General features: G+C 42.2%; 50 protein-coding genes, 2 tRNA genes, 2 rRNA genes and 1 pseudogene (1 of these 55 running past the window's edge). 26 read left to right on the top strand and 29 right to left on the bottom strand.

Annotation, left to right across the window (positions count from 1 at the left end; genetic code table 11):
• Window positions 1–81, top strand: the final stretch of a protein-coding gene (locus RH96_RS02655; RefSeq protein WP_010197031.1) for a DUF3037 domain-containing protein. It extends 828 nt beyond the left edge of the window; only the last 81 of its 909 coding nucleotides appear in the window; the start codon falls outside the window, past its left edge; its stop codon occupies window positions 79–81.
• A gap of 69 nt (window positions 82–150) precedes the next feature.
• Here the strand turns inward: RH96_RS02655 and RH96_RS15110 are convergent, their stop codons facing one another.
• On the bottom strand, window positions 151–327 hold the full coding sequence (locus RH96_RS15110; protein WP_192811731.1) for a hypothetical protein: 177 nt from the start codon (window positions 325–327) through the stop codon (window positions 151–153).
• 241 nt (window positions 328–568) lie between these two features.
• Here RH96_RS15110 and RH96_RS02650 point away from each other — a divergent pair, with 241 nt between their 5' ends.
• A complete protein-coding gene (locus RH96_RS02650) occupies window positions 569–844 on the top strand; it encodes a SinR-like protein (protein ID WP_010197028.1) in 276 nt (91 codons plus the stop codon).
• Here the strand turns inward: RH96_RS02650 and RH96_RS02645 are convergent.
• Window positions 828–1,073 carry a hypothetical protein gene (locus tag RH96_RS02645; RefSeq protein ID WP_010197027.1) on the bottom strand — a complete coding sequence of 82 codons (246 nt, stop codon included), beginning with the start codon at window positions 1,071–1,073 and terminating at the stop codon, window positions 828–830. The genes RH96_RS02650 and RH96_RS02645 overlap by 17 nt on opposite strands.
• Window positions 1,074–1,347: 274 nt before the next feature.
• Between RH96_RS02645 and RH96_RS02640 the strand changes: the two genes are divergently transcribed.
• The 18 genes from RH96_RS02640 (at window position 1,348) to RH96_RS14485 (ending at window position 13,777) form a co-directional block, all read left to right on the top strand.
• Window positions 1,348–1,641, top strand: coding sequence for a hypothetical protein (locus RH96_RS02640; RefSeq protein ID WP_010197026.1), 294 nt, complete (start codon window positions 1,348–1,350; stop codon window positions 1,639–1,641).
• Complete coding sequence (locus RH96_RS02635) at window positions 1,638–1,874, top strand: hypothetical protein (RefSeq protein ID WP_010197025.1); 237 nt, start codon at window positions 1,638–1,640, stop codon at window positions 1,872–1,874. The genes RH96_RS02640 and RH96_RS02635 overlap by 4 nt, the downstream gene beginning before the upstream one ends.
• Window positions 1,871–2,602 (top strand): ERF family protein, encoded by a 732-nt coding sequence (locus RH96_RS14495; protein ID WP_010197023.1) that lies wholly within the window; start codon window positions 1,871–1,873, stop codon window positions 2,600–2,602. Before RH96_RS02635 ends, RH96_RS14495 begins: the two co-directional genes overlap by 4 nt.
• 25 nt (window positions 2,603–2,627) lie before the next feature.
• Window positions 2,628–2,930, top strand: coding sequence for a hypothetical protein (locus RH96_RS02625; protein WP_010197020.1), 303 nt, complete (start codon window positions 2,628–2,630; stop codon window positions 2,928–2,930).
• A gap of 4 nt (window positions 2,931–2,934) precedes the next feature.
• The gene (locus tag RH96_RS14490) at window positions 2,935–3,858 is read left to right on the top strand and encodes a 3'-5' exonuclease (RefSeq protein WP_010197019.1); all 924 of its coding nucleotides are present in this window, start codon (window positions 2,935–2,937) and stop codon (window positions 3,856–3,858) included.
• Window positions 3,859–4,476: a hypothetical protein gene (locus RH96_RS02615; protein ID WP_010197017.1), complete on the top strand. Its 618-nt coding sequence runs from the start codon at window positions 3,859–3,861 to the stop codon at window positions 4,474–4,476.
• The gene (locus RH96_RS14915; RefSeq protein ID WP_010197016.1) at window positions 4,463–4,717 is read left to right on the top strand and encodes a hypothetical protein; all 255 of its coding nucleotides are present in this window, start codon (window positions 4,463–4,465) and stop codon (window positions 4,715–4,717) included. Before RH96_RS02615 ends, RH96_RS14915 begins: the two co-directional genes overlap by 14 nt.
• Window positions 4,704–5,312, top strand: coding sequence for an HNH endonuclease signature motif containing protein (locus RH96_RS02605; protein ID WP_010197013.1), 609 nt, complete (start codon window positions 4,704–4,706; stop codon window positions 5,310–5,312). The genes RH96_RS14915 and RH96_RS02605 overlap by 14 nt, the downstream gene beginning before the upstream one ends.
• A gap of 16 nt (window positions 5,313–5,328) precedes the next feature.
• Complete coding sequence (locus tag RH96_RS02600; RefSeq protein ID WP_010197010.1) at window positions 5,329–5,655, top strand: hypothetical protein; 327 nt, start codon at window positions 5,329–5,331, stop codon at window positions 5,653–5,655.
• A gap of 11 nt (window positions 5,656–5,666) precedes the next feature.
• Complete coding sequence (locus RH96_RS02595) at window positions 5,667–6,455, top strand: hypothetical protein (protein WP_010197006.1); 789 nt, start codon at window positions 5,667–5,669, stop codon at window positions 6,453–6,455.
• The gene (locus tag RH96_RS02590; RefSeq protein ID WP_010197003.1) at window positions 6,445–6,636 is read left to right on the top strand and encodes a hypothetical protein; all 192 of its coding nucleotides are present in this window, start codon (window positions 6,445–6,447) and stop codon (window positions 6,634–6,636) included. Before RH96_RS02595 ends, RH96_RS02590 begins: the two co-directional genes overlap by 11 nt.
• A 328-nt stretch (window positions 6,637–6,964) precedes the next feature.
• Window positions 6,965–8,428 carry a tyrosine-type recombinase/integrase gene (locus tag RH96_RS02585; protein ID WP_010197000.1) on the top strand — a complete coding sequence of 488 codons (1,464 nt, stop codon included), beginning with the start codon at window positions 6,965–6,967 and terminating at the stop codon, window positions 8,426–8,428.
• A 175-nt stretch (window positions 8,429–8,603) separates the two neighbouring features.
• Window positions 8,604–9,491, top strand: a complete 888-nt coding sequence (locus RH96_RS02580) for a hypothetical protein (protein WP_010196997.1) — start codon at window positions 8,604–8,606, stop codon at window positions 9,489–9,491.
• A gap of 129 nt (window positions 9,492–9,620) precedes the next feature.
• Window positions 9,621–9,905 carry a helix-turn-helix transcriptional regulator gene (locus RH96_RS02575; RefSeq protein WP_081501566.1) on the top strand — a complete coding sequence of 95 codons (285 nt, stop codon included), beginning with the start codon at window positions 9,621–9,623 and terminating at the stop codon, window positions 9,903–9,905.
• A 1-nt stretch (window position 9,906) separates the two neighbouring features.
• Window positions 9,907–10,191 (top strand): helix-turn-helix domain-containing protein, encoded by a 285-nt coding sequence (locus RH96_RS02570; RefSeq protein WP_010196991.1) that lies wholly within the window; start codon window positions 9,907–9,909, stop codon window positions 10,189–10,191.
• Window positions 10,188–10,466: a hypothetical protein gene (locus tag RH96_RS02565; protein ID WP_010196988.1), complete on the top strand. Its 279-nt coding sequence runs from the start codon at window positions 10,188–10,190 to the stop codon at window positions 10,464–10,466. The genes RH96_RS02570 and RH96_RS02565 overlap by 4 nt, the downstream gene beginning before the upstream one ends.
• Window positions 10,459–11,124 (top strand): hypothetical protein, encoded by a 666-nt coding sequence (locus RH96_RS02560; protein WP_010196985.1) that lies wholly within the window; start codon window positions 10,459–10,461, stop codon window positions 11,122–11,124. The genes RH96_RS02565 and RH96_RS02560 overlap by 8 nt, the downstream gene beginning before the upstream one ends.
• Before the next feature lie 106 nt (window positions 11,125–11,230).
• Entirely contained in the window at window positions 11,231–13,777 is a 2,547-nt protein-coding gene (locus tag RH96_RS14485) for a DUF927 domain-containing protein (protein WP_010196981.1), read from the top strand.
• A gap of 513 nt (window positions 13,778–14,290) precedes the next feature.
• Here RH96_RS14485 and RH96_RS02550 read toward each other — a convergent pair.
• The 6 genes from RH96_RS02550 to RH96_RS02525 form a co-directional block, all read right to left on the bottom strand.
• Window positions 14,291–17,590: a type I restriction endonuclease subunit R gene (locus RH96_RS02550; protein WP_010196980.1), complete on the bottom strand. Its 3,300-nt coding sequence runs from the start codon at window positions 17,588–17,590 to the stop codon at window positions 14,291–14,293.
• 34 nt (window positions 17,591–17,624) lie between these two features.
• Window positions 17,625–18,245, bottom strand: coding sequence for a hypothetical protein (locus tag RH96_RS02545; RefSeq protein ID WP_010196978.1), 621 nt, complete (start codon window positions 18,243–18,245; stop codon window positions 17,625–17,627).
• A gap of 35 nt (window positions 18,246–18,280) precedes the next feature.
• On the bottom strand, window positions 18,281–19,039 hold the full coding sequence (locus tag RH96_RS02540; RefSeq protein ID WP_010196976.1) for a hypothetical protein: 759 nt from the start codon (window positions 19,037–19,039) through the stop codon (window positions 18,281–18,283).
• Between the two features lie 196 nt (window positions 19,040–19,235).
• Complete coding sequence (locus RH96_RS02535) at window positions 19,236–20,006, bottom strand: hypothetical protein (protein ID WP_010196973.1); 771 nt, start codon at window positions 20,004–20,006, stop codon at window positions 19,236–19,238.
• Between the two features lie 26 nt (window positions 20,007–20,032).
• Window positions 20,033–21,406 (bottom strand): restriction endonuclease subunit S, encoded by a 1,374-nt coding sequence (locus tag RH96_RS02530; RefSeq protein ID WP_010196971.1) that lies wholly within the window; start codon window positions 21,404–21,406, stop codon window positions 20,033–20,035.
• A complete protein-coding gene (locus RH96_RS02525) occupies window positions 21,406–23,784 on the bottom strand; it encodes a type I restriction-modification system subunit M (RefSeq protein WP_010196968.1) in 2,379 nt (792 codons plus the stop codon). The genes RH96_RS02530 and RH96_RS02525 overlap by 1 nt, the downstream gene beginning before the upstream one ends.
• Window positions 23,785–24,702: 918 nt before the next feature.
• Here RH96_RS02525 and RH96_RS02520 point away from each other — a divergent pair.
• Window positions 24,703–25,167 (top strand): hypothetical protein, encoded by a 465-nt coding sequence (locus RH96_RS02520; protein ID WP_010196965.1) that lies wholly within the window; start codon window positions 24,703–24,705, stop codon window positions 25,165–25,167.
• A 561-nt stretch (window positions 25,168–25,728) separates the two neighbouring features.
• On the opposite strand, the pseudogene RH96_RS02515 reads toward RH96_RS02520, so the two are convergent.
• The 8 genes and pseudogenes from RH96_RS02515 to RH96_RS02480 all read right to left on the bottom strand — a co-directional run.
• Window positions 25,729–26,049 (bottom strand): annotated as a pseudogene (locus RH96_RS02515) (integrase core domain-containing protein); the annotation flags it as partial.
• Between the two features lie 241 nt (window positions 26,050–26,290).
• Entirely contained in the window at window positions 26,291–26,833 is a 543-nt protein-coding gene (locus RH96_RS02510; protein WP_010196961.1) for a hypothetical protein, read from the bottom strand.
• Between the two features lie 483 nt (window positions 26,834–27,316).
• The gene (locus tag RH96_RS02505; protein ID WP_010196960.1) at window positions 27,317–28,933 is read right to left on the bottom strand and encodes an NAD(P)/FAD-dependent oxidoreductase; all 1,617 of its coding nucleotides are present in this window, start codon (window positions 28,931–28,933) and stop codon (window positions 27,317–27,319) included.
• A gap of 246 nt (window positions 28,934–29,179) precedes the next feature.
• The gene (locus RH96_RS02500; RefSeq protein ID WP_010196958.1) at window positions 29,180–29,953 is read right to left on the bottom strand and encodes a phosphonatase-like hydrolase; all 774 of its coding nucleotides are present in this window, start codon (window positions 29,951–29,953) and stop codon (window positions 29,180–29,182) included.
• Window positions 29,950–31,095, bottom strand: a complete 1,146-nt coding sequence (locus tag RH96_RS02495; protein WP_010196957.1) for a TIGR03364 family FAD-dependent oxidoreductase — start codon at window positions 31,093–31,095, stop codon at window positions 29,950–29,952. The genes RH96_RS02500 and RH96_RS02495 overlap by 4 nt, the downstream gene beginning before the upstream one ends.
• 102 nt (window positions 31,096–31,197) lie before the next feature.
• Window positions 31,198–32,184 carry an ABC transporter substrate-binding protein gene (locus RH96_RS02490; protein WP_010196954.1) on the bottom strand — a complete coding sequence of 329 codons (987 nt, stop codon included), beginning with the start codon at window positions 32,182–32,184 and terminating at the stop codon, window positions 31,198–31,200.
• 77 nt (window positions 32,185–32,261) lie between these two features.
• Entirely contained in the window at window positions 32,262–33,944 is a 1,683-nt protein-coding gene (locus RH96_RS02485; protein ID WP_010196949.1) for an ABC transporter permease subunit, read from the bottom strand.
• Window positions 33,945–34,000: 56 nt separating this feature from the next.
• Window positions 34,001–34,879: an ABC transporter ATP-binding protein gene (locus RH96_RS02480; protein ID WP_010196947.1), complete on the bottom strand. Its 879-nt coding sequence runs from the start codon at window positions 34,877–34,879 to the stop codon at window positions 34,001–34,003.
• A gap of 251 nt (window positions 34,880–35,130) precedes the next feature.
• Between RH96_RS02480 and RH96_RS02475 the strand changes: the two genes are divergently transcribed.
• Window positions 35,131–36,006, top strand: a complete 876-nt coding sequence (locus tag RH96_RS02475) for a LysR family transcriptional regulator (protein ID WP_010196930.1) — start codon at window positions 35,131–35,133, stop codon at window positions 36,004–36,006.
• Between the two features lie 298 nt (window positions 36,007–36,304).
• Here the strand turns inward: RH96_RS02475 and RH96_RS02470 are convergent, their stop codons facing one another.
• The gene (locus tag RH96_RS02470) at window positions 36,305–36,529 is read right to left on the bottom strand and encodes a hypothetical protein (protein WP_010196929.1); all 225 of its coding nucleotides are present in this window, start codon (window positions 36,527–36,529) and stop codon (window positions 36,305–36,307) included.
• A 233-nt stretch (window positions 36,530–36,762) separates the two neighbouring features.
• Entirely contained in the window at window positions 36,763–37,656 is an 894-nt protein-coding gene (locus RH96_RS02465; protein ID WP_010196927.1) for a LysR family transcriptional regulator, read from the bottom strand.
• 168 nt (window positions 37,657–37,824) lie between these two features.
• Here RH96_RS02465 and RH96_RS02460 point away from each other — a divergent pair, with 168 nt between their 5' ends.
• Window positions 37,825–38,802: a zinc-dependent alcohol dehydrogenase family protein gene (locus RH96_RS02460; RefSeq protein WP_010196922.1), complete on the top strand. Its 978-nt coding sequence runs from the start codon at window positions 37,825–37,827 to the stop codon at window positions 38,800–38,802.
• A 168-nt stretch (window positions 38,803–38,970) separates the two neighbouring features.
• Here the strand turns inward: RH96_RS02460 and RH96_RS02455 are convergent, their stop codons facing one another.
• The gene (locus RH96_RS02455; protein ID WP_010196920.1) at window positions 38,971–39,588 is read right to left on the bottom strand and encodes a trimeric intracellular cation channel family protein; all 618 of its coding nucleotides are present in this window, start codon (window positions 39,586–39,588) and stop codon (window positions 38,971–38,973) included.
• Between the two features lie 439 nt (window positions 39,589–40,027).
• Between RH96_RS02455 and RH96_RS14480 the strand changes: the two genes are divergently transcribed.
• Entirely contained in the window at window positions 40,028–41,014 is a 987-nt protein-coding gene (locus tag RH96_RS14480; protein WP_010196918.1) for a hypothetical protein, read from the top strand.
• Between the two features lie 320 nt (window positions 41,015–41,334).
• On the opposite strand, the gene RH96_RS02440 is transcribed toward RH96_RS14480, so the two are convergent.
• The 4 genes from RH96_RS02440 to RH96_RS02425 form a co-directional block, all read right to left on the bottom strand.
• Window positions 41,335–42,732, bottom strand: a complete 1,398-nt coding sequence (locus RH96_RS02440) for an FAD-binding oxidoreductase (RefSeq protein WP_051000707.1) — start codon at window positions 42,730–42,732, stop codon at window positions 41,335–41,337.
• 141 nt (window positions 42,733–42,873) lie between these two features.
• Window positions 42,874–44,301 carry a VOC family protein gene (locus RH96_RS02435; protein ID WP_010196912.1) on the bottom strand — a complete coding sequence of 476 codons (1,428 nt, stop codon included), beginning with the start codon at window positions 44,299–44,301 and terminating at the stop codon, window positions 42,874–42,876.
• 69 nt (window positions 44,302–44,370) lie between these two features.
• Window positions 44,371–45,648, bottom strand: a complete 1,278-nt coding sequence (locus RH96_RS02430; RefSeq protein WP_010196901.1) for an aspartate aminotransferase family protein — start codon at window positions 45,646–45,648, stop codon at window positions 44,371–44,373.
• A gap of 281 nt (window positions 45,649–45,929) precedes the next feature.
• Complete coding sequence (locus RH96_RS02425; protein WP_010196898.1) at window positions 45,930–46,841, bottom strand: LysR substrate-binding domain-containing protein; 912 nt, start codon at window positions 46,839–46,841, stop codon at window positions 45,930–45,932.
• A 506-nt stretch (window positions 46,842–47,347) separates the two neighbouring features.
• Between RH96_RS02425 and RH96_RS02420 the strand changes: the two genes are divergently transcribed.
• Both RH96_RS02420 and RH96_RS02410 read left to right on the top strand, forming a co-directional pair.
• Window positions 47,348–48,640: a dicarboxylate/amino acid:cation symporter gene (locus RH96_RS02420; protein ID WP_010196895.1), complete on the top strand. Its 1,293-nt coding sequence runs from the start codon at window positions 47,348–47,350 to the stop codon at window positions 48,638–48,640.
• 246 nt (window positions 48,641–48,886) lie between these two features.
• Window positions 48,887–50,052 (top strand): IS3 family transposase gene (locus tag RH96_RS02410; RefSeq protein WP_141629680.1). Its coding sequence is split into 2 segments (ribosomal slippage): window positions 48,887–49,145 and window positions 49,145–50,052, totalling 1,167 coding nucleotides; the frame shifts between segments, so codons are not numbered across the junction.
• A 912-nt stretch (window positions 50,053–50,964) separates the two neighbouring features.
• On the opposite strand, the gene RH96_RS02400 is transcribed toward RH96_RS02410, so the two are convergent.
• The 6 genes from RH96_RS02400 to RH96_RS02370 form a co-directional block, all read right to left on the bottom strand.
• Window positions 50,965–51,606: a glutathione S-transferase family protein gene (locus tag RH96_RS02400; RefSeq protein ID WP_010196890.1), complete on the bottom strand. Its 642-nt coding sequence runs from the start codon at window positions 51,604–51,606 to the stop codon at window positions 50,965–50,967.
• Window positions 51,607–51,714: 108 nt separating this feature from the next.
• Window positions 51,715–52,122 (bottom strand): hypothetical protein, encoded by a 408-nt coding sequence (locus RH96_RS02395; protein ID WP_227500931.1) that lies wholly within the window; start codon window positions 52,120–52,122, stop codon window positions 51,715–51,717.
• Window positions 52,123–52,230: 108 nt separating this feature from the next.
• Window positions 52,231–52,345: ribosomal RNA gene (gene rrf, locus RH96_RS02390) — 5S ribosomal RNA — on the bottom strand.
• Window positions 52,346–55,750: 3,405 nt separating this feature from the next.
• A tRNA-Ala gene (locus RH96_RS02380) sits at window positions 55,751–55,826 on the bottom strand.
• A gap of 9 nt (window positions 55,827–55,835) precedes the next feature.
• Window positions 55,836–55,912, bottom strand: a tRNA-Ile gene (locus RH96_RS02375).
• 92 nt (window positions 55,913–56,004) lie between these two features.
• Window positions 56,005–57,544 (bottom strand): 16S ribosomal RNA (locus RH96_RS02370).
• Between the last annotated feature and the right edge of the window lie 127 nt (window positions 57,545–57,671).

Raw genomic sequence — 57,671 nt, 5'->3', positions numbered from 1 at the left:
AAAGATGGTTACGATATCGATATTCAAATAGCTCACTCATCTGAAGAGTGTGGCACTAAAGTATTAGAATTTGTTGATTAATTAGAAATTACTTCTAATAAAAAACCCGCCTCTCAGCGGGTTTTTTATTGCCTATCAATCTACCAAAGCTTAACTGGTACAAACCTTCTTAGACTGACTAATCTTGCCGTTATTACAAACGAACTTACCATTTTTACAATGCGAGACACCGCCCATGCTTTTAGAACAAGGATAGTTCTGAGCATTCGCCTGTACGACTGGCGACATCATGAGCATAGAGATAAGAAGTGCTGACCAAGTTTTCATAAGCAACCTTAGGGTTAGATGACGTAAGTTCAGAATATAGCACTGACCTCTATCAGCATCAATAACTATCTTACTTATGTTTATAAAGGATTGATTGACTTACGAATACCCAACCTGCGCTGAGCAAGTTATGATTAACAAGCTAGATTGCTGAAAAAAACAGCGTCCTCTATCATTCAGAACATCGTTAATTTTTATGCGTACATGCCAGCACGCTTGAGACTGGCTGATAAGGATGATTATGTTTAATTTTTATGTGGTTAGTTACGACTTGCACCTAAACAAAGATTACGTAAAGGTCAAAGAGGCTATTAATCAGCTTTCTGCAGACTGGATAAAACCACTAGAGTCTTTTTATATCATAAAAACTAGCCTTGATGCCGCAGAGGTTAGAGAAGCCTTAATGAGTAGCACTGACAACGATGATTCTATATTTGTTGTTAAAGCAGACCTTAATGAATGGTCCAGTTATGGCGTAAAAAAAGAACTTACAGATAAAATCAAACAATGGATTTGATAGACTCGCTGGCACGTTCATCTAGTCTTGCCTGTCTAAGCGCATCACGGCTATCCATGTCTGCCTTTTCTTCTGCAAGCACACCGTTTAGGATTCGCTGACTATCCTCAGACGGATCCTGAATCTTAGTGTCTTCCGCAAGATAGAAAGGACATCCCTGAATTTTTACTCTAGTACCTTTAGGGATGAATACACTTTTAACTCGTTCAGCTTCGATATCTAGTGACATAACACTCATTCTTAACAATTAATTTCACATTACTTTACCACCAAACCGCCTTAAATGGCGGTTTTTTTGTACCTAAAATTCATATTTGATTCTTAATATTCGTATAATGGTTCATATTAAGGTTGACGTATAAGAACCATTAGTTCATAATTAATCCCATCGAAACGGCAAACGCTTTAATCAAAGCGCTTGGCACTAACCAATCAGGCATAGAAAAGCCCCAATCAGCACGAACTGATTGAGACATAACACTCTACTACGGAGTCCGTAAATTGTGGCACACATCATAAAGCAAATCAATATCGAGCTGACAGCAAAGCTCGCAATATCCGCCCTACTCACCAGCGTGATAGTCGTCACTGGTGCTAAGGCTATCGACACCGGCATCGAAGCAGAAGACAACGTGCATCTAGAGCACAAGCTTTGGCTTGACGAAAACACCAGCAATGATCACAACGATGATATGACGCAGGAAGAATATGAAGATAGCCAGCGCGCCAAAGAGATTGCCGATGCTAACGCCTCATTGGCCAAGATCAAAGCCTATGCAGACGGAGATTCAAAGTGAACTCTGACCTCATGATTAAAATGCAAATAGCGTCGTTCAAACATCAAATAGGACAGCGCTTAAAGGCAGATCAAGCCAAGCCGCCACGTCATAAAAAGCTACGTGATAAAAAGTATTTAACCAATCAAGCGCAAGGCCAATTCATTAACAAGCCAGCGCAAATTTTCCTTAATCCAACCGATCATCAAATAATCAAAATTATGAACGGTGAGCTATGGGGGTATCAGCCATGAATACGATAGCCAATCAATCTGACGCCAATGCAGTGATCACAGCGAAGCACGTCTACGAAGCCATCAATGCCGTACAAAAAGACATTGTCTCTACTGGTATTAGTAAAGACAAAAGAACCACTGGTAGCGCTCAGTACAACTTCCGAGGCATCGATGATGTGTATAACGCCCTAAGCCCGCTAATGGCCAAACATAAACTCATTATATCGCCACGCTTTCAAGATCGTCGCACAGAAGAACGTATCACGAGCAAGGGCTACTCACTTTTTTATACAACCGTGACTGGTTACTTTGATTTTATCTCAGCTATTGATGGCAGTACGCATACCGTAGTCACCTTTGGCGAAGCCATGGACTCAGGCGACAAGGGCACTAACAAAGCTATGAGCATCGCTTATAAATACGCTTGTTTTCAGCTTTTTGCTATACCAACTGAAGCAAGCGAAGACCCTGATGCCTATGTTCATCCGCAAGATAGGTACCAATCACCTAATCAAAATGAAAGCCCTGCATTGCTCTTGCCAGCGCCCACCCAAGCAGCTGCATTCAATCTTGACGGTAAATTATATGACCAGTACAAGCGCCGGATATTCAATGCTGAACAATTTAAAGCTGTATTGAAGTCTATCGAAGATGGCTCGTACCCTATCACTAAGTTTACTGATAGTAATAAATATTTTTATAGCGAAGCACAAGTCAAAGAACTGCAAAAGTTCATGCCCGCTTAACTTAAATTTTATAGAGCACAACGATATGGAAACTTGGAATTTAATAGCGTTAACGATATCGGCTCTGGCTATTTCGTCCATCGCTGCACTGTTTGTCTTTAACAGGACAAAGAGTATTCAACGTATTAATACGTCTGCCAACTTTAACTCTCTTGCTGCTGAAGATTTGATGGGTGTGGTGATAGGCGTACCACTCAACGAGATAGTCTCTGCAGGCGACACTATAGAGATAGTCATCAAAGTCAACGGACACTCTATCGCTGGTAGTGAATACTCAGTGAAGCGTTGGTATGGCCGCCTAAAGCTGACACGCAAAACAGGAGACTAGACAAATGGAACAATCAACCAAAAACCCAGTCTTGCCAGCAGTCGCCATAGATTTTGAGACAACTGATGCATCAAGTGAAGCGCAAGCTACGGAGGTAGGGTTCTGCCCTATCGCCTTTTCTAACACTGGAATACTCAATCCATTGTTTCAGCTGGTAGCGGTGCGCTGTAAGCCTGATCGTGAAATAACTTTCAAGGCAATGGCCATTACTGGCATTTGTCCTGAAGACGTAGCCAACGAGCCAAGTCATACAACGATCGTTCCTCAGTACATGCCTATCGGTGCCGCTTACGTTATTGGCCACAATGTCGATTACGACATACAGGTAGCTGCTAACGCAGGTGTAGACATCAGCGAATATAGAGCTATTTGTACATTGGCCATTGCTCGAGAGCTATATCCTGATGGCGAACATAGCTTAGGTGCACTCCTCTACCGCTTTGACTATGACGAGGCAAGACAGTACGCACAGAATGCTCATAGCGCCGCTTTTGACGTGCGTTTCTGTGTGCGTCTACTACGTATGTTTTGCTATCAGTTGGACATCAATGATATGGAAGCGCTGTACCAGTTTAGTCAGCAAGCGCGTATTCCAAAAGTTATGCCTATGGGTATGTTCAAAGGGCTTGTCATTGCCGAGTTAAATCAAACACAGCCTCAACGTGGCTATCTGTTTTGGGCCATTGGCAATGTGAGTGACAAATATTTGATCCAAGCTTGCCAGCCAGTCGCAGAAAACTGTGATCTTGAGTGCACCAAAGGCAATGAGATCTACAGAAAAGGTCAGATATATAAAATCGGTCAATTCATTAGCGAAAAAACACTAACCATTATTGTTGGTGATACGAGTTACACCGCTCATGTAGGCGAAAAGAATATCGTAGCCTCTTTTGATGACATTAATGACGCTGTTTTTAAGGCGGCTTAGATGACGAATCTTACCTCAACTTATTACTTCAAGGATTATAGCGAGAAAGATATGGAAGCTATCAAGCAAGAACTTAGCGAGGCTGATATTAGCTTATCACCTGTCAAAGAAAAAGAAGTTCAGGACACAGATTTAAAGCCGCTGAATTGGCAAGAAGGTGACATAGCCATGTCGCCTACTCACTTTTATATGATTTACAACGATACGGAAAAAGGCATTGCCGTTCGGGTGTCCAATAAAGTAATAAACGTATCGGATACGTACCACGGATTTCCAGATAAAGAAGATGCCAAAAACTGGATTAAAAACACTCATTGCCCATTGATACAAGAGCGACTTGATCATTGCGCTGCTGAACATGGCCTTAGTATTGACCAAAGGTGGCTTAGTAAGAAGACCAGCTGCATTTTGGAAATAGTTATGATTGATGATGGAAGTGTGTATACGAATATCTATAACGAAAATAAGCAAGGAAGTGTCGTTAAAAAAATGAATTATCCAGCGATTTGGATGGATTCTTACTCGAAAAACAGCTGCTTACTTATGCTTGATGGTGAAACAGCTGTAGATTGCTTAATTCGTTGTGGTATAGGGAGCAAAAATCATGAGCAAGGATAGAAGCATACATGCGCTAAATGGTCATCTACATGATCAACTCGAACGCTTACTAAATCCTGATATTAGCGAAGAGAACCTAGAATTAGAAGTTAAGAGAAGCAAGGCTATCACTACGGTCGCATCACAGATAATTGATGGCGAGCGTGTGGTTAATCAACGAGCCAAATTGATAGCTGAGCATGATCCTAATCTGCTTGCTCAATACCTCATGCCAAAAGGAGTTACTTATGAGTCAGGCTAAGCGAATATCTCCACCCATTGCATATTCTGACACTGAGTTGTCCTGGATTGAGTCAAATCAAGCTGGAATTAGCCGTGAAGCGTTATCAAAGAAATTCAATAACAAATTTAACCGCTGTATCTCAGCGCAAAACATTGCCGGTCTTTGCAAAAGAAATCGCTGGGCTAATGGTCGAGACACTCGTATTAAGAAAGGCGATAAGTCATGGAATAAGGGTATTACTGGTTACATGGGCGCCAATAAAACCTCTTTCAAAAAAGGCAATATACCTTTTAACCATAAGCCTGTAGGTCACGAACGAGTGACTGAAGATGGTTACATCATGGTCAAAGTTGCTGAGCCCAATAAATTCAGGCTCAAGCAGTTAGTGGTTTGGGAAGCGCACCACGGCAAGTTAAAGGACGGCTATAACTTACGTTTTTTAGATAACGATAGAACCAACTGCAATATTGATAACCTAATGAGTATTCCGCGTAGTGTTAACGCGATCGTTAATAATCGCAATCCTGCTAATACACGTGATGAGAACCTCAATAAGTCGATATTGTTGACTGAAAGCATTACTTGGCATGCCAACAACCTTAAGTGCCGCTGATTACTAAGGAAAAACTATGAAAAATAAGATTTTAAGAGGTGCGCAAAAGCTCATGTCTGACTTTAAACAAGATGCTATGGGCGAACAAAGCAAAACAATGGTGATATTGGCTGCTCATTTTAACGACGAAGAAGGCGCATTACTATCATCTGCTACTGGCGGTATGGAAGCTACCATAAACCTAATGGTAAGTGGTTTTACTAAAATCTTTGATGAACTGCTACAAGCAAATGGAACTGATAATCCCACTTATCTAAAAGAACAGATTCTCACTAACTTAGAGAAACGACTCAATGATGTCATTGCGGCACGCATTGTCGTTGATCAACAGAGCAAGCATTAAGGAAAGCGATTGTGAATAATACAAAAGAACGTCCAATAATCTTCAATACACAAGAAGTCTGTGGCGCACTCGATCGCTGTAAGACACATCACAGAGTGATAATTAAAAACGTACCGCATGGCAGCATAGCTCTTGGACAAAGAACATTGTTAGTCAATCGTGACGGTATTGAAAGATGGCACTGGCTTGACGACGGTAAAACACACTTGGTTTATGGTAATGAATTTAAGTGTCCGTTTGGCAAAGTTGGCGATCGATTATGGGTTAAAGAATCATTTATACCCGACCCGCCAGCTGGTCATGATGCATGGGAGGATGAAGATAGTTTTACTAATTATTATTCATGGGATGGGTGTGGCAGCAAGTTATCAGAAATACCCAAGAGATTACGTAAGCCTGAGCACGTCATTTACAAGGTAAGATGGACCAACCCTGACTCTATGATATGGGTTAGCGCTTCACGAATGCGTAAATGGGCAAGTCGCCTACTTTTGGAAATAACTAACATTCGTATTGAGCGTATTCAGGAGATTAGTAGGGCTGACGCTCTTGGCATGGGATTAAAGCAGCTTTCTAAAGATGGTGGACGGACATACAAGTATGGCCTACCCGATACAGACGGTTTGCCCGGTACCGACAATATAGGGTGGCATTGGTCTGATTGGGATAGTGATCATAAAAAAGCAGTGGCACGGCTTTGGGATTCAATTCATGGCAAAGGTGCGTGGGAGCGAAACGACTGGGTATGGGCACTTAAGTTTAAAGTTGTTAAAGACAAAGGAGATCGAAATGATAGGTAGGTATTACACCACAGGCGACATCAAGGAAATATTTGGCTGGGAATCCAATACGACAATTCATCGCAAGCGTGATGCTGGTTTTTTACCGCCCCCTGATCTCAAAGGACGGCCTAATAAATGGTTAAAGGTTAAGATCGATGCGCTAGTGAACGATACCAACAAAGACAAAAATGACGCCTAATTGCGTCATTTTTTGTTTATACAGTATAATACACAGTATCCATAAAAATATATTTTATTAATTATATTAAAATCAAATACTTATAAAATAAATTCGAGTCTTGGTGGGCGCACCAATTATTGTATTTAGACATAACCTCGCATTACCCCAATCCGCTACAGCCCCCGAATTGACTTACATTACGTCTTCCTGCATCACTTGTCATTACCTAGCACCACCACTACACTGTTGTTAAATATGTTGTTAAATATTCAACAAGAGCGTTATTTGTTGTTAAATTCTCTTAGGTTTTGTTGTTAAAACCTCTCCACGCCTTTAAGGCCAAGTCATGACAAAGAGAAAAGACTACCAGTTGACGGATGCTGCCGTAAAATCTATTGCCAAACAATCACCACCTAATAAGATTACACGCCACGGCGATGGCAATAATCTATATCTAATACAACATCCAAATGGCTCCCTATTTTGGCAAATGGCTTATCGCTATCAATCTAATAAAGACCTCAAACCTAAGCAAAAAACCTATCAGATAGGTATCTACAAACCAGCCAAACTAGATATAGATTCCTCATTCAAACCAGAAGTATCGTTAAAACAAGCACGATTGGCACGTGATAAAGCTAAATCATCACTTGACGACGGTATTGATCCTACCGACCAAAAAAACCATCATAAAAATAACTTTGAGCAGAAAGATTTATTTAAAATTATTGCTAACAGTTATATCAATGAAAAGTCAGAAACCACGCCCAAGAATATTCAAAAGCTGCATACCTATTTAGACAAGCATGTCTCACCACATATAGGTGACTATCCTATAAATGCTATTACTGCTCAGGATGTTATTAAAACTGGATTAGCAATTCAAACGTATTTTGAAAAGCAAGGCAAGTGGACGACTGACACAACACACAAGTGCGTAGCGTTTATCAGTTCGGTTTTTGAGTATGCTATCAACACACTAGGTTATGATCTTATTAATATTGCTCATGGACGCAGTAGAGCGCTAAGACCTCATAAGGCTGAGCGCATGAAAGCAGTGGAGCAACACCAATTCCCTGAGCTACTACGTAATATTGATCAATACAGTGTAGATAATCCAAATGCTCATGAACAGACCGTCGCTGGTATGCAATTAATGACGCTGTGTTTTGTTAGAACAAAAGAGTTGAGGTTTTTTGAATGGTCAGAGATTGATTATCATAAAAGCGTTTGGCGAGTGCCAGCGCACAAGATGAAGATGCGTCAGGATCACATTATTCCCCTATCACCACAAGCTATGGCTATCATCGAGCGTATGCGTCCCTTAACTGAGCGTACAGGCTATGTTTTCTACAACTTTGAGCGCAGCAATCCATATAGCGAAGTATGGTTCAATCAAGCACTCAAGCGCATGGGATATACGGGCGACCCCTACCCTAAAATGACGGGGCATGGTTTTAGGCAGCTTGCCAGCACAGGATTATATGAGTTGCAATTTAGTCAAAATCTTATAGAAATACAGCTAGCCCACCTTGAACAGTCTAGTGTTAAAAAAAGATACGATTTATCTGCACATTTAGCAGAACGGCAGATGATGATGAACCAATGGGCAAATCATTTAGATGACCTTCGAGCTGGTACTGCTGTCAGTTTTGACTTACTGACGCCAGATGAAATTAAGAGAGAAATGAATAATCGAAATGAGCAGGCTGCCGATATAGCGCTGCATGATAAAGATGTTTTAATAAAGAGTTTACAAATGCAAGGTATATCACAGGACGTATTATTAAAACTTGCTGAACAGCTTTAATAAGATAGTTTTAACAAACATAGCTAGCATTGGACTGGCAGACCGAACTTGATTGTGTCCATCGCTGTCAAGCCAAACTGCAAGGCTAGGATTAATTACCCGAACGACAGCAACCGCACCCTTATGCTGTCAGCGCCTTGCCTCTATTTTATTTTAAGGGTGTGAGGGTGCAAATATGGCGTTACTCGATACGCTAAAAGATACGCACGACAATAAATATATTTCTTTTTGGAAGTTAGTTTCTAATATAATTGACGTTGATGAGAGTAAAAGTGATAACAGTTACGCTAGTAATGAAACTTACTTCATGGTCGCTGAAGCTTTGTTGAGATTAAAAATACATGAGAAAATCCGCTACTTTATTTATGACCCTGATGATTTTACTTTTAAGCAAATAGATAAACCAAAGATTGATGAAGCGAAACTATTTTTAAAAACATTACTTCCAAATTCTGGTAAAAAACTTGAGCCCACTGAAGTGATAAAGGTTCAGAATCAATTTAAGAATTACTTTTGGCTTAAAGAGTCTATAGAACAAGTACTTCCTAATGGTAGTGTGAACTTCATTAATCCAATCTTTTTTGATTCAGGAGAATATCACTTTTTAGATATAACGCCCTCTTCGGTTGATATAGAAACTCTTATTAAATTAAAGCACCTCCAAGACAGAGTAAATGAGTTAGAAGCCGAAAAATCTACTGGTAGTTTCTCAGTGGGAACGCCAACGGTAGAGCATGGCGAACCTAAAACTTATGAACATCTTGTTGAAGCACTGACAGCTGCCAACGCTAAAATAAAACAGCAAGCGCAAGATATAAATAGGCTCAGTGACCAGTTAAAGGAACAAGCAGATAAACCCTTACGATATAACTCCGAAATGGGCGTAGCTAGAATGCTTTACGCTATTTTGACAGAGCATAAATATGACCTATCAGCTACAAAAGGAAAGGCTAATAGCCTGATAGAGAAAGCATCGCAATTACACGGCACACCAGTCGCTAGGAACTTCATAGCAAAATGGATTGAATTATCAAATCAAGCCAAAAGCGATAGTACAAAATAGGGTCATATCAATTATTTTAGGGTCACGTGACCGTCATGTGACCCTTATCACTTTGCCCTACCCCGTAACATTCACCTCATAGCGCAGCCATTACCGGCTATAACCAACCCCGCTATGAGGTGATACAACATGACATTGAACGACCAGTACCTAAGAATGGCAAACCTTGCCAACCAGCCAGCAAGAACCGCGAAGACCTATACTACGAAGTCAGCTCAGCAGCGCACCGTCACCGCCAAAGCCGCCACACGTGGTATTACTGGTTTTAGTGCTAAGCATATCTATCATCTAATCAATCAAGATAAATTCCCAGCACCTGTAAAAATCGGACGGGCTAGTCTATGGCGCTTGTCTGAAATCAATAGCTGGCTAGACAGTCACGCCGAGCAGACCAATGATATGACGGGGGCTTAATATGACGACCTCAGCGAACGCACCCGTTACCAATGAGCAGCCACCCCAAACCCAAGTAGAAATTGTTAGAGCGCACCTGATGACAGGTGCAACTATAACAACTTGGGGCGCTATCCGCCTGTATCAAATCACTTGTTTAGCCCAGCGCATACATAACTTGAGAGAGGCAGGACTGCTCATTCAAAGCGAAATGACCAAGCATAACAACAAATGGTTTGCGGTCTATTGGCTCGATGAACAGACCTTACTTGAAAGTGAGCTATCTAACAGCGAGGTGACTCCATGAGCCAATCAAATGACGTATTAGAACCGTGCCTAGTGGCAGTGGATAGTCATACTTTGTCAGTCGTGGACGATTACATTCAGGATTACTCAAACGAATGTGAAAGCCTAGCCTATGCACTAAACATGATAGAAGTGAATGACCCAGCCAGCAAAGGGGTGATAGTCGCTATCAGGTCTGCATTGTTTGCTATCAGTGAAAACGCTAGCGAGTTGAGCGACGGATTAATGACCCAGCTTATCTTGCAGCCACAAGTGGAGGTAATAAGCCATGAGTGATAATCGCATCAAAACTCAGCACGGGGCACATAGTCGCAAGCAGGCAAGCAAGCGTGGCTTACTACTTAGCTTTATCATATTTATGGCATGGGTGGTAGGCATTGGCTTGCTACTCTCATTGATAGCTTGCCAGCCAGTCAATGCAAAACTGATTGCAAGCGATGACACCAGCGGTTACTATATAGACCTCTCAAAAAACGTTAGCGGACAAGCCAGCCGTGAAATTTTGGCTTTTTTTGTGTCTGTTATTGATGTGGACTCTCAATCCTTATCAAAACATACAGATACCGCCCCACCCACGCATACAAGCGTACCAAGGGGGCAATACCTCATATCTATGGCAGCACCTCAATGCTTGCCAACCGACTATGACGGGTTGACGCTGCAAAATAAAATAGCCGTAAGGCGAATATGCAAGGCGGTTACTAACGTTACCGAGAGTAAGACCCGTCACCCTATACTTTTATTGTATAGCGTGGCATTCACTCAAAAAACGTTAGGAAGTAGCTATATGGCTAATTCAATCCGCACGACTTCAAACACCACTACCCCGACGACCAAACCAGCCACCTTTGATATTGGTGATGCGGTTTTGTATGCGCTATTAATTCCCCGTCTCTTTTTATTGATTCGTTACGGCAATCAGGTGTCACAGTGACAACCTACCCACCAAAACAAAGCCGTAAATACGCCAAGCGCAAAAGCTACTATAAAAAGTATGGAGCGACGCGCCAGCCGAACCAATCCAAAGCTAGGGGGAATAAATGAACACCACACCGCAGACAAACGCGCATGAAAAAGCCCGTGCTGATAACACGGGCGCTGATACTCTCTTACAAGGTTGCAAGCCAGCGACACAGGGACAACTGGCAAACGATTCATTCTTAATCAAAACTTACAGCATGGTAGAACCTGAACGGCTGCTATTCGTTACAGATGACACTACTATATATCATGGTGATGATGTTGGCAAAACTGAACCCACCGCTGGCACGATAGCTATAGCAATTACCGATAAACAAGGCAATACAGTAGGCGCGGTATTCTACACGCCTAACAATAAAGCAAAGTCCATTGTTATTGATCCTACAGGCTATGGCGCTATTGTCATTGGTAATCTAAACAAAGCCAATGAGCTACTAGCGTTTGATGATTTAGAAAAAGGTATTGATACCTATCAATGTATGGCAGCTGATGATCTCACTTTTATTGTTAGCCCTCAAAAAACTAGGCAATACCTTAAAAAGATGGTGCAACACTGGAGCAGCGGATCACAGGTTACCGTACCTATGACGCTTGATGATAAAGGCTTGATAAATCTACTAGCAGGTGTGAGAGCGCAAGCATTGGTTACCGTGGCTGATATAGTCACGATGCTACAAGCAGGTGAAAGCTACGACACCATAAAAGCAGGTGCTGACATTATCCAGCTAGCAGACACCGCCTACTATCCTGAATGGCGCAAGGACGAAGCCCCACAGCTTAACGCGCCTATGGTTTATGAAGATGGACGTTTTGAGCTATACCATGATGGGCTATTTTTTGTGAAATATGACCTAGATGACCCAGCAAACATAACTTTTAAGTTTAAGGCGTTTGTTTGTTCACCGATAGAGGTTATCGCTAAAACAAGGGACAAAAGTAGCGCCACATGGGGGCGGTTATTACAATGGCATGATGATGACAGTATCTTACATCAATGGTCAATGCCGTTATCGCTACTGCAAGGTGATGCCCGTGAATATCGTCGTGAGCTAGCCAGCCAAGGCTTGAACATTACCACCAACAGCAAACAGCGCAATTATTTAGACGATTATATTCAAAACTACCCTATTCATAAACGGGCGCGATGTGTGGATAAATTAGGCTGGGACGGTGAGCAATACATACTAGCTAATGGTGCAATCGGTGGTGGTGATAAGGAGCTGATTGTCTATCAGTCTGCTAATGCGATTAATAGCACCATAGCCCAGCAAGGGACATTAGCCCAATGGCGTGACAAGTCATGCAAACTACTAGCAGAACAAAGCCGTTTTGTATTCTCTATTTCTTGCGCTTTTGCAGGTCAATTACTCGAGCTATTAGATGATGATGGAGGCGGTTTTCATATGTTAGGTTCATCAAGTATGGGCAAGTCCTTGTCGCTTAAATTAGCTGCTAGTGTATGGGGCAATCCTGATAAGTACGTTAAGACATGGCGCAGCACTGATAACGCCTTAGAGGGCACAGCAAGCGAGTACAACGACAGCTTTTTACCTCTCGATGAAATCAGCGAATGTGATCCACGAATAGTAGGTAAAACCGTTTACATGCTTGCTAATGGACAAGGTAAAGGGAGAAGCACTACCACAGGACATAACCGCATAGCTAAAACATGGCGCATTATCTTTTTGTCTAATGGTGAGGAGTCACTACAGAATTTTATGGCACAAGCAGGGCAAAAGACCAATGCAGGTATTGAGGTTCGGGTGGCTCATATAGATGCTGATGCTGGCAAAGGCTTAAAGGCGTTTGATAGTTTAGTATTAGCAGACACAGGCGCAGCACAAGCCGATAAAATCAAAGAGCTATCACACACTTACTATGGATCAGCTGGCATAGCATGGTTGGAACATATCACCGCTGATAAGACAGCCACCACAGCCACCGCTAAAGAGCTTGTAAGCGACTTTATGAGCCATTACCCTAAACTTGCACCGCAAGCGCATAGAGTGGCTAAACGGTTTGCTATTGTGGCAACAGCTGGTGAAATGGCAACACAGGCAAATATAACAGGCTGGCAAGCAGGACAAGCAACCACAGCCGTTATGACATGCTTAGATAATTGGCTTGATAACTATGGGCGTGATGGTGAACATGAACAACGCCAAATCATAGAGCATATCAAAGCGTTTATTGAAAAGCATGGATCAAGCCGTTTTCAACCCTGTCACAGCAACGCCTACCAAGATTTTGAGTCTAAAATTACCGACCGCGCAGGCTATCATAACTACAACACAGGGGAATATTATTTTTCTACCAGTACGTTTGAAGATGTATGTTCGCCATTCAACAAAAGCAAAGTATTACAAGTGTTAGATGATGCTGGATTATTGAATGTGACTGAGAGTGACCGTAAGACATGCAAAGTCCCTTTACCGTTTGAAAAAAACCGTAAGCGTGTCTATGTGGTCAAAAATGACATACTAAGTTATGAAACTAATAAAAGCACTGGGACAGCTGGGACAACCCATACACAGAAAGGGCTAGATCCTGTCCCAAGCACTAAAACACCACTGGGACAGCTGGGACAAAATACGACAGTTTGCTAATTTGTCCCAAGTGTCCCAAAGGCTAAAAACGCAATGGGACAGCTACAAACCCAATAATCCCAGTTGATGTCCCGTTGTCCCATGTGTCCCACGCTAAAAAGGCAGTTACAGCAGCTAATGTTATTTCTGAGCCAGATAACCAGATACCACCATTTGGCAGGATAGCCAATTATTCATAACTAATAACTATCTCGACGACTAAAACATTAAAAGGCATACGTTAATACGCATGCCTTTTTTACTGTTTGTGCTCTGATGACAACAAAGAAGAATATTGGAACCAAAAACCATGGAACCAGTGGAATTTGGAACCAAAACACCCCTATTTTGTCTTTGGTTCCAACTTAGAAAAACCGCTCTCAGCCCAATCATACAAGTTGATCCAGCTCGGAACCAAAAAAAATATTGGAACCAAAAAAAACCTATAAAAGTGGAACCACTTCGGTACGATTAAAGCAAGAAAATGACTCTTAAAACCAATCGCTCTCAGGTTGAATATACCAATCTGAAATACTACATCGCTGCCTCATCACCCAGCTTCGTATCAAGCATCAATCGAATAAACTGCTTAAATTGATTCGGGTTAGACAGTAGATGCATGGTCATGTCTTCAAACGTACCCTTGGCATCAAACATAGCGTCCTCGACAGCGTTTGGATAACCGCCCAGCATAATCTGATCAACACTGTTGTTGGTGAACTGCTTGACCACAATCTCGTTCTCCGTGACCTTATCCCAAATGGTATTCATAAAGTTCACTTTGTCCTTATCGGTAAAGTCCTCACCAGCAAAAACCTCGTTTAATCTATCAATAATCTGAGACAGTAGCGCCTCTTGTTTATCTTTGGGTGTTGCTGTACCCGCTCCACTACCACCATCTAATTGATACTCAGACTTGCCCTCTTGTAGCTTTAAGTCCTGCTGATGCAGCTTTGAGACACGGTAATGACTCATGACGATGTTACTTAGATCAACGTCATCTTCATTGTCCACGCTTTCACGTAGTAGCGGCTGTAGGTTACGCGCGTATAGGCTCAGCTTCTCTAACTCTTTATCGTCATAGTCCACGATTTGCGACATAAACTCATACTGGCGGGTAAATGTCCCTAAATCCTTTTTGAATATTTCCAGCGCGTCTTGATCGGCCTTAAAGCCTTTGTAGTCATTCTCAGCATTGGTCATCAGCACCACATCGCCAGTCGCTTTGGTGCGCTCAAGCATCACCTTGGCATGCTGGGCTTGCTCACGTGCCAGCTTGTACTTCTTCTGCCAACGCTCAACCGCTGGCTTACAGATATTGCTAATGGCGGCGTTAGACTTATTCTTACTATAGAAGGCATCAACGAATTGCTCTACCTCATGCCATAAAAATATGCCACTGGCACGTAGCTTTTCATAAAGGTCAAACACCTGATCAGGATCAGACACATCCGCTAAAGTTGCGGTCTCATAGTATGGCTGGAAAGCTTCAAGGATATCTTGTGGGTCATTAAAGAAGTCGAGCACAAATGTGCCGCTCTCTGCTTTACCTTTATAGGTACGGTTCAGCCGTGAAAGCGTCTGTACGCAGTCCACGCCCGTTAGTTTCTTATCCACATACATGGCGCACAGCTTGGGCTGGTCAAAGCCTGTCTGGAATTTGTTAGCTACTAGCATCACTTGATAGTCATCACTGTCAAAGGCTTTACGCAGATCGCGGCCTTTTAAGCCGATATTCATATTGTGCTCGGTGAACTTCTCGCCAAGTAATGCGCCGCTGTCAGGGTCATTATCAGTAAAGGTGACTTCCCCTGAGAACGCGACCATGGCATTGATGTTTCTATAACCGTAATCAGCAATATAGTTATCAAAGGCGATCTTATAACGTACGGCTTCTTTACGTGAACCCGTCACTACCATCGCTTTGGCCTGCCCACCCAGCAAACCTTTAATATTGTCATTAAAGTGCTCAATGATGATTTTAACCTTCTGCGCGATATTGTGCTCATGTAAGCGTACCCAGTTATTCAGCTTAATCTTGGCGCGGCGAGCATCGACCTCATCATCAGCAGCGGCCAGCTTTTGCTTAAGCTGATAGACCACTTTGTAGTTGGTGTAGTTTTTAAGCACATCTAGGATGAAGCCTTCTTCAATCGCTTGGCGCATTGAATAAACATGATAAGCGGCGGGAAGGTTATCTTTAGAGGCTGGCAAGTCAGGATTGGGCAAGCGCCCAAATAGCTCGATGGTTTTTGGCTTGGGTGTGGCGGTAAAGGCATAATAGCTGAGGTTCGGACTGTTACGGCGGGCGGCAAGTGTGGCATCCATCGTCTGATTGATGACATCCTCACCAGATAACGCGCTATCGACGCTCTTTTCTATATCGCCCGATACTAGCACTTCTTTGAGCTTAAGCGCGGTTGTGCCTGTCTGTGAGGAGTGCGCTTCATCGGCAATGATGGCATAACGGCGCGACTTGAGCACACTTGAGTCTTCAATCGCTTTTAGGACGAAGGGAAAGGTCTGAATGGTGACAATGATAATCGGCTGTGAGTTGACTAAGGCACTAGCGAGCTGTTCAGACTTTGAGCCATCGCCTTCGTTTCTATTGATCTTACCAACCACACCATCAGCATGCTCAAACTGATAGATGGTGTCCTGCAACTGATCATCAAGTACGGTACGGTCAGTGATGACGATAACGGAGTGAAATTGCTTATCGCCGTCACGGTTATACAAGGTGGATAGCTGATGCGCTGTCCATGCGATAGAGTTGGACTTGCCCGATCCTGCACTGTGCTGAATCAGATACCTTTGTCCTGCGCCTTCAGTCACCGCGGCATTGACCAACTTGGTCACGACATCCCACTGATGATAGCGCGGGAACATCATGGTCTCTTTTTTAGACTTGCGGCCGATAACGTCTTCTTCCTCATCGATCTGTAAGTGCATGAAGTGGCCGAGGATAGCGAGTATGTTCTCTGGCGTTAATACGTCATTCCATAGGTAATCAGTGGCATAACGGCTGCTATCTGCGGGCACGTCATTACCCGCGCCGCCATTTGCTGTCCCCTTATTAAAGGGTAAAAAGTAGGTGCTTTCTCCTGCCAGCCTCGTGGTCATATAGACTTCATACTGACTGACTGCGAAGTGAACCAGTGCGCCACGCTTAAAGGTCAGTAGCGGTTCAGCTTTGCCCGTGTCAGGGTCTTTGGGTAGGCGGGTCTTCTTATACTGAGTAATGGCATTATGTACCGACTGCTTAAATTCTGACTTTAGCTCCATCGTGGTGACGGGCAAGCCATTGACGAATAATACGATATCAATACGGTTACGCTTAGCAACCTTGCCGTCAGCGCTATCCTTTAGGCTGGCATGCGGGCTATACACCACCTCAGGGACAACACGGCAGATATTGGCCTCATAGCGTGCCATGATTTCAGGATTGAGGCTGTGTTCAGGTTTGAACTGGCACAAACTAAAACGCGCGTTACGAATTTTAAGACCATGACGCAATACACCAAGCGTGCCATAGGTGCGTGAGGCTTTATCGGTTGAGTGTTCATCTGCTTTATTAAGCTGCTTAACCAGTGCGGTGATAAAGTGGCGTTCAGAGTCCATAGGGAAAGTGCGGCAGAACTTTTCCCACTCCTGCGGCTGTGTAGTCTGCACAAAGTCTAGCACGTCTTGCTCGTATAGCGCCGTCTCTGACTGATAGGCGCTAGGATTGCCCAACTGCCAGCCATGCGCTTGCATCTGAGTGACAATATCGGCTTGGAAGACAGATTCGTAGGTGACATTGTGCGCGTTAGTAGCAATGCTAGTTTGGGTCATGACTTGACTCTTATTATTAGGTTATAAATTAGGCTTATGAGATCAACCATACTTTATTAATTTCAACGATCTTATGTTCTCGACCATTAATAGTTTCTGTTCTTAATATCTTACTAGGGTCAGTCTCTTGCACCATCTCTCTACTATCTTCATCAGTCATATCATAAGCTTCAATATGCCGACTAAGCTGCCAACTATGACAACCTAGATACTTTTCAGTGTTTGCATTGTAATGAATAGAACTTCGAATACCGTTTTTGGGCTGTTCATCTACAGGCTCAAACGTATTATGATAAAAGTCTTTATAGTTCTCTATCGTACAAACCACTTGGGATTGACTGATATATTCTTCGTATAGCCAAATTTGTAGGTAATAAGGAGTTTGCATACCCTTTAAAGTGCCTTGCCATGACTGATAGATTTTTTGCAGGTTTTTGATCAGTAAATACTTACAGTCCCCTGTTGGCTGAGGATAAATACTACTGCCTAAAGGCAAGCGCGACCATGGTTGTACCCGAAATTTAACGTAGTCTCTTTTTTCTTGATTCAGCAGCTCAATATTAAGGCTCTTACGATTATCACCCCATTGCTCAATAGCGCGCTTACGGCGGTTCAGGCCTCTTATTTTTCGATATCTTATGACGTTGTTTTTCATAGCTCACTCTATTTTTTGATACGCTTAAATCAACTCTACGGTTCCTCACACACCATCGTCAGGCTCTTACCAAATAACGTCTTATTCAGCGCTTGAGAGTCTTTAAAGACTTTTTCAGAGTCAGCATGATAAACCTGATCATTCACGCAATTACCAAAGCCAAAAGTTATCAAGTTTATTCTGGCATACTTAGCAGAGTTACTTACCTTTTCTTCCTGATAGCGCTGGGTCGCAATTTTACGATATCGTTCTAGTTCATCAGCCCCATACTCACTTGTTTCCAGAATTTGCTCTTCAACAAACTGTTTCCATCTATTTTGCACCGCCGCTTCGTTCTGCATGAAAGGTTCAATATAGTTTTTACACATCTGAGGGCTTTGTTTGAGGGCTTCACTAGGGTTTAGATAGCCTAAAATGACTAATCGATCTTTTTCATACTCTGCGTCAATCGTTTTGAGTAAGTTTCGTTTATAGCCTTTCGCTTCAGGTACAACATCAAGACGCTCAGTATCACGCTTTACTTGCTTATACTCTTCGGTCGAGACATCTAAGTCTTTCATAGATAGTTTATCTAGCGCATCAACACTCGTGGGTGAAGAGAAGCTTTCCAGATTTAATCTGGTTAAACGATCCAATACGAGATGGGAATTTTTGATTTGCTTGGCGCTGTACTTTTTATTATCAAAACTCCCTTTCATATCGCATAGATCGTCTTGCCATTTGTAGACTTCGGCTGTTGCAATACTAGGCACAGTCAGTAATACGCTTACCGCTATCAACGAATACCTTTTCATCATTGGAGTCCTTTTTTTCATTCGCCTTGCTTATTTTGATATTTATTAATCGAGCAAACATTTAACTCACTATTCTTTTTAGGATGCTTTTTAAAGCCAGTCAAATTGAATTAAACAATCAACCATACTTTATTGATACCAATGATCTGATACTTTCTACCTTTGATGATCTCTATTTTTTACTTTTGCAAGAGGTCTACTCTTGGTGCATTGCGCATTGCGCTGTGTATTTACCGTCAAATATTTTATGATTAAGCTTTGCATAATTAGCAGACACTGTCTTTAGCTCAGGGCGATAAGCGGTACTCTTAACACAGTTGTAAAACCCAGAAGACACAATAGCGTTTCGCGCATAAAAATAAGCACTCAGTGACTTTTGTTCTTGATAATCTCTCATCTCAATCTTACGATAAAACTCATCACCCAAATCACCTGTACGTACTTTATCTTGAATATTTTCTTCCACCACTTGCTGCCATTTATTCTGCACTGCTATTTCATCTTGCAATAAAGCCTCTACATAATGCTGACACAGCGGCGGGCTTTGCTTGAGTGCTTCACTAGGATTTTGATAAGCCAAAATAGCCAATTGTGCCGTTTTATATTCGCCATCAATAGTCTTAAGTAGCTGTTGTTTATAGGTCTGTGCTTCGGGCACTATATCAAGTCGTTCTACATGTCTCTTGGCTTGCTTATACTCTTTAGTCAGTACCTCTGGGTCTTTCGACGATATATTGTCTGAAAAATTATTGCTCATAGGCTCAGAAAAACTTTCAAGATTTGCTCTCGTCAAACTGTTCAATACAAAATGAGAATTCTCTATTTGTTTGGCAGTATATTTATTATTATCAAAATCACCTCGATATTGACAAGACTTCATTTCCGAGCGCCACTCATAAGTCTGCGCTTGGGCGCTAGTGGTGACTGCTATTGCGCCTAATAAAGCTGCTACAGTAAAATTTTTCATTCTATAAGTCCTTTTATTTTTTTATTTCAACGGCTTTCGGGCGCAACCCAGCCCCTCACATCAATCTTACCCGTAACTGCAGCAGAGATTAAAGCGGTGCGGCGTTCTTGCATAAGTTGAATGGCTTGTTCTGCATTATTGACTAAACCATTGAATTTATTTTGCATTTCTTCAATATGATTAACAATTTTTCGCTGCTCTTTTATAGGCGGTAGAATACAGCTAATAGACAAATAATCTTCTTTAGATATGCTTTGCATACTACTACTAGCACCTTCTGCCGCTAAAGATATTTGGTTGCGAAAACCTCTTATAGTCATAAAACTTGCTAAAAACTCAGGTGCTAAATCAAAATTATTGTTAAAGTTCGTTTGCCATAAGCGATCTGGGAGAAAAATATTCTTCGCATCAACGTCTATAATTGCACTCGCACCAACCAAATCAGGAGTATTCATACGACTAATAATAATTGCCCCTTTACGAATAGGACACTTTACTCGGCTTAGATCTTCCTTGAATACCGTTTTATTTTCTTCAACTCTAAACGTTCTTGTATATACACAGCTAGTTTTCAGAACTCCAATTTCGTTATCCTGTGCAGGAGTATCGGCTGCATTTACACTACATCCTGAATCTAATGAACTTATTAAATGCTTAAGACGTAAAACCTCCCAACCCTCCGGCACACTCCCCAACCACTCAACGCCCGACTCTTTCATCGGTGCATCAGGGTTTAAGCCTTTGGTCACCGCATGACTGATGACTGCTTGGCGTTTTTCTTTTAACAGTTGAATCAGGGTTTGTTGTTTATCAATTAAGGTGTCAATTTGGGCGGTTTCATGGTCGAGGAAGTTGGTAATATGAACTTGCTCTTTGTATCTAGGCGTGGAGACCTTTAAAGAAGCTACAGTTTCTTGATTAATATTAGGTTGCCCACCACCAGAAGATAAACGCACTATGTCATCTTTAAAAGCTTGCATCCAATAGTATAAAAACTTATTGAATATCACATTTGATTGCGACATGACGCAACAAGCTTGATTCGTTGTTGCTTCAACTCCTAATATCCCTAGCCTACCAATAGTTGCGCCATACATTGCAATAGCGATTGAGCCAACTGGATATATTCTTAAAGTTGGAAATGCTTTAATAGTTTTTTTAGAGACTTTCTTTTTAGTATCAAGGATTATTTTCTCTCTTAACTCTCCCGTTGTTACCCACGGAATATCGCCAACATACCATGCTTCGTTACTGGAAGGTGGCGTAGTACCAGAACCTATTTCCAAATAAGCGTGTGCTATCTTCCACATTTCCCATTCTTTAGGAATCTTTCCCAACCACTCAACCCCAGAATCCTTATATTCTGCATACTGCTGATACTTCGTTATTGATTCAGCCATTACGAATGTACCTCACCCAATAACTGCATAATCTCAGTACTGACCGCATCCAAATCTGCATCGATCTCACTCAGCGGACGTGGTGGCTCGTACACATAGAAATGACGGTTAAACGGTATCTCAAAGCCCACAATACCAACCTCTTCATCGATAGCATCAGTCTTGTCACTATTGATCCACGCATCAGGCACATGCGGCTGTACTTCTCGCGCGAAGTAACTTTCAATCAGCTCAGTGGTGGTCACTTCAGGATTCAGCGGCACGTTTTCATAATCGCGTAAGTCGCTGTCGGTTTGGAACTCAACGATTTTGGCTGGCTTGTCTGAATTGCTTGGCTTATAGCTAAACGCACCATACAGTGGATTGGCAACCTTAACCGCTTTTTTGATAACGGGTTCTGCTTCAGGATTTTTCCAAGTGATGGCATCTAGCAATTGTTTCTTCTCTTTAGTGTCTAGGCTGATATCAGCATCTTTTAACGCTTGTTTAAACACTTTATCAAATTCATTAAAGTCATCGAATTGGTTTTCACCGATAGCTGTTTGCAATGCTTTGGCTTTATTCATTAGGGTAAGTTGCGTTTGCCAGAGCTTAGCCGCTAGTACGTCTTTGACTTGCGTTTCTTTTAGCTCGGAGAAGTCCGCCTTGATCATCGCGCGCGCCTCAGTCGTGACCGCCGATAAGTCGCCATAGTTGCTTGTATCAGAATCGGTGTCGCTATCAGTCGTCCAGTCACTACCAAAGGCCTCATATAGCGCTGGCATGACCATATCGAACGGTTTGGGCGCATAGCGTAAGCTATCAATGGCGCTGTCAGAGAGCTGAGCCGATAGACGGAGTGGACGCTCAATGGTGATACGGCGATAGCCAAATTCATGGGTGGCAAATATCTTACTGGCAAAGGTCTTGGCGGGTTCCGCTTTAGGATTGGCAGATTGACGGCCACGGTTAGACTTCACCTCTTCAGGCTTATCTAGCACACGCGCATCGACCACTTCAAAGTCACCAAAGCTACGGATAATAGTCTTGATGTCATCATCAGACATCTCATTACGCTTAGAGCCCAATGATTTACGCATCTTGCCGTATAGGTTACTACCATCAATCAATTGCACGTGACCTTTACGCGCGCGTGCTTTCTTATTACTTAATACCCATACATAGGTGGCAATGCCCGTGTTATAGAACATATCAGTTGGCAAGGCGATAATCGCCTCTAGCAAATCGGCCTCAAGGATATAACGGCGAATCTCACTCTCGCCACTCCCTGCGCCGCCTGTGAATAGCGGTGACCCATTTAAGATAATACCGATACGGCTGCCCTGATTGCTGCTGCTATCTGCATCTTTGGCATTATCAGTAATCGGACGCATCTTGCTAATCAAATGCATCAAGAATAATAGCGAGCCATCGGACACCCGCGGCAAGCCCGCCCCAAAGCGACCATCAAAGCCTTTTTGCGTATGCTCATCGTTAATCTCACCTGATATCTTTTTCCAGTCCACCCCAAATGGCGGATTCGATAGCATGTAGTCGAATTTTTCAGCGACCAGCTGATCGCTAGATAAGGTATTGCCCAGCTTAATGTTATTGACCTCTTGCCCTTTGATCAGCATGTCGGCTTTACAGATGGCATAAGACTCAGGGTTGAGCTCTTGCCCATAGGTACGCATGACCGCATCAGGGTTTAGCTCTAGCACGTACTCCATACCAGAGGATAGGAAACCGCCTGTGCCTGCTGTAGGGTCGTAAATGGTGCGAATAATGCCGTCTTTGGTCAGCGCGTCATCATCTTCCATAAACGCCAGTGAGGTAGTCAAGCGCACGATATCGCGCGGGGTAAAATGCTCCCCTGCGGTTTCGTTTGAGCTTTCAGCAAAGCGGCGAATCAGCTCTTCAAACACAAAGCCCATTTCATGATTAGAGATTGTCTCGGGACTGAGATCAGTAGTGGCGAACATCCGCACAACTTTATAGAGTAAGTTAGCATCGGCTAGCTGCCCGACAAACTCTTCAAACTTGAAGTGCTCAAATATCTCACGCGCGTCTTTAGAGAAAGATTGAACGTAAGTATTGAGGTTATCTTTGATATCGCTTTGACCCATCTTGCTGAGATCCATCGGCGAGATATTGTAGAACGGTCGCTTGCTGGCACGAATGATGAACTTCTCTTGCGCTTCCTCTGGCAATCCCATCTCAGCAATGCGCTGACTCTCCGCAACCACAGCTGCTTTGGTCTCTTCTAAGACGCACTCTAGGCGACGCAGTAATGTGAATGGCAAGATGATGCGACCGTATTGAGATTGCTTAAAGTCACCGCGCAATAGATCAGCGACAGACCAGATGAAAGCCGCTGTTTGAGAGAAGTTTTTGGTCATGGGTTCGTCTTATTGTTTGTTGGGCAGGAATAGAGGTGTTAGATCGTATATCAGCGATGAGGTGATACCCCATCCTAGACAAAATATAACCATCATAAGGGTATTCGACATTACTCGGCAAGTCTGAATGTGAGATTTGTAGGAATAGTCATATATTTCATCGTATAAAGATTCGACGTACTATGTGCGTTTAGCAAAATAACCCCATGCAAGCAAAGCGCAAGTTGATTTTGGTATCAGTAGATCACAACAATATATTCCATTGCCAGTCGTCACTGTGCATCCAAAGGTTAGTTTTTTTAGTACACAGACCTACTTCAATTTTTACGAGTAAGTGCGAATAGTTGCGAGCTGATGCCGTGGTTCGTCATGCTAATAATCGTACTGCAGACGCGCTATATGCTGGCAAGTATTATAAGACTCACTAGGAACAATGCAATGAAACGCATAATAAACGCACGCATAAATTATGCTAAATTTAGATAATCACTGTCTGTGGGCATTAGCAGACGCACATAAACGCATAATAAACGCATAATAAACGCACAAATTTAAGCGCCACTATTGCGTGTGCGCTATTAGCCATCAATAAGATACGTCCATGACTGAGTGGATCTATTACAACGCCTAATAGACCAATCAGTAGCAGTGATAAGGTATGGTTTCGTATAGTTGGGATATGACTTGATAAGCACAAACGCATAGTAAACACGTGAAAAACGCTTAACTAAATCAGTCTATAGTTGCACTTGCACAGCGTTTAGCAATTTGACACCATGAAAGAGCTGCTAAGTTAATAATTGAAGGCCATTGAAAGGACTTGAAAGGACTTGAAAGGACTTGAAAGCAAAGTTGCATAATGATTTAAATATACTGTATTGTGATTTTTATTTGATAAACTTTGAGGAAACTTAAAACATGAAATTAATTAACAAACTTATTCCTTCTGTTTTAGGCGTAATGCTTTTAACAGCTTGTTCATCTGAAGTTGCCAATGCTGATACGAACGTCGCACAGGCAGAAGCAGATATCTTGGCAGCTCAAATCGAAATGGATAATATTACAAAATTAGAACTTCCATTTGTAGGACAACTATATTTTGATTTTGTTGGAGCAAACGCAACGATGATGGGTATTAAGATAGACAAAAAAGGACATACTACTATAGAAGGGCACACAGGAGGTATGCCAAGTAATACATATGTATTATATGAAGGCCAATATAGCCCAATGATGCGAATAGCTGACGGTGAAAGCTATTATACGATTGTTGGAAAAAATGCGATAGCCGAGTTAGATGGTGAAGGTAAATTGATGTACGGCGATGGTTGTAGCATTGAAGAAGGTAAACCGTGCGTTACCAATTTATTTGTACCCGACTAATTCTGATTAATGTGTGCATAGGTTTTATAATAAAATACATAGATAATCTAACTATTTCACAGCTTACTAAATCAAAGCTGTAAAAATGCTATTCTATATATTCTTATTTGCTTTACCTAATCATTTAAAAAGACAGGTTAGCGATAGCGAAATGTTGTACATATTGTTGTGCATAGAATAATTTTAAAACCTTTATACCCTTATATAAAAGGCTTGTAGCTTTATGATTGAAGCGTGGTGGGCGCACCACATGAATATAACAAAATACCCCTTAACGCCCTATTAATAAGGCTTTCAGGGGTTTTTTATTGTCCAAAACTTACCTTATGTACCCATAATTACCCCTTGCTTACTGTAATTTTTACAGTATTCTATACAGTATGAGCGCAAAAGTACTGTACAGGATACTGTAAAAATGGCAAAAACCGTCAAACCCCTTACCAATACTCAAGTCGATAAGGCAAAGCCTTTGGATAAACCATATACCTTAACTGATGGTGGCGGTCTTTATTTACACATTAGTGAACCGCCCCGACTATATCGGAGGTTGATTTGCTTGAGTCAGGCAGCTTCACCTAACAGATTAAGATTATCATAATACCGTCTTTCAAACTCAAAAGGTGACACATAACCAATCGTGCTATGCAAACGGGTTTTATTAAACCAGTCTACCCACTCAAGAGTTGCCAGTTCAGCATCGTTAACCCCATTCCAGCTCTCTTTTAAATAATGCATCACCTCAGACTTATAAAGCCCGTCGACCGTTTCAGCCAATGCATTGTCATATGAATCACCAGTCGTGCCGACAGAAGCGATAATGCCAGAGTCAGTCATACTAGAAGTGTAGCGGATGGATAGTCGCCTGCTACCTCTATCAACATGCGAACGGCGCGTTCTTTAATCTCAGGAGTGTAGGTTTGTCTTTTCATTGTCGTATTCTCTCAGAATGTTAAGTCTCCGACAATTTCGGGGCGGTTCACATAGTATGTCGCAATCGTCATCTGCTAACTGGTGCCTCATGGCATGTGCTAAGCGCGACTAAATCAATCAGGCATAAAAAAAGCCGCCTTGTTACCAAGATGACTTATTAATATTTTAGGGGCTGTCATCGCTTACACGAACATTAATGTTTCGGCTGTATATGTATAGTAGACGAAAAGCTTTTATTTTTAACCACTACACCTTTGGGTGCTAATGGCTCAAAGTCTTGATTAAATATCGCCCCATCTTCTGCAGGGATAATATACTGAGCTATGTAATTGGTGCCTCTGTCATCTTGAATATCAGCGAACGAGGCATAGTATTTATTGTATTTTCCAGCATTTACAAGCTTACTTTCAACTGGCTTTATAAATTTACCATGAATCAACTCAAGCGGATTAGTAGAACCGTGCTCGCGCGCTATAAACCAATATTTTTTATATGACTCTAAATTAAGGCTTGAAATATCTACCTCAGCCAAATCGATCCAGTTAGCACATTGTTGCTCAAACATTTTCGAACGTAAATCCTCTCCTTCAAGCCAAGCAATAGCCATGTTTGTAGCACGTTTGATTAAATGATCTTCAATCATTGCATTACTACCGCCATCGCTAAAATCGATCATCTCTTTAGCAAACTCTAGTGAAAGCTTTTCAACATCCGCCCGATCAAATCTTTTTATCATTTATTTTTATTCCTAAGATTATTTATCGAAACACCCTAAATTTGGTTGGAATCCGCCACGCTACGAAATATATCATCAACTGTTGTCAAGGGTCAAGTAGTAACAATCTTTTGAAAATATTAGTAATATTCAGGCCTCAAAAATCATCTAAAGGTAGGTCTATGTTGGTTATTCTCTAGCATCACTATAAATAGATTGTCCTTATTTAATATAAGAATCTTTTGAGTTGGTTTTATTTTAAAATTTTTCGTTATATTATATCAAAAAGTGAATAATATTCATGTTTTTATAAAATGAGGTGCGAGTCAAAGCTTTTGATTTCAAAGCACTTAGAACCTAAAAGTCCATTAAAAACACAAAAGCAATTCATCATCCTCAAAACACAAAAAAGCCTTTCAAGCTTTATATTTCATAGCTTGAAAGGCTTTATCAATCACATTTTTTTATTTAGGTAAGAGGTTTAGGATCTGTTGAAAGCCGCTCTTATTCTATGTTCAGCATCGATTTTGCCACAGCTTCGGCCACTTTGATGCCATCAATCCCTGCTGATAATATGCCACCTGCGTAGCCAGCACCCTCGCCTGCTGGGAATAAGCCTTTGGTATTAATGCTTTGGAATTCTTTATTGCGTTTAATGCTGATTGGTGACGATGTTCTGGTTTCTACGCCAGTGAGTAACCCATCATCAGATGAAAATCCTTTGATTTTTTTATTAAACGCTGGAATGGCTTCACGTATCGCATCCACAGCAAAGTCAGGTAACGCTTTGCTTAAGTCGGTTAAGGTAATGCCCGGTGTGTAAGACGGCTTTACATCGCCTAATTCTGAGTCCGGTTTTCCTTTTAAGAAATCACCAATGGTTTGCGCTGGTGCACTGTAGTCTTTGCCGCCTAATTCAAACGCTAAGGTTTCTAGTTGTCTTTGTAAGTCGATACCAGCAAGAGGATGGTTTGGGTAATCTCGCTCTGGGTCAATGCCTACAACAATAGCACTGTTGGCATTACGCTCGTTCCTTGAATATTGGCTCATGCCGTTAGTGACAACACGGCCTTCCTCTGATGCTGCGGCAACCACGGTTCCGCCTGGACACATACAGAAGCTATAGACAGAACGACCATTTTTGCAATGGTGAACCAGTTTATAATCCGCAGCGCCAAGTATTTCGTTTCCAGCATTGTCACCAAAGCGTGCTTGGTCTATGGTTGACTGTTTATGTTCAATCCTAAAGCCAATTGAAAAAGGTTTTGCTTCAACATATACGCCTTTATCATGGATCATTTGGAAGGTATCACGGGCGCTATGACCAACAGCAAGAACAACATGACTGGTTTTTAAGGTTTCGCCAGTATTAAGGGTCACACCAGTTACTTTTGAGTCAGTGATATGCAAGTCATCTACGCGAGTCGCAAAACGCACTTCCCCACCGAGTGCTATAATCTCAGCACGCATTTTTTCTACCATGGTGACTAACTTATAAGTACCTATGTGCGGTTTACTAACAAATAAAATTTCATCTGGTGCGCCAGCTTTTACAAATTCTGTCATTACTTTACGGCCGTAATGATTGGGATCTTTCACTTGGCTATATAATTTACCGTCGGAAAAAGTACCCGCTCCGCCTTCACCGAATTGTACGTTTGATTCTGTGTTTAATTTACGCTGACGCCAAAAGCCAAAGGTATCTTTGGTGCGTTGTCTTACTTCATTACCGCGTTCAATGATAATAGGTTTAAAACCCATTTGAGCCAGGGTAAGTGCTGCTAATAAACCACAAGGTCCAAAACCAATAACAACAGGACGCTCAGTTAAATCCTCTGGCGCTTGGCCAATATATTTGTAGCTGGTATCTGGTGTTGCCTTAACATGGTTGTCTGACTCAAATTGAACCAATAAATCATGTGTTAAATCTGAATCGGTCAGTGTGATGTCTAGCGTATAAATTAATTGGATATTTCTTTTATTACGAGCATCATAACCACGTTTAAACATCACAAATGACGCCATTTGCTCAGCAGAAATTTTAAGTTTTGTCGTTATAGCAGTCGTTAGATCTTCAGGTGCATGATTTAATGGCAATTTAATTTCAGTTAAACGTATCATTGGTTACTCATAAACTCGTGTAGAAAACAGTCTCGCATTTTACTGGTACTGATACAAATAAGCGAATAAATATTTTATTTACGCAGGGTAAATTTGCGGATTTGTATTGTGGGTTGAAAATGATCTATGCTGAAGAAACCTTACAGTTCAACGGTTATGCGCTTATTGATAGCATAGCCAAATTAAAAAGCCATAAAAGTCATTGCTCTTATGGCTTTACTATTTTTTATATATTGAAGCTTTAAGCTAAATAAGCGCCTTTAAATCAGTCAGCTTGTCTAAAACCGCATCAGGTGAATATTCCACTAGTTGCTGCTCATTTTGTGCACCAGATAGCACACCTAAAACCAGCCCGCATCCTGCATTCTTACCTTCCTCAATATCGATACCACTATCCCCCGCTTTTAACACCTGCTGTGCGTTATCAACATTAAACTGCTTCATCGCAAGAGTAATCATATCAGGAGCTGGGCGCCCATTTTTTACATCATCTGCTGTTATTAGTGCATCTACTTGATCCCCCACAGACCACCCTAAGATAGTCAAAATTTTATTAGCAGTCTTAGCATCATATCCTGTATTTAATACCACATTACGACCGCTCGCCTTTAACTGCTCGAACAACTCTGACATGCCTTCAAACTCAGATAAGGTGTCCTTGCTATAAGCAATTGTAAGACTGTCTTTAAAGGCTGCAAACGCCGTATCCGTTAACGATTCAATATCAGCATCAGATAAATCTATCATGTCCAAAATATCGCGGATGGCGTTGCGTTTTTCTTTCCCTGCACCATACTCTAAACATAACTCAAGACTCACTTGTTTATCTGACTTGCCAGCACGCATCAGTACTTCATTGATGGCATTACGTACGGTTTTATAGACTAGGTTACCTTCATCTACTGTTGTGCCAGCCATATCAAACACACAGAGCTTAATATCAAAAAAATTATTTTTAATACTGTTTAAACTATCACTATGTGAGCTACTGCTTATTATATTATTATTTACTGTATTCATTGCTTTGACTCCAATACCAATTCAATTAATTCTTCGCCAAATGCGAAACCTGTTGATGCCCCTGTACCACCGGTGACTGCACCGACCACCACGCCCTTTTCAGGTGATGTCTTAAATACCACGTCATCTGCACTTGGATATACACCCAACCAGTGCTGAGTAATATCTATCTCACCAATATCCATCACCTGCTTAAATTCATTAATGATTAGATCATCAATTCGAGTGTCTCTAAACGGTAGTTCTCTATCACTATAGTCATGACTATCGCCAATGATTAGTGAGCCATCTTCAGACTGAACCACAATTAGGTGGACACCTGCTTGACGCTCTACACTTTGAATATCGTCTAGTAAGGTTTTTAGTACCGTAGCTTCAGGTAACTGAGCAAATCCATCATAACGGGCAAAGCTTAAATCTGACATGACAGCAGCAGTTAATCTAAATGCTTGTTTGGGCATGACTCGCATCATATTTAGTGTGCACATCTTAGCTTTGGTCTTAGCGAGTACTTCTGGATATAAGCCAGTAAACTCAGCTCCTGGGCAGACCACACAATGCTCAGCGTTAAGGACACCACGGCTAGTATGCACTTTTGGTAATTCCACCGAAGTCACCGTGGTATGATTATAAAAGTCCACACTCTGCGTCTCTTGTAACCAATGGGCCAGCTTAGCAATTGCAGTATTGGACTCCACTCTAAGCTCATGCGGGCTATATAACACCCCTTCTCCCTTGTTCAAATAAGGCGCGGCTTCATTAATTTCAGACTGTGTCAGTAGTCGGCACCCCTCACCCATTTCAGTCTTTAAAAAAGCTTGTGCAACATCTACCGCTTCAGGTCGCTGCATTAACATATGCAGACCGATATGCTCTATCTGAATACCTGCTTTTGGCGCAATCTCGGCCCAAACATTACGCGAGTGCATGGCGCGTTGCCAATGCTCACCTCGACGCTGACCACTAACGGTCACAAATCCAAAATTACGAACAGAAGCATCTTTGTTCTGAGACTGGCGTTCTACAACTGCAACACTCAGCCCCTTTTTAACGGCGGCGTAGGCGCTTGCCAGCCCAACGATGCCGCCACCTACGACGACGACATCGTATTTTTTATCAGAAAGTATTTTGCTCATTGTCATATCTGCTCTTCCCATACATCTTTATTAATTAGCCCTCTACTTGCTTAACCTATGAACTAATATAGCTAAGCATGAATGGGCATTATTTTGATTCAACTAAAATTACTCACCATGGAAAAAAGCACGGTGCTTATCTAACAGCTCGGCAGTTAATGGCTCTGGATAGGTCTTAGAATTATCAATCTGATTCTCAGCAGCTACTGTCTCACCGTCATACACAATATTTGGATAAATCTCTAATAAACCTGGGCGAGCTTTAGTGACAATTAATTCAGCCATTTTCATTGCTTTAGGATTGGTCTTCTCTCCCTTATCAATAACAGCAACCGATTCAGTCAATGTGTAATTACCTTCACTGGGATCCACAAAATCAATTGGTAAACCTTTTGCTTTATTAGCGACTGCCTGATGACGTAGACCAAAACCGATAGGCACCTCACCTGCCATTACCTTTTTAAGAGGACCAGAGCCAGATAGCTCTAAATTAGGTCCTGCATTTTCACGAATAGCATTCATGATTTGTTGACCTTCAGCATCGGTGCCATATTCAGCAGCAATATCCTGTACAAACAACCAACCAGTTGATGAGCCATTTGGATCAACTATAGAAATTTGATTTTTATAAATAGGATTTGCTAAGTCTTTGGCACTGGTAGGTATGGAGAGATTATTGGCTTCCATCTCTTTGGTATTGAGTAAGATGGCACCCGTAAAGCTGAGGATCGGTGCATAGTAATTAGGCGTCGCAATCTGTGGATTTGCCGTAAATGCTAACGCTTTAAACATTGGGTTCTTTGCTTGAGCACTTTCGATATAAAACGAGCTCATTGTCACCATATCAGCTTCAATATTTTTTCCTTCTGCTAATAGTCGTCCACCAAGCTCACCCGTTCCGAATGATTGAAATATATATTGACCTTCAAAGCCTGCCTCATCAAGCACCTCTTGAATAACCTCGACTGCCTCCTCATCAGCATTACTATAGATAATCACTTCCTCGCCAGCCGTATCACCTGAGCTTTGCGATCCACAGCCTGCCACTAAAACTCCGCAAGTCAATCCCGTTATTATCGTTTTGAATAAATTCATTGTTTTTCCTAATTATTTGAGTGGTTAAAAGTTAAATTGGTTTTCGTAACATCAATGCCTAAACTGTGTTGAGATATTTAAGCGACCGTCGTCACTGTGGTCTTGTTCACTTTTATTTTTGTTGTGCCATTGATGCTTCTGGTATAAAAATATCGCGCCACTGCGAAGAATATTAATGCCGTGATATTTGTGAGTAGCACCATCAGCGACAAGATAAAGATCTCATCAAAGCGGGCAAAGTGCTGTAATTCAACAATCTTTGTAGTAAGCACCATCGTCTTTGCACCTGAAATGAATATCACTGCACTGATGCTGACCATCGCACTGATAAAGAAGTACGATGCCACTTCGATCAATGTAAATATTGAGTTGGGTACAACAATTCGGCGTAAAGACTGTAGCCATGAGTCTCCAAGTAAAGAAGCTGTGGTCTCCCAGCCTAAGTTCATTTTTGACAGTGCATTTTTGCTCATGAGATAAGGTGTCGAGAAGTAATGAATGATATTACTAATCACAATAATAAAGATGGTGTTCGATATCGATAAGCCTGAAAAAACCATCAGGTAAGCAATACCAATAACCATACCTGGCACTGTATTGGTCACTAAAGCTGAGCTTTCGATCGTCAACTTACCTATCTTGAATAGCCCTGAACGCTCGTATATCAACGCGGCAACATAGGTAATAATGGTGCCAAAAACAGCCGTTAAGGTCGCGACAATAAGTGAGTTCTTATACACTCGCATTAGGTTCGAGGACTCAATCACCTTAGTAAATGTGTCTGTACTAAACGCCATCTCGTAAGGCCATGTCTTAATCCATGGAATGATGAATATCACAGCAAATACGAATAATAGTGAAATCAAAATGCCACTGGACAACACACCCAGAATCCTGTCTTTGACTTTAGAGGTGGGCAAGTCAAAATGCTCTACTGAGTCATACCTGACATTAAATCGAGCCACATACCAAAGCAGTAGAATGCTCAAGACAGAGGGGATTAGCATAAACAAGGCAACCACAGAGCCCTTCTCAAACGAAGGAGATGCACCCAGTATTTGGGTATAAAGCTCAGTGGCTATAACCTTATACTGACCACCAATAGAGGCTGGAATACCAAAATCAGTAAAGGCCAAAAAGAAGCATTGAATAATAGCGGCTGCAAACGTACCAATTAAGGGACGAATGACCGTCATATCTATCTGGCGTAAGCGTGAATCGCCCATCAGTTCTGATACGATCACGAACTTCTTATCCAAATATTGAAAGGTATTGTTAAGCAGTAAAAAGGCTATTGGCAAGGTATAGATGGTGTAGCCAAGCCACATACCATAGAAACCATATATGTCTTCAAACAACTGAAAGCCAATCATCTTAGTGAGTAGACCTTGCTTACCAAAGGTGTAAATAATGGCAAATCCATAAGTCACTGTTGGCAATAGCATAGGGAACAGTGATGCAAGCTTAATGGTTTGTTTAAAACCCTTTGGCAAGTTAGTCCAGTGCACCGTATAGGCAAGGATAAATGCCAAAAAGGTGGCACTCATCGCACTAACAATGGCGATAAAAAAACTATTTAACATCACTTGTCTGAAGTCATTACTGCTGATGATATCGACATAGTGGCTTAGACCTAATCCATCAGCCACATTAAATGACAGCATCAACATTTTGCCCAAAGGCACAAACATAAAGACGATGAATAGCGCACCAATGAAAAGCCACGAAGCTTTCATTAGCGGTGAGTTATTAAGTTTCATAATGACCTACGCGCGAAATAAGGAAGTTTTGAGAGACCAGCATTGGTCTAGTGCGATTAGCCTTTGGAAGTGTTTTTAATGGATTTAGCAGCTGTGCGCTGGATTATGAAATTGATATCTTCAGTGACTGAGCTGCCATCTAGCACAGGTCTCATTTGAGTGTATTTTTCTAAGGGGTCAGTTGGCGCATTGTCCGCTTCAAATAGGCTCAAGATATTACGACGTTTGATGTTTAACTGATTTAAGATAAAGCTCTTAACGAAATCATTGGCAGGGTTTTTGATGATTTCTGATGGTTTAGCATATTGAGCTACTTTGCCGTCTGATAACAACAAAATGCGATCAGAGAGTGTCATCGCTTCTTCAGGGTCATGTGTCACAATCAAAGTGGTTAGCTCATAACGCTCTGCAATCTCGCGAATACGTGCCTTAATGGTCTCTTTAATAACCCCGTCTAAGGCAGATAAAGGCTCATCTAATAATAAAATTTTAGGCTTCATCACTAGAGTGCGCGCTAATGCAACACGCTGCTTTTGTCCCCCAGAGAGCTGGCTGATTCGCTTGTTCAAATGCGGCTTAATCTCCAAAAGGTCAACTAGCTCATCAACCTCCGCTTGCGTACTTACGTTAGGTCTATTACGTAGCCCATATTCAATATTCTGCTTTACGTTCAAGTTAGGAAACAAAGCATAGTCTTGGAATACAATATTGAAACCTCTGTGCTTCATAGGCACACGTGTGATGTCTTCATTATCATAAGCAAGCCGACCAGAACTAATATCGGTTAGACCTAAAATAATATGCAGCAACGTGGTTTTCCCACAGCCAGATGGGCCCAATATTGAAACAATCTCACCCTTATTTACCTTTAGGGAGATATCCTCAAAAATAACTTTACCATCATACTTCTTAGTCACATTTCTTAGTTCTAACATAATTCAAGCCCAAACTTATATTTTGGTATTGGCAATGAGTGATAGCTCAAGCAAATACATTTAGGTAAATTGTTCAATGCTTTAATCGTTTACATGTGACTAATATAAGAGATGAATATGACAGTTTGGTGTCATATATAAGGTTAGCTTATATATTTAATCATTCAGTCTTATTTATCGTGTATAACTTCTCGTACTTCCTAGAGATATGCCTAACAATCTCTGAAACCGATACAAGAGACGGCGGTCATATGACGAAAAAGCCCTATACCTATAATCAGCTAAACATCCTAAATTCTGTGCTTGAGGAAGGTAATTACACGCAGGCAGCTAGACGTTTGGGCGTGTCTCAATCTGCCATTAGCCAAGCACTATCTACGCTTGAAAACAATCTTGGATTTAAGCTATTTATGCAGCGTGGCAGGCACCTTGTGCCAACAGATTACTGCTTAGAGCTTGGGTCATTGACGAGTAAAATACGAGCAGTTGAAGATGATCTAGAGCAGCTGATTCAAAGAAGTAAAATCTTTGAATCAGCTATATTAAAGGTAGCTCTATGCAGCCCACTACCGGGCACTGAAATTATCAGGCAGTTTAGTAAGCGCTATCCCAAGCTACAGACTGAGATCTATTTTGGTAATTTCTATGAAACGTTCAGTAGAGTCGTTAACGGTCAAGTAGATGTTGGCATTCTTGCAAATGTGCCAAAGGATGATAGGTTGCAGTTTAAGAAGTGTGCTACCCAAAGGCTTGTTGCCTTATGCTCACCGAACCACCCTTTTGCATCAAGAGAGTCTATAAGCTTAACTGAACTGGCGTCGGAAACCGTTATATTCCGTACGCACGGCTCTACCACTCAAAAACTTATAAATGAGGCACTAGCAAAAATTAATTTAGAGATAACCCCTACGTATATCGTAAACACCCAAGAAAGTGTTTACGATGCGGTTTACCAAAACTTAGGTGTAGGATTTGCATGGAGCGAAAGCACAATAAGAAAGGATGGTTTTATGAAGGTGCCCATTGCGGAGCTACCTTCAGATTATGACGAAGTAGTTTTTTCACTCAAAAATGTAAACAATTTAGTGGTGACTGCTTTGATGAACTCTTTAGATACCTCTGGTTAGACTGTTTGAAAAAAGAATCCTAATGTTTTCAATATATACGCATCTTGCGAATTAGGTTTTTTGCATCAAATCCATATATCATAATTGCTCTCTTGGGAACAATAAATGTGGTTGTGGAGTAAGTGTTTAGGGCGTGTCTTCATTTCAAAAATGGTGATAAAAATGAGATAAATTGCCGTCAAACAAGGAAAATAGCGCAGATAATATCGGGATATTAACCAGCTATTTGACGATGTTTGGCAAGATTTAGCCATTTTTAGCCCATTTAGATGACTATCGAGTGAATTGAAGACACGCCCTAGTTCATTTGAGTACCTGTCACGCCTGTTTTTATCTGCATGATGAGTGATAAGCAATAAAGGATTAGTGCTAAGGCTAAAAAAATAAAGGCCAGAGGTAAAAACAAGCTTTCTTGAAGCACGCCATCAGAAGCAATGCCACCATAAAATAAGCTTTCCATCAGTCCAGACAGTGTAGCGAGGGCCAGCATAATTGAGCCACTGATAAATAATTTAGATGTCATGAAAGCTCCATAGGCTCATATTTAAGAATAATAAGTCATTTTAAATTTAGAAGCATTCATCAAGTCATGAGTGCCTAGGCCTATATCGTATATGAAATAATAAGCAGATTGGACGATCTCCTATTTTTTCATAAACTATTCATACTCGGTCTTTAATAATATTAACCTTTATGAAAGTGCATTTAGCAGTCATCGACTATAAAAATTTGTGCGATCAAGCTGTAGACCCAAACTCAAATCGCTATCATGTGTTCTACCAAAAAATCCAAAAAAACGCGTGTTTTTGGTGAGACCATATCTCGCTTTAAATAAATAGCGTAAGTAGCACTAAGCTCTTCATAGGGACTAAAAATATGATCTGGCATGACTTGAACCAATGACCCGTTCGCCAATTCACTTTTAACAGCCCACAGTGGTATTAGCGTCAGACCTGTATGATTCAATACCAGCTGCTTCTGACCATTCACTGAGTTCACTGAAACCTGACTATTAATCATCAACTTTTTACGATCTTCTGCTATCAAAAACCACTCTTTCCAACCGTTATAACCATATCGGATACATTGGTGATCAGCTAGATCGTCAACGCTACAAGGCGTGCCATTATTTTTTAAATATTGGGGGCTTGCACACAGTAGAAAATCATTAAATACCAAGCGTCGGGCAATCATGGTCGAATCAGATAGGCGTCCACTTCGAATAGCCACGTCAATATTTTCTTCTATAAGGTCTACAACCCGCTCTGTTAACTCAATTTTTATATCAATATCTGGATATAACGACATAAATTTCGGTATTAACGGCAATACCATACTTTCACCAAAACCGACTGTCATGCTGATTTTCAGCTTACCCTGTGGCGTTATTTGTAAGTCATTAACGGCTCTTTTGGCGTTATCAAACTCTGATACAATTCGCTGAGAGTATTCGTAATATTTGTGCCCCGCTTCAGTCAAACTGGTGTTTCTGGTCGTTTTATTGAGTAGACGTACCCCCAACTCTTTTTCAAGCACCGCTAACTGCCGTGAAATAGAAGACGGTTGTACATCAAAGATGCGGCTGGCTTCTGAAATGCTACCGGTTTCGACAACACTATTGAAATATGCTAATCGATTTATTGAGCTCATCGCCACTCCTTTATTAAGTTGATAGGTATTCCATTTAACTGTAACCATGACTTGCTCAAAAAGCAAAAGTAATTTGTTTACTAGGTAATGGTTTGCTGAATTAGCAACGTCTAAACTGATTGTCCTGAAACAAACAATAAGACATTCACACCAGTAAAGGGTAATAACATGAAAGCGATGATCATTAAAGAAATCGGTACAACTACAGTTTTTCAATTGGCAGAAAAACAAAAACCAACTGCAATACTAGGTCATATGGTTGTGGAAGTGAAAGCCACTAGTGTGAACCCTATTGATACCATGCTGCGCTCAGTCGAGCTGCCTTGGTCAGAAAATTTGCCAGAGATACTACACGGTGATGTAGCTGGTATTGTGAGCGAGATAGGTGCCGACGTCACTGAATTTAGTGTTGGTGACGAAGTTTATGGTATGGCTGGTGGCCTCAACGGTATTGATGGTGCACTTGCTGAATTCATGTTGGTTGATGTGCGTTTAATGGCTAAAAAACCTAAAACACTCAGTATGAAGCAAGCCGCAGCCCTGCCGTTGGTCGCACTCACTTCTTATGAGGCACTCGTACAAAAAATGAATGTCAAAGAAGGCGATAATGTCTTGATTCATGGTGCAACAGGGGGCGTTGGTCATATTGCCGTTCAGCTAGCAAAAGTACTTGGCGCGACAGTCACCGCTACCTACTCTCCTGCTAATCGTGCATTAGCACAAACACTAGGCGCGGATCATCTAGTAGATTATACAACAGCGGAGGTTGATGACTATGTGGCGACGTATACTAACGGCGTGGGTTTTGACAAAATTTTCGATACGGTGGCTGGTGATAATATTCAAAAATCTTTTCAAGCCGTTAGATTCAATGGCCATGTCGCCACTATTTTACCCATTGCGGATCCATTGCAAGTTGCTCTCAAAGCCTTATCCTTTCATGGTGTTTTGGTGCTCATTCCATTATTTCATGGCATCAACCATGAATCGCAAGGTCGTATCCTGACAATGATTGCGGAGCTGGTTGATACTGGCAAAATCATGCCTATCATAGATGATAGTAACTACTCTATTTGGGAGGTAGCACACGCGCATGACCATCTTGAATCAGGTAAAGCAGTGGGTAAAATTACGCTCACTGTATAGTATTATTCGGACGTGTCCTCATTTTGAACATGACGATAAAAATGAGATAAATTGCAGCCAGACTGTATTAAATAGCTGTGTTAAAAATGAGATGTTCACAGGTAGTAACGACTCTCTAAAATAACACAGCTCGCTCGTAGAAACTCTTATAACGGTAGGGTCATTCCTTTATTTAGAAGTTTCTAACAAATGGAATACGGGTAATCGCCACTTTGCCCTAACCGCTGCCATACGGATTAAGTAACCAGCAACCAAACTAACAATGATGCTGATATTACCACTAACAGTAAAATGCTCGAGTGTTAAATATAAACACGCAACGATCAAAGAAACTGAAGCGTATAACTCATGATGTAAAACCAATGGGGTTTGGCGACATATTAAATCACGCAGCAACCCGCCAAATACGCCTGTTACAATGGCAGCAACCACACAAACACCATAGTGAAGTCCCATGTTAAGCCCTACTTGGCAACCAATAATGCTAAAGGCCGCTAGCCCCAAAGCATCCAAACGCATGAAAACGCCATTAAATTTAACAACCCATCTCGCCAACCAGGTCGTTATAAGCCCAGCCACACAAACAATTAATAAATATTCAGGATGTTCTACCCAAGTTAAGGGGTAATTACCAAGTAAGATATCTCTGACACTACCACCACCTATCGCCGTTACACTTGCGATAAGCATAACCCCAAACCAATCCATATTTTGTCGTCCCGCGCTTAGTGCACCTGTCATCGCCTCTGCTGTAATACCAATAATGTAAACTATACTTAAAAGCATGGAATGCTCACCTTAAATCTATCTGCTAGTGTAAATGAGGTGAGATTGTAAAGATAAATCTGGTGTATTACGAATGATAATTTGAATCGTTTTGAAAGCATCAAGTACTACTCTATTTTAGCAACGGGAAAGCAAAAACTAATGCAACGTTATTGTCACTTTATATGCAAAAGCACTGCTTCTCCCAAGCATAAAACGCAGCTTATGCCTAATCATCAAATTTTCACAAACAAGTAAAAAGGTTACTGAATAAACACGGTCACAGGCTTTGAACTCCACCATCCTAGTGCCCTGACTTAAGTCCCATCGAGAAAAATGGGTACAAACCAATATTCCACGCCAAGAATTGATAATGGTTTTTTAAATTGCCAAATGATGTGGGCTGTAATGAATTTATTATGAATTGCCTATATAACAATCTTCTGAAGGACTAAAAATTATGATGAGAAAAACGTTACTGCTCAGCATGCTGATATTAAGTCTGACTGCATGCCAGAACACCAATAAGCAGAGCCTCGAGTCAACAATGATTTTACAAAACAACATACCTACAACAACCGTAACCGATAAATATACTAACAATATAACGGGCGATTACGTCACAGACGGCTATATAAAACGTAACGAGGGTTACGACTGGTTTGCGATCAGCGTACGTGATGCTGGTCCAGACGCTATCAGTTTGTCTATTCGTTCTCGCATAGACAAAAAGAAACCTACTTGTACATTAGACACCGTACTTCATAAAGCTCATGATGGACGGTATCAGTTTTGGGTAGATAATAACCCCGTTTATTTGCGCTTTAATGACAATAGCTTATCCATTGAAGGCGAAACATCCCATCTACAAAAAACAGCTTTTTATTGTAGCGGCGGTGCAACGCTTGGTGGCGTATATCAAAAATTAAGCGATACGCTGGATACTCGAGAATTGGATAACTCGCAATACGCTACATCACTCAACTATGGTGATTTTTCTACTCAAGTGACCAGTACCTCTGACGGCAATGGTGGTTATGTCTTGCAGATTCAGCCCATGGGTGAAGACATTATCAAGCGACCAATTAGCGATCCTGTGGTTAGTGCTGATGTGGGTGATATTAATGGCGATGGATATCATGAAATTCTGGTATTCACCCAAAGCGTTGATAGTGGTTCATATGATGACGTAATTGCTTATTCGAGCAATAAAGGGCTGTCATGGAGTGAAGTCTCTTACCCGGAGCTGACTGATAAACTCAAACAAGGTTATATGGGACACGATGCGTTTGCATTGGTTGAGAATGTATTAGTTAGACGTTTTCCACTCTACTTAGAAGACGATAACAATGCCAATCCACAAGGTAAAACACGCCAAATTCAGTATCATATGATAGATGGTGAGGCTTCTCGTCAGTTTGTGATTGACATGGTTAACGAATTTTAAATATTCCTTAAAGGTTTACTGGGTCATAGAATGGCACAAGTGCTATATAAAAACTTTGAGATACAGTTAATTTTAGCATTAACTGTATTCACGACTGCCTGTACAAAGGTGGACTTTATTCAAACTACAGCTATTGATACTGTATTTGAAGAGACAGAGCTGATAAAAGCTAAACCAACATCTCTCGAAAAATCGAATATAAATTTCGACAGTCACCCAATTGCAAAACGTTATAGAACTGACCTATGTTGCATATAGCGTGAGTAATGTTTCTTACTTAGCATTTTACTTAAGCTATGCCATCGATCTTAGGATTTTATCTACATATCAAAAATCTTGCCACGGTTCATAATATTATTGGGATCAAAGACTTTTTTGACCTCTCGTAAGTAATCAATCTCAGTCTCGCTGCGGCTGTAGTGCAAATAAGGCTTTTTGGTCATACCCACGCCATGTTCAGCAGAGACTGAGCCGCCATACTTCTGTACCGTCTCAAACACGTGCTTATTGACGATCTGACACTCTGCAAAGAAATCATCCTTACTCATGTTTTCAGGTTTTAGAATATTCAGATGCAAATTGCCATCGCCGATATGACCGAACCAGCACACTTCAAAGTCAGGATAGTTACTGCTGACAATGTGATCAATCTTGGTGATAAATTCAGGCACATAACTAATTAATACAGAGACATCATTCTTATAAGGGGTAAATATTGAGATAGTCTCAGAGATATACTCACGCAATTTCCACAGCTCTTCAGCCTGCGCGAGGCTTTGACTCATCACCCCATCGACGACCCAACCTTGCTCCATACAATGCTCAAATATCGCCATCGCCTTATCCATGATCGGCTCATATGGCGCTTCAAACTCTAATAGCGTATAAAACTTGGTGCGCGACTCAAATGGCTCTTGTACTTGACCATGCGCCATTAACTTATCAATCGCCACATCGTCAAAGAACTCAAATGCGGTTAAGTCAATCTGCGCTTGAAAGGCAGATAGCACATTCATAACATCGTTAAAGCTGTCCATACCGAGCACCATGATATTTAAGTCTTGTGGCTGACGCTCAAGCTTGATCTGTGCATGGGTGACAAACCCTAGGGTTCCTTCGCTACCGATGAACAGTTGACGCAGATCATAACCTGTGGCGTTCTTTACCATACCGCGATTCAGCTGCAAGATATCACCTTTACCAGTGACCACAGTCAGTCCCATAATCCATTGACGGGTCATGCCATAGCGTATGACTTTGATACCGCCCGCATTGGTACCGATATTGCCACCGATTTGACTTGAGCCTGCTGAGGCAAAGTCGACAGGATAGTATAAGTCTTTTGATTCTGCAAACTGTTGCAACTGCTGAGTGACCACACCTGCTTCAATCTCGACCATGCGATCGGCAGGGTAGAATTGTCCGATATGGTTCATTTTATCCATACTGACGACAATCTCGCCATTGGCGGCGACAGCACCAGCAGAGAGTCCTGTACGACCACCACTTGGGGTCAGAACAACGTTGTGCTCGTTAGCAAGCAGTACGATAGATTGCACTTGTTCGGTAGTTTTCGGAAAGACAATGGCGGCAGCCGCTGGCGCAAAGTGCTTGGTCCAGTCTTTGCCCCAATGCTCTAGACTCTCAGCATCGGTTTTGATTTGGGTCGGGTCGAAACTATGATCTTGTTGCAACTTTTGAATGATAAGATCAACCACCTCTTGTAAGAGGTCTGAAAAATTATTCACCGGATATATTCCCTACGATAGTAAATGAGAACGCATTAATAGCTGCCACTATTTTTATCAATAGTGACACAGAGGTTTTGCTATTTTGAGCCGACTATGCGTATTTAACGCTTATGCCGTCTTTTGCAAGGCAACAAAACAATTTTGCAGACTCTGAGCTTGGGTTATCTCATACAAAGCCAATTCATCTTGAACGTGAGTACCCAGTGCTTTTTCAAACTCTTGTTGATTTGAATTTCCCTCATAGCTACTTTGTTTATCATCACGTAGATTCGACTGAAAAATTCCTGCCGCACTCACAGGTAAAAAATCTTCGTAAACAATAGGCTCAATACGTATCACGTTTTTTTCGATCAGCTCAATAATCGCGGATTTGGACCCCGCCATCTCCAAGCTCGTGAGCTGCAAGTCAGTATTACTGTTATCCACAGGTTGATAATAAAAATACGCCAAGCCTTCGCTATGTAGCGTTTGATAATCATCAGGGAATTCAGCAAATGTCGCCTCTAAAATCTGATAATACTGTGAGGCATTGGCTTCATTTGGGGTCACCCCTAGCTGGTTACGAGCGTCACTCAGCAGTTTGTCATATAGTGCTCGACCCTTTGGCGTCAATGCCACGCCGCGCTGCTCAATCTCACCAAAGCGTGCTGTATGTTGGCCTTGCTCATGGCTATTTTGTCCTGCATCGGCCAACGTATTCTTAAAGCTAACCGCTTCTTCTAGGGCCTTAAAACTTGTTTGTCTTAACAAAATCGGGCAATTTCGTTTTGGTGGCCCTTCGATGATCGCTTTTGGCGGTATCCCTCTTGCTTGCATGCTACGCTGTACAGAATCAATATCCAAGGTTCGAGGGGTTAGATGGTTGATATGTGGGCCTTTGAACCCAACCACATCAGCGATGAGACCATGTTGCTGCAACAGCTTTTCATACAGCGTCTTTGACACAGGGGTATTATCATGCCAGCGAAACGTTTCTAGTGCCTCAGCGACGAACTGTTGGCCTGCTTGCTCACTTAATCCACCTTGCGCTTCAAAAGACTCAATAAGTTCGATGACAGTATTAGTAAAGATATTACGGCGGGCCAAAGCTGCTACGGCCTCTTCTTTGAGCGCTTCATCACCAATGAGATCTAAGCGTAATAATGACGTAAATACTCGGAAAGGACTTTTGCTCAATGACTCTGCATCTATCGCTCGAAATGCAGTGGAGTGTACGGGCACGCCAGCAGGGGCTAAATCATAGTAGCCCACAGGATACATACCCATCACTGCAAACAATCGACGCATCATACTAAGCTCAGCAGCAGTACCCACTCTAATGGCACCGTGGCGCTCCATACTGAGCCTATCCATTTCGCCAGTATGCTCAAGCTGCGCTTTAATATCAGGTTGAGCAGCTAAAACCTCGGTGTTCACGTCAGTGACCAAATCAACAAGATCGCCATATAACGGTACTTCTGCTTGGTACATCGCTGACATGGCCACAGAAAACTGATGGCGAATATCATCGCTACTCATAAAACTGTTATTGTTCATAGATATTTATCCTTTTTATAGCTACTGAGAGAGCCTATTGCTGGTAACTCATTTATTAGTAATTTGTGCTTAAGACCAATCAGCTGGATCTTGATCAGGAATCGTATTCAAGACGTCTCTTAAAATATCAAGGCCAGTTTGGAGCGTTTCAGGCTCAATGGTCAGAGGTGGTAACAATCGAATGATATGACGGTATTTACCACTTGGCATGAGCAGTAAGCCTCGCTTCCGCGCTTGGGTTAGTACGTGAGTCATCACACTAGGATGCGAGCCATACGTAGCATGACGCAGCTCAATACCGCGCATCGCTCCAATACCCGTGAGACCATATAGCCAAGGGGAAACGCCTTCCGCCTGCCATTGTGCGATACTTGTTTCAATCTCTTGCGCATAGTGCTTAGCAGATGCCCATATCTCATCCTCTTGCATGATGTCTATCGTGGCATTTGCCGCTGCACATGCCACTGGATTACCAGAGTATGTACCGCCCAAACTGCCTTTAGGCAAGCCATTTATCACACTGGCCTTCCCTACGACTGCACCTAAGGGCAAGCCGCCTGCGATGCTTTTACCAAGTAGTATCATATCTGGCTCAATGCCCAAATGTGAAAAGGCAAAAGGTGAACCAGTACGTCCATAGCCTGATTGGATCTCATCCATAATTAGCAAGATACCGTGCTCATCACAAAAGGCGCGCAGGTACTGAGCAAAAGAGGGTGACATTAACTGAAACCCGCCTTCCCCTTGTATGGGCTCTGCGATAATCGCACCAATATTATTGATATCAGTTTCTACTTCAAACAAACGATTTAGCGCATCGATTGCCTGTTGATCACTCACCTCATTGTCTGGACTGGGGAAAGGAATGTGATAGACACTGCCGGCTAACGGTCCCAACCCTCGCTTGTAAGGGGCAACCTTGCCATTTAGATTAACAGCAGCCAACGTACGACCATGGAACCCGCCATCAAAAGCAATAACACCGGTACGCTTGGTCTTGAGACGCGCAATTTTTATGGCATTTTCAGTAGCCTCTGCACCAGAATTGGTGAGCATGCCTGATAGCTCGCCACTAATAGGAATGAGTTCGCACAATCGCGGCATGAAGGTTTGATAGGGGGTGTGCGCAGCTGCATTGTAAGCATAATGAATGAGCGATTGGGTTTGATTGATAATGGCCGTCACGATGTGAGGGTGGCAATGTCCGAAGTTCAAGACCCCAATGCCACCCACAAAATCGATGTAGCATTGGTCGTTATTGTCCCAAACTGTTGCATTTTTACCTTTGGTTAAGGTGATGGGATGCACCATCGTAAAAGCATCAGTGACGTTGTATAGCTTATCCATTAAGAGTCTCTTATCTTCCTTAAATGTGACCCTCATTTCAGCAAAACCTGATGCACTCAGCAAACGAATAATAGTTGTGCTTTCATTCCTTTTCGTTATTGTGAGAAAAAACCAAGGCCAAGATAGAAAAAACCCAAGCATAAATACATGTTCAATCAAAGTCTTATGAAGCCTTTCAATAGTTTTTATTGCGTTGGACGCTTGCGCTGACCGCTATCGATTAGCGGTAAATATTTATCTAACCAATCATCACGACTCGTTTTTTAACGGTTCAACCTGCCCTAGGTTTCAAGGTAAGCAGATATCCAATTTATAATGACTTTTATTCTGTGTGACTCACCAAGTGATAATGGATAAGTCATATAATAAGACCCTCTGCCTTTTGCAGCATAATCCCATACGGTGACCAGCGCACCTGACTGCAGCTCACGTTCTACCAAGCGTAGCGGTACAAGCGCGATGCCATATCCCACTAATGCCGCTGATATACATGCCTGAAACGTATCAAAACGCGGGCCTATGAATGTACTATCAACACTGACCTCTTGTTGCTCAAAGTATTCGTACCATGCATTTAAGCGCGAATTGAGATGCAATAAGGTACAACTAGCGACATTGCTCGTGAAGGGTTTTTCGTCTTTTAAATAATCAGGATGGCAGACGGCCACACTGTATTCATCAAACAGCTTAATCGCCTCCATTCCACCCCAAATACCAGTACCATACAAAAACGCGATATCGACATTTTGGTCTTCAGAAAAAAATGGTCCAACCTGTTCTTTGATCTCTAAATTAATTAGGGGATGTGCTTCATTAAATCCACTCAACGCAGGTATCAACCAACGTGAACAAAACGTTGGGTGCGAGACAATTCTCAATACCTCGGTATTATCACTGTGCGACACTAAATTGGTCGTTGCCATCTCGATATGTTTTAGTATATCGAGCACATCCAAATAATACGTCTTGCCAGCAGGTGTCAACGAGATTTTCTGCGGTGTTCGATAAAACAGAGCAATATTTAGCACTTCCTCTAGCTGCGCTACCTGCTTACTGATGGCGCTTTGAGTCATGTGCATCTCTTGCGCCGCATTGGTAAAACTTAAGTGTCTAGCCGCTGTCTCAAAACATTGTAAAGCTTTGGTTGAAGGATATTTTCTAAAATCTAGCGAACTGTTAGTATCCGTTTTCATAACTTATTTTTAAATCCAAAATAGTAATTGTGGTTATATATATCCAATTTGAAACACGGTCAATTCAAAATGACGGTGGCACAAATGGTAATCCTGTTTTCTGCTGGTATAATCCTGCCTCGCTTGCTGTGCGCCAAACATTCCAAAGGCTGTAAAACCTATCCCAACCGTCCTGTATCTGCTTTAAATTGATCGACTATATATCGAGTAAATCGCCTAAGCATTCGTTAAAAATAATCGTGCACTCCTCCACTAGTAAGAAAAAAAGGAATGCTCGCCATAAATTAATTCGCTTGTTTCAGTGATTGTTGGTGTTTAGTATCTTTACCTTAAGGAAAAATTCTAATATCACATGTCTGAAAACTGACAGCATCCGTATCAAACCAAAGCGTTTGAATCATACAGGACTGGACAATGGAATGTCTAAAATCAAAATATTCTCTTGCCCATCTCCACATATCCTTTTAAAAGTCAGTAACAGATATTGTAAATAACAGGAGATAGTAATGGGAATAATTTGGCGTTGGTATACCAGCATGTCATTCATGGTGAAAATGACGGGCGGCTTTTTAATAGGTATTTTTTTGGCACTGGTACTGGGCGAGCACAGTAGTTTTCTGTCACCGCTTGGAACCCTGTTTTTAAACTTATTGAAAATGGTCGTGATACCTCTTGTCCTTTTCTCTTTGATGGTCGCCGTCAATCATTCCAACCCTAAAGAACTCGGTCGGATAGGACTAAAAATATTCCCCTTTTATATCGTCTCGACTGGTATTGCGGTGGTCGTTGGTATTGTTTTGGCAAAGATGACCAATCCTGGTGCAGGATTTTCGTTGCCGACCGCTGTAACTATGGATGCCCCTGCCCGCCCATCTTTCATTGATACCTTACTGAATATGGTACCCAGCAATATCTTCAATGCTTTTGCTCAAGGTGATATTCTCGCGGTCGTATTTGTCGCGGTTATCTCTGGATTGGCTATTTTGTTCATGCGCCATTCAGCAGACGAAAAGCAACAAGAAATGGGTGATTTTTTATTCAGACTGCTCGAAGCTTGTAACGAAGTCGTCTCTAAAATACTAAGTGGCATTCTATTATATGCACCGATTGGTGTATTGGGCATCACTGCCAATACCTTTGGTACGCAAGGATTGGATGTCGTTATTGCGCTGGGTAAATTTATTGGTACGTCATACCTTGGTGTTATCATATTGGTGGGGGTTGTGTTCCCCATTATGTTGAAGCTCTTTGGCGTAAAAGTCATTCAATTCTATAAAAATATCAAAGAAGCGGCTTTTACCTCATTTGTGACCAGCAGTAGCCTGAGCACGCTACCGATTACCATTAAATGCGCAGAAAAAGCAGGTATTGGTGAGCGTGTTGCCAAACTGACATTGCCTATTGGCGCAACTGTAAACATGAATGGTACGGCATTACGTTTTGGTGTCGCTGTCATCTTTGCAGCAGAAATCATGGGCATGTCACTGTCGGTACCTGAATTGGCCACCATTGTCATCATTGGAACTATGGCCGCGATTGGTACGGCTGGTGTGCCAGGTGCTGGATTAATTGGTATGTCTATCGTCTTTACCCAAGCGGGATTGCCCATCGAAATTGTTGCGCTCACCGCAGGTATCAATATCTTGGTCGATATGATCTTCACCTTTGGCAACGTCGTTGGTGACTTAGTGGGTGCCAAAATAGTAGACCAGACCGAAAAAAGAAGTAACTCTAGAGACTTAACCGATGCTAATTTGGGACATCAAAATGAGATGCAAAAAGTCATCGCTGTTGAATAGGTTTTAACTAGAAAAATTAATAATATCTGGGTATATTCTAGGATTACTCACATGAGTATTATGTACATCACATAATACTCATATCGATATTGCTGTTTGTCTATAACGCTGCTTAGAGTGTATCAAGTTTGCAATATATCAAAGCACCTTAAATCAAAGGGGCAATCGCGATAGAACTGTATGAGCTATGCTGAAAAAACTGTAGAACCAAACTTGGTAAACTAACGACTCAATGAGGAGTTTATCATGACTAAGAAAATCAGAACCTATAGTGCAGCATTCAAAGCTGAAGCCGTTAAAAAGATAGCAGATAATAATGGCAATGTTTCAGCGACTGCAAAGCAGCTTGGCATCGCCATGCAGACATTATCTAACTGGCAAAACAAAGCTGATAAAGGCAAGCTGATCGGTACTAAAGAATATAATCCTGAGCTCATGGCTATACTAGAAGAGAATAAACGTCTTAAACGTGATCTAAAAGTTGCTCAGGAAGAGCGAGATATTCTAAAAAAGGCCACGGCGTACTTCGCGAAACACAGTTGATGAAGTACGTCTTTATCAAGGATAATCAGAAGATATTTAGCATCACCTGTATGTGTCACGTATTAGATGTCAAGCCATCAAGCTATTACAACTGGATAAATCGTGGTGTTAGTAATCAGCAGATCCACCGCAACCAGTGTGAGCTGCTGGTGCGCGTGGCTCATGATGAAACTAAGCAGCGTTATGGCTGTGAGCGATTGCATGCTCATCTTGCAGAGCAAGGCCATCATATCAGTCAATACATGGTAAGACGCATTAAAGAAGAATACGGCATTGCTTGCCGTCGTCACAAGCGTTTTAAAGTTACCACCAACTCAAACCATAACAAGTTTATCTACCCAAACCTGCTCGACCAAAAATTTGATACCAGTCGTCCTAACGAAGCTTGGGTTAGTGACATCACCTATGTCTGGACCAATGAGGGTTGGCTATACTTAGCAGGTGTTAAAGACCTCTACACCAAAGAGCTTGTCGGCTATGCCATCAATAAGCGAATGACAGCAGATTTAGTTTGCCGTGCACTCAATATGGCCATCAAGAACAAACGACCCAACCAACAGCTGATTGTGCATTCTGATAGAGGCAGTCAGTACTGTAGTTATGACTATCATAAGATCATTAAGAAGCATAAATTTAAGGGCTCAATGTCCAGACGTGGTAATTGCTTTGATAATGCGCCCATAGAAAGCTTCTGGGGCATATTAAAGAATGAGTTGGTGTATCACGAAGACTATAAAACAAGGTTCGAAGCCATCAGTGATATCACTAAATATATTGAGCTTGAGTACAACCAGACTAGAATCCAAAAGGGTTTAGGCTATAAAACGCCAAGACAGGTGTGGTTTGACTTTTATCGTCAGGCTGCGTAACTAAAATCTCCCAAGTTAATGTCTACAGATTTGACAGCATAGGTCAATTCGTCCCATTCTAACTTCCTTCGAATAGCTTTTTATTCCAAAAGTTTAATAATATTCTTCAAAAAAGTTAATATTTAGGGCATGTCACTAATTGGAACATTGATACATTTAGTGATCTTAAAATCTAAATAATGACATTTCCTAGTTACTCAAAAATAATAGCACACTTACGTTTTTTGCGTTTTTTATAACTCTAAAAAAGTCTCAAACAATTACACTAGGAACTTTTTAAGGTACACAACGCTGATGAACGAGAGACTCACCGTGGAAATTGCATGTCAATTTAAGACAACACAAAAGTAAGTATTTAGATAGGATTCTGTGTATAAATCGGGTGTAATGGACAAAAAAGAAAACCCCTTTCGCGCTAGCAAAGGGGGTTTAACTTAGAATAGAGAGCTGACGATGAGCATTTCTGCACCAAAGGATATTTACAATCATTCAATCTACAGAAAAACCTCACTGATCTGCCAAAGCCTCTTAAACCATTTATTAGCTAAATCTCGCTGAAATATAAGTCCAATAACCTAACAGTAGTACAAGCAAACCCCACGATAACGAAAAGCATAAATAGTATGACTCGCTATCAAGTGCAACATAATAGTAAATGGCCAGTCCAGTACTTACTAACAGAGATGCTGTATATGCGATGAGTAAAGTAAATAGAGCAGTATTTTCAAATTTGGTTAACTCTAGGCTATTTTCTGCACAAATATAAAAGAGAAAACCAAGGGAAAAAGCCCCACCAATCGTAATATGCAAGAATGATATTAGAACCAGTGACCAAATTGACATAAGCTTTTCCTTTGCTGCCTTAATTCTTTCTTAAAAATTCTGAGTTATAACGTTTATAACTTAGTACGATTATATTTTAAATGGTGTCAGATCTATCTGTTCAAACTCACATACTGCTTTTATGCTAGGGTTTTCACTTAATCGCTTTAGATACATTGCCAAGTTTTTATAGGTCATCGGCGATTTTTCTGATACCAATGACCACTCCGCCAACATAAAAAGAAAGTAATCACATGCCGATAGTTTTTCACCAAGCAAAAACTCATTAGACTCCAGCTGATCATTAATGATAGACAAAGCCTCTGCAATACGATCATCTTGCGCAGATATAACACTTGGTATATTGCGTTCATCATTAGTATGACGATGTGGATAATAACGAACCATCAGCTCCGCTTGCAACGTATTGTTTAAGAATGCGAGCCACTGAAAAAATAAGGGCCGTTTAGGATCGCCAAGTGGAGGTATCAACTCGTACTCTGGGTGGGATTCACAAATATGAATACAGATAGCAGGACTTTCAAAGATTGGCTGCGTATCAACGACCAGCGTAGGGATACGCCCAGCAGGATTTAACTTCAGATAGTCGGCTGATTTGTGAGTGTCCTTCTCTCTTTCGACAAGCACTAACTCATAATCCGCTTGCACATGGTGCAGGAGAAAATGTGGAGCCAAACTAGCATTGTTTGGGTAATAGTAAAGTTTAAACAAAATGTAGACTCCATTCTAAAGTTACCAGACACTCCTAACAGCTTACTGTCTGACTAAAACATATCTTAAATATAAGCTCAAGCAATTAACAGAAGCTCCCTAATCGCTTTAGTGATTAAATCTACCTTTAATAGCAGGTTCATCATTATTGATGCTTTCTAGGGTCTCAAATCCTTTCTTAGTACCAAAGTATAAAGCGTCTGTTTTTTTCTCTCTATGAAAACGCATTTCATCGCCTTTATTATCAGTTAGCGTAAATTCATTAGAAACTTTTTCCCAGTGCGCTTTCTTTTCAGATTCGTTGTGATCAGCCTTAAATGTTGGCTTTAAAATATAGGAAATATCCTTACCTTCTTCAGTGGTTATCAGAGGCAATAGTTCTTTGTGTTTTGTTAAATATAGACATATTTTCTCAATATCGTCCAAATTTTCTCTGCTATCAGTTAGTTTAATAATTAACATCACTTTATATCCTAATTTGCTTTTTAGCTTGGTTTTATTGATTGTTTTACTCATCTACTTTAAACCGATATCAGAGATAATACTATATTACATTCCACAAACGTCAGGCAAAAGAAAACCCCCTTCTGCATAAGCAGAAGGGGGTTTTACTTTAGAATAGAGAGCTGACGATGACCTACTCTCACATGGACGAATCCACACTACCATTGGCGCTACGATGTTTCACTTCTGAGTTCGGGAAGGGATCAGGTGGGGCCATCGCGCTATTGTCGTCAGCAAAGGGGGTTAGATATGAGTCTGATGTTGTATTATGACTTCAAATTTTACTTTTTAGTCGACCAACTTACAACCTAACTGAATCAAGGTTAAAGGTGATATCGAAATATTCTTTCTTTTATTCTAAAGCTTTCGCTTTACAAGATAGATTAATTAGAGCTTTGATACAAACCACTTGGGTGTTGTATGGTCAAGCCAAACGAGCAATTAGTACAGGTTAGCTACACACATCGCTGTGCTTCCACACCCTGCCTATCAACGTCGTAGTCTCCAACGGCTCTTTAGGGAAATCTAATCTTGAGGTGGGCTTCCCGCTTAGATGCTTTCAGCTGTTATCCCATCCGAACGTAGCTACCGGGCAATGCCACTGGCGTGACAACCCGAACACCAGAGGTTCGTCCACTCTGGTCCTCTCGTACTAGGAGCAGATCCTCTCAAATTTCCAACGCCCACGGTAGATAGGGACCGAACTGTCTCACGACGTTCTAAACCCAGCTCGCGTACCTCTTTAAATGGCGAACAGCCATACCCTTAGGACCTGCTTCAGCCCTAGGATGAGATGAGCCGACATCGAGGTGCCAAACACCGCCGTCGATATGAACTCTTGGGCGGTATCAGCCTGTTATCCCCAGAGTACCTTTTATCCGTTGAGCGATGGCCCTTCCATACAGAACCACCGGATCACTAAGACCTACTTTCGTACCTGCTCGACTTGTGGGTCTCGCAGTTAAGCGCGCTTTTGCCTTTATACTCTACGACCGATTTCCGACCGGTCTGAGCGCACCTTCGTACTCCTCCGTTACTCTTTAGGAGGAGACCGCCCAGTCAAACTACCCACCATACATTGTCCTCGGTATTGTTATACCTGAGTTAGAACCCCAACATGACCAGGGTGGTATTTCAAGATTGGCTCCACAAACACTAGCGTGTCTGCTTCAAAGCCTCCCACCTATCCTGCACAAGTCAGGTCAAAGTTCAATGTAAAGCTGTAGTAAAGGTTCACGGGGTCTTTCCGTCTAGCCGCGGGTACACAGCATCTTCACTGCGATTTCGATTTCACTGAGTCTCTGCTGGAGACAGCGCTGCCATCATTATGCCATTCGTGCAGGTCGGAACTTACCCGACAAGGAATTTCGCTACCTTAGGACCGTTATAGTTACGGCCGCCGTTTACTGGGGCTTCGATCAAGAGCTTCGCTTACGCTAACCCCATCAATTAACCTTCCAGCACCGGGCAGGCATCACACCCTATACGTCCACTTTCGTGTTTGCAGAGTGCTGTGTTTTTAATAAACAGTTGCAGCAGCCTGGTATCTGCGACTGTCAACAGCTCAAGGAGCAAGTCCTATCACCATCAACAGCGTACCTTCTCCCGAAGTTACGGTACCATTTTGCCTAGTTCCTTCAGCAGAGTTCTCTCAAGCGCCTTGGTATTCTCTACCTGATCACCTGTGTCGGTTTAGGGTACGATTCGTTTATAACTATTGCTTAGAAGCTTTTCCTGGAAGCATGGTATTTGCCACTTCGCTGTACAAGTACAGCTTGCTATCAGATCTCAGCCATATAACAACCCGGATTTACCTAAGTTGTAAGCCTACATCCTTTCACCTGGACAACCAAGCCAGGCTGACATAACCTTCTCCGTCCCTCCATCGCATTATAAACAAGTATCAGAATATTAACTGATTTCCCATCGACTACGCCTTTCGGCCTCGCCTTAGGGGTCGACTCACCCAGCCCCGATTAACGTTGGACTGGAACCCTTGATCTTCCGGCGTGCGAGCTTTTCACTCGCATTATCGTTACTCACGTCAGCATTCGCTCTTGTGATACCTCCAGCATGCCTTACGACACACCTTCACAGGCTTACACAACGCTCCCCTACCACTTGAAAACAAATTCAAATCCGCAGCTTCGGCTCCTAGTTTGAGCCCCGTTACATCTTCCGCGCGGGCCGACTCGACTAGTGAGCTATTACGCTTTCTTTAAAGGATGGCTGCTTCTAAGCCAACCTCCTAGCTGTCTATGCCTTCCCACCTCGTTTCCCACTTAACTAGGAATTTGGGGCCTTAGCTGGCGGTCTGGGTTGTTTCCCTCTCCACAATGGACGTTAGCACCCACTGTGTGTCTCCCGGATATCACTCATCGGTATTCGGAGTTTGCATCGGTTTGGTAAGTCGGTATGACCCCTAGCCGAAACAGTGCTCTACCCCCAATGGTGTTCGTCCGAGGCGCTACCTAAATAGCTTTCGGGGAGAACCAGCTATCACCGAGTTTGATTAGCCTTTCACCCCTATCCACAAGTCATCCCCTGGCTTTTCAACGACAGTGGGTTCGGTCCTCCGGTTGATGTTACTCAACTTTCAACCTGCTCATGGATAGATCACTCGGTTTCGGGTCTATGCCCTGCAACTAAACGCCCTATTAAGACTCGGTTTCCCTACGGCTCCCCTAAACGGTTAACCTTGCTACAGAACATAAGTCGCTGACCCATTATACAAAAGGTACGCGGTCACCCTAATAAATTAAGGCTCCCACTGCTTGTACGCACACGGTTTCAGGTTCTATTTCACTCCCCTCACAGGGGTTCTTTTCGCCTTTCCCTCACGGTACTGGTTCACTATCGGTCAGTCAGGAGTATTTAGCCTTGGAGGATGGTCCCCCCATCTTCAAACAGGATTTCTCGTGCCCCGCTCTACTTAATATGTTAACGCTAATGTTTCGAATACAGGACTATCACCTACTACGGTCAGCTCTGAGACTGCCAAGGCACACAGGGGATAGGACTAATCGGCTTCTCCCCGTTCGCTCGCCGCTACTTGGGGAATCTCATTTGATGTCTATTCCTAAGGGTACTGAGATGTTTCACTTCCCCTCGTTCGCTTCTCGTACAAGTACGAGATACCTACCTTATGGTAAGTGGGTTTCCCCATTCAGAAATCTCCGGATCACAGGATATTGCCGCCTCCCCGAAGCTTATCGCAGGCTGTCACGTCTTTCATCGCCTCTGACTGCCAAGGCATCCACCATGTGCGCTTCATTACTTGACCATACAACCCCAAGTAGTCTTAACTTATAAATAAGTTTTAACTTCAAAGTGTCATAAAGTCTAATTATGATAACGATATCACCTAATTTTATACGCTTGATTCAGTTCTCTTTACTTTTTTAATAACTCACTACTGGGATAACAACTGATGTCGTTAAGTAGTGAGTTATTAAGGTTAGAAACAACGCGTGAACACGTGTTCCTAACCCAGACTCATATCTATGTTTTTAAATAGTTCTTACGCTCTCGTCGAGTCATAAGTTCTGTATAAAACAGAAAGAAATAATCGTATGATGTAATATCTGAATTATTTGTTTCTGTTTATGCTCGTTTAATATATCTACTATCGTATTTATTATGGTGGAGCCAAACGGAGTCGAACCGTTGACCTCCTGCGTGCAAGGCAGGCGCTCTACCAACTGAGCTATGGCCCCGTAAATAAATGGTAGGCCTGGGCAGACTTGAACTGCCGACCCCCGCGTTATCAACACGGTGCTCTAACCAGCTGAGCTGCAGGCCTGTGTCTGCCTGTAAAGGCAAAGCGCTAATAATAAATACTAGCTAAACTAAAGAACAACTTGTTGTGAATTCTTGCTGACCGAATGCCATCTATAAGGAGGTGATCCAGCCGCAGGTTCCCCTACGGCTACCTTGTTACGACTTCACCCCAGTCATCAACCACACCGTGGTGAACGCCTCCCCGAAGGTTAAGCTATCCACTTCTGGTGCAATCAACTCCCATGGTGTGACGGGCGGTGTGTACAAGGCCCGGGAACGTATTCACCGCGGCATTCTGATCCGCGATTACTAGCGATTCCTACTTCATGGAGTCGAGTTGCAGACTCCAATCTGGACTACGATAGGCTTTTTGAGATTCGCATCACATCGCTGTGTAGCTGCCCTCTGTACCTACCATTGTAGCACGTGTGTAGCCCTGGTCGTAAGGGCCATGATGACTTGACGTCGTCCCCGCCTTCCTCCAGTTTGTCACTGGCAGTATCCTTAGAGTTCCCGGCTTAACCCGCTGGTAACTAAGGACAAGGGTTGCGCTCGTTGCGGGACTTAACCCAACATCTCACGACACGAGCTGACGACAGCCATGCAGCACCTGTATTCTAATTCCCGAAGGCACTCCCGCATCTCTGCAGGATTCTAGATATGTCAAGACCAGGTAAGGTTCTTCGCGTTGCATCGAATTAAACCACATGCTCCACCGCTTGTGCGGGCCCCCGTCAATTCATTTGAGTTTTAACCTTGCGGCCGTACTCCCCAGGCGCCTACTTATTGCGTTAGCTGCGTCACTAAGTCCTCAAGGGACCCAACGACTAGTAGACATCGTTTACGGCGTGGACTACCAGGGTATCTAATCCTGTTTGCTACCCACGCTTTCGAGCCTCAGTGTCAGTATTATGCCAGAAGGCTGCCTTCGCCATCGGTATTCCTCCAGATCTCTACGCATTTCACCGCTACACCTGGAATTCTACCTTCCTCTCACATACTCTAGCTCAACAGTATCAGATGCAGTTCCCAGGTTGGGCCCGGGGATTTCACATCTGACTTATCGAGCCACCTACGCTCCCTTTACGTCCCACGTAATTCCGACTTAACGCTTGCACCCTCTGTATTACCGCGGCTGCTGGCACAGAGTTAGTCGGTGCTTATTCTGCAGCTAATGTCATCGTCCACGGGTATCAACCGAGGAGTCTTCTTCACTGCTTAAAGTGCTTTACAACCAAAAGGCCTTCTTCACACACGCGGCATGGCTGGATCAGGGTTTCCCCCATTGTCCAATATTCCCCACTGCTGCCTCCCGTAGGAGTCCGGGCCGTGTCTCAGTCCCGGTGTGGCTGATCATCCTCTCAGACCAGCTACAGATCGTCGCCATGGTAGGCCTTTACCCCACCATCTAGCTAATCCGACTTAGGCTCATCTAATAGCGAGAGCAGTAAACTGCCCCCTTTCTCCCGTAGGTCGTATGCGGTATTAATACGAGTTTCCCCGTGCTATCCCCACTACTAGGTAGATTCCTAAGTATTACTCACCCGTCCGCCGCTCGACGCCTGATAGCAAGCTATCATCGTTTCCGCTCGACTTGCATGTGTTAAGCCTGCCGCCAGCGTTCAATCTGAGCCATGATCAAACTCTTCAGTTTAATCTTGCTATGTAACCCTTTAAAGAGGCTACTAAACTTGGCTCATCTAATCTGGCAAAATCGCTAAAATTTATGTTCGTAATGAATTAACTTTGAGTTTTTCTGCTGTCTTAAATGATAATTTTTT

This window comes from Psychrobacter sp. PAMC 21119 (assembly GCF_000247495.1).
GTDB classification, from domain to species: domain Bacteria; phylum Pseudomonadota; class Gammaproteobacteria; order Pseudomonadales; family Moraxellaceae; genus Psychrobacter; species Psychrobacter glaciei.
This window is presented reverse-complemented; position numbering and strand designations above follow the sequence as displayed.

Bases quoted from the DNA above. Each gene is read 5' to 3' on its own strand.
- RH96_RS15110 (WP_192811731.1), bottom strand. From the start codon at position 327: ATGAAAACTTGGTCAGCACTTCTTATCTCTATGCTCATGATGTCGCCA.
- RH96_RS02650 (WP_010197028.1), top strand. From the start codon at position 569: ATGTTTAATTTTTATGTGGTTAGTTACGACTTGCACCTAAACAAAGAT.
- RH96_RS02645 (WP_010197027.1), bottom strand. From the start codon at position 1,073: ATGTCACTAGATATCGAAGCTGAACGAGTTAAAAGTGTATTCATCCCT.
- RH96_RS14495 (WP_010197023.1), top strand. From the start codon at position 1,871: ATGAATACGATAGCCAATCAATCTGACGCCAATGCAGTGATCACAGCG.
- RH96_RS02625 (WP_010197020.1), top strand. From the start codon at position 2,628: ATGGAAACTTGGAATTTAATAGCGTTAACGATATCGGCTCTGGCTATT.
- RH96_RS14490 (WP_010197019.1), top strand. From the start codon at position 2,935: ATGGAACAATCAACCAAAAACCCAGTCTTGCCAGCAGTCGCCATAGAT.
- RH96_RS02615 (WP_010197017.1), top strand. From the start codon at position 3,859: ATGACGAATCTTACCTCAACTTATTACTTCAAGGATTATAGCGAGAAA.
- RH96_RS14915 (WP_010197016.1), top strand. From the start codon at position 4,463: ATGAGCAAGGATAGAAGCATACATGCGCTAAATGGTCATCTACATGAT.
- RH96_RS02605 (WP_010197013.1), top strand. From the start codon at position 4,704: ATGAGTCAGGCTAAGCGAATATCTCCACCCATTGCATATTCTGACACT.
- RH96_RS02600 (WP_010197010.1), top strand. From the start codon at position 5,329: ATGAAAAATAAGATTTTAAGAGGTGCGCAAAAGCTCATGTCTGACTTT.
- RH96_RS02590 (WP_010197003.1), top strand. From the start codon at position 6,445: ATGATAGGTAGGTATTACACCACAGGCGACATCAAGGAAATATTTGGC.
- RH96_RS02585 (WP_010197000.1), top strand. From the start codon at position 6,965: ATGACAAAGAGAAAAGACTACCAGTTGACGGATGCTGCCGTAAAATCT.
- RH96_RS02580 (WP_010196997.1), top strand. From the start codon at position 8,604: ATGGCGTTACTCGATACGCTAAAAGATACGCACGACAATAAATATATT.
- RH96_RS02575 (WP_081501566.1), top strand. From the start codon at position 9,621: ATGACATTGAACGACCAGTACCTAAGAATGGCAAACCTTGCCAACCAG.
- RH96_RS02570 (WP_010196991.1), top strand. From the start codon at position 9,907: ATGACGACCTCAGCGAACGCACCCGTTACCAATGAGCAGCCACCCCAA.
- RH96_RS02565 (WP_010196988.1), top strand. From the start codon at position 10,188: ATGAGCCAATCAAATGACGTATTAGAACCGTGCCTAGTGGCAGTGGAT.
- RH96_RS02560 (WP_010196985.1), top strand. From the start codon at position 10,459: ATGAGTGATAATCGCATCAAAACTCAGCACGGGGCACATAGTCGCAAG.
- RH96_RS14485 (WP_010196981.1), top strand. From the start codon at position 11,231: ATGAACACCACACCGCAGACAAACGCGCATGAAAAAGCCCGTGCTGAT.
- RH96_RS02550 (WP_010196980.1), bottom strand. From the start codon at position 17,590: ATGACCCAAACTAGCATTGCTACTAACGCGCACAATGTCACCTACGAA.
- RH96_RS02545 (WP_010196978.1), bottom strand. From the start codon at position 18,245: ATGAAAAACAACGTCATAAGATATCGAAAAATAAGAGGCCTGAACCGC.
- RH96_RS02540 (WP_010196976.1), bottom strand. From the start codon at position 19,039: ATGAAAAGGTATTCGTTGATAGCGGTAAGCGTATTACTGACTGTGCCT.
- RH96_RS02535 (WP_010196973.1), bottom strand. From the start codon at position 20,006: ATGAAAAATTTTACTGTAGCAGCTTTATTAGGCGCAATAGCAGTCACC.
- RH96_RS02530 (WP_010196971.1), bottom strand. From the start codon at position 21,406: ATGGCTGAATCAATAACGAAGTATCAGCAGTATGCAGAATATAAGGAT.
- RH96_RS02525 (WP_010196968.1), bottom strand. From the start codon at position 23,784: ATGACCAAAAACTTCTCTCAAACAGCGGCTTTCATCTGGTCTGTCGCT.
- RH96_RS02520 (WP_010196965.1), top strand. From the start codon at position 24,703: ATGAAATTAATTAACAAACTTATTCCTTCTGTTTTAGGCGTAATGCTT.
- RH96_RS02510 (WP_010196961.1), bottom strand. From the start codon at position 26,833: ATGATAAAAAGATTTGATCGGGCGGATGTTGAAAAGCTTTCACTAGAG.
- RH96_RS02505 (WP_010196960.1), bottom strand. From the start codon at position 28,933: ATGATACGTTTAACTGAAATTAAATTGCCATTAAATCATGCACCTGAA.
- RH96_RS02500 (WP_010196958.1), bottom strand. From the start codon at position 29,953: ATGAATACAGTAAATAATAATATAATAAGCAGTAGCTCACATAGTGAT.
- RH96_RS02495 (WP_010196957.1), bottom strand. From the start codon at position 31,095: ATGACAATGAGCAAAATACTTTCTGATAAAAAATACGATGTCGTCGTC.
- RH96_RS02490 (WP_010196954.1), bottom strand. From the start codon at position 32,184: ATGAATTTATTCAAAACGATAATAACGGGATTGACTTGCGGAGTTTTA.
- RH96_RS02485 (WP_010196949.1), bottom strand. From the start codon at position 33,944: ATGAAACTTAATAACTCACCGCTAATGAAAGCTTCGTGGCTTTTCATT.
- RH96_RS02480 (WP_010196947.1), bottom strand. From the start codon at position 34,879: ATGTTAGAACTAAGAAATGTGACTAAGAAGTATGATGGTAAAGTTATT.
- RH96_RS02475 (WP_010196930.1), top strand. From the start codon at position 35,131: ATGACGAAAAAGCCCTATACCTATAATCAGCTAAACATCCTAAATTCT.
- RH96_RS02470 (WP_010196929.1), bottom strand. From the start codon at position 36,529: ATGACATCTAAATTATTTATCAGTGGCTCAATTATGCTGGCCCTCGCT.
- RH96_RS02465 (WP_010196927.1), bottom strand. From the start codon at position 37,656: ATGAGCTCAATAAATCGATTAGCATATTTCAATAGTGTTGTCGAAACC.
- RH96_RS02460 (WP_010196922.1), top strand. From the start codon at position 37,825: ATGAAAGCGATGATCATTAAAGAAATCGGTACAACTACAGTTTTTCAA.
- RH96_RS02455 (WP_010196920.1), bottom strand. From the start codon at position 39,588: ATGCTTTTAAGTATAGTTTACATTATTGGTATTACAGCAGAGGCGATG.
- RH96_RS14480 (WP_010196918.1), top strand. From the start codon at position 40,028: ATGATGAGAAAAACGTTACTGCTCAGCATGCTGATATTAAGTCTGACT.
- RH96_RS02435 (WP_010196912.1), bottom strand. From the start codon at position 44,301: ATGAACAATAACAGTTTTATGAGTAGCGATGATATTCGCCATCAGTTT.
- RH96_RS02430 (WP_010196901.1), bottom strand. From the start codon at position 45,648: ATGGATAAGCTATACAACGTCACTGATGCTTTTACGATGGTGCATCCC.
- RH96_RS02425 (WP_010196898.1), bottom strand. From the start codon at position 46,841: ATGAAAACGGATACTAACAGTTCGCTAGATTTTAGAAAATATCCTTCA.
- RH96_RS02420 (WP_010196895.1), top strand. From the start codon at position 47,348: ATGGGAATAATTTGGCGTTGGTATACCAGCATGTCATTCATGGTGAAA.
- RH96_RS02395 (WP_227500931.1), bottom strand. From the start codon at position 52,122: ATGAGTAAAACAATCAATAAAACCAAGCTAAAAAGCAAATTAGGATAT.